The following is a 56,152-nucleotide window of genomic DNA, read 5'->3' as shown; positions in this document are numbered from 1 at the left end:
CGGACCGGTTGACCGCAGGCGTGAGCAGCGTCGTCTCGGCGCTCGGGGTCACCAGGCAGGGAACCGATCCGTGGAAGATCGATCACGGCGCCAACCTCGGCATGTTGCGAGCCGCGGAGAGGAACGGGGTGGGAGGTTTCCTGTACGTGCATGCGCTGGGGGCGGAGCGGTGCCCGGCGCGACTCACCCGCGCGAAGTGCGCCTTCGTGGCCGAGCTCCGTTCCTCACCGGTGACGGGAATGGTAATCAGTCCGAGCGGCTATTTCTCCGACCTGGCGCAGCTGCTGCTGATGGCGCACCGGGGCCGGGTGGCGCTGACGGCACCCGGGGCGCGCATCACCCCGATCCACGGGGCGGATCTGGCGACGGTGTGCGTCGACCACCTCTGCCGGGGCGACGGCGGCACCAGGGAGGTCGGCGGCCCGGAGGAGCTGAGTTTCCGCGAGATCGCCGAACTGGCGTTCAAGGCCCTCGGCACCCGCCCCAGGATCACCCGCCTGCCCTCCCGCACTCTGGACGTGGTGGCGCTGCTGGCCCGTCCCTTCGCGCCGCACAGGGCCGACATGCTCCGTTTCCTGGCGTGGAACATGCGCACGGACAGCGTCGCGGAACGCACCGGCAGCCGGAGGATCGGCGAGTTCTTCGCCCAGCAGGCCGGGCGCATCGCATCCCCACCCGGCGGGAATCCGTGAGCTCCGGCACGCCCGGGCGGCGTTACCTTCTCGCCCCCGAGGCGGACGATGCCCTGGCCGCCAGGTTCTTCGCCCTCGCACAGGGGGCGTTCGCTGCGCTTTCCGTTCACCACGCACACGGTGCGCACCCGGGTGCGAAACGAACTGGACCTGATCACGCGCTGGCAACTCGATGCGTCGCTCATCCACGGGGCGAGGAGACGGTGCAGACGGCCTGCGCCTCGGGTGTCCCCTTCGCAGGCATCGGCATGCAGATGGAGCAGAAACTCAACATCGAAGAATGCGTGGACTTCGGCAACGCGCTGGCCTTCACGATGCGTGACATCCGCCGGCACAAAATCCCCTCCCTGGTGGAACGGCTGCTCACCGACGCCACCCTGCGGCGACGCGCGCGAGAACTGGCCGCCCTGATGCAAGGCACCGACGGGGCACGGCGCAGCGCCGAGGCCATTCTGCGTTTCCTCGATGATCGGCAATGACTCCCGGGCACACACTCGGGGAGCGCCGCGCCGAGACCCTTGGGCATCGCCACTTCGTCCCCACGAAAACACCCCGTGACTGATAGCTTGAAGCGGCACCCGGCGCCACCCCACCGACCCGGGAAGGCGCCTGATCCGTCGATGCGAAACCCAGGAGCCCCCATGCACATGACATTCCGGGAAAGCGAACTCGACCGCATGGCCCGGTCGGGATGGATGGGTCCGGCTGTCCGGGAAATGCTCGCGGTTCGAGGGCTACCCACCCCGGTAGAACATCTCGAAGACATCCAGGACGATGACTGGTGGAAACGCACCGAACGGGCGGTAGCAGCGCTCCGGGAACATTTCGCGACATTCCGGTTCGGGGAGAGGACGGAGTTCGGGTTGCTGCTGGTCCCTTCCCCGAGAAAAATTGACACCCGTTCCCATCTTCCCTCTGCGGTCCGGAAACAGCAGAGCCCCGGCCTCAGCGAGGATTTCGTGGACCCCGCGCTGGGACAAGGCGTCGATCTCACCCTCCCCGGGGTCCCGTGGACCCCGTTCGTCTCGGTCATCGGTCCCCAGGGCATCTCGGCGGGAAGCCACACGGATGTCCGGGATGCTGAGCGGCGACGTTTCGAGGTTCTGGGACACGACACCCGCGATGCCATGACCCGCCAGTTGTGGGGGGCACGCCTGCTTCAATCACCGGCCGGAACGATACCCGACAGCGATTACAACGACACCTGGACGTTCACCCTTTTCCCCGCAGAACCCTTGGTGGACGGCAGGGCCACATCAGGAACAGTTCTGAAGGGACGAGTACGTTTCCGCTTGGGAAAGAGCAACCGGGGAATCAGCAGCGCCCGAGTCGCCCCCGGCATTCCCGTGCCGTGACCTGCGGCGGGCCCGACTCGGTCCCCGGGCTGGGAAACCGCGGGCCGCCGCGCATTGGGTGGGCGTTTTCTCGGCTGATTCGAGCCGCGAATCCTCTGCTGGAACCGGCTCTATCCGGAGATCCTCTTGTTCCTCGCCCCGTATTCGCGCATGCGTTGCGGATACGGCACCACGCCCGCGTCGTAGGCGGGAATGTCGTGGCGGGATGCGAAGTCGTAGCCGAAGGCGATTGAAGGGATGGCGCGCCGGGTGGATTCCCCGTCGGCGGCCACCAGCAGGATCGACGGTTTGTTGAAGCTGGTCGGCTGCTCCAGCCAGGCCTCGACGCCCCGCCGGGTGGTCACGAAACCATCGAGATGGTCGAGGAGCACACCATCCACTTCCCTCTGTTCCTTGGCGACCTTTGCAGCGACCTTGCGCTTCGAGAACCAACCCACCCGGACATTATGCCGGGAGGATGGAAGACTGTCCCGCATGACGCAAGTTCATGACCTGGCCATTCTGGGCGGCGGCCCCGCCGGCTACGCGACCGCCCTGCGGGCCGCACAGCTCGGGCTGGACGTGGCGCTGGTGGAGGAAAGGGAGCTGGGTGGCACCTGTCTGCACCGGGGGTGTGTGCCCACCAAGGCGTGGCTGCAGGCGGCCAAGACCCGCACCACCGTCGCCAAGGCCGACCGGCTGGGAATCGGCGCCATCCTCACCGGTGTGGACGCCGCCAAGGTACGGGGTTTCGCGGACTCCCTGGTCTCGGGGTTGCACCGCGGGCTGACCGGCTTGATCCGCTCCCGCGGCATCCGAGTGGTCCCGGGACACGGCCGGCTGGTGGTTGATGCCGAAGGACCTGCCCTTGATGTCGACGGGGAATTGTTGCGTGCCCGCAACGTCGTCCTGGCAACCGGGTCGGCCCCCGTGACGCTGGGTCTGCCGACCGACGGGGAACGCATCCTCACCAGCGAACACGCGCTGCGCCTGGAACGGCTTCCCGGGCGGGCGGTCATCCTGGGTGGCGGCGTGATCGGCGTCGAGTTCGCATCCCTCTGGCGCGACCTGGGGGTCGACGTGGTCCTGGTGGAGGCCACGCCGCGCCTGCTCCCGACCGAGGACCCGGACCTCGTGGCCGTGCTGGAACGACGCCTGCGGGCCCGGGGTGTCGACCTGCGGCTCGGGACGAAGGCCGAGGGCATCGTCCGCGACGGCGACCAGGTGCACCTGGAACTGACCGACGGGACCGTCACCGCGGATGTCGCGCTGATCGCGGTCGGGAGACGCCCCGTCACCGACGGCCTGGGCCTGGAGGAGGCGGGCGTCACCGTGGCGTCAACGGGCCATGTGAAGGTCAACCGGGAGCTCGCCACGACCGCGGCGGGGGTGTTCGCGGTCGGGGATCTGATCGCGGGCCCGCAGCTGGCGCACCGCGGCTACGCGCACGGCATCTTCCTGGCCGAGCACCTGGCCCATCTGGCGGGCGGGCGTCCCATCCGGCCACGACCCCCCGAGGACCGCGACATCCCCCGGATCACCTATTCGAGTCCGCAGCTCGCATCGGTGGGTCTGACCCGGGAGCAGGCCGCGGCGACCGGTGGCTGCGAGGTCTCGGACTTCGACCTGCGCGGCAATGCCCGTGCCCTGATGCTGGCCCCCGGGGACCGCGACGCGGGACTGGTGCGGGTGATCCGGCGTCCGGGTGGCGCGCTCGTCGGCGTGCACGTCGTGGGCGATGACATAGCGGAACTGGTGGCGGAGGGTACCCTGATGGTGGGCTGGCAGGCCACCCCCGAAGACGTGAAGGAACTGGTCCACCCGCACCCGAGCCTCAGCGAGGCGCTGGCTGAGGCAAACCTCGCCCTCGCCGGGTCGGCCCTACACATGCAGGCCTGATTGAAGGATAGGCTTGGAGCGGATAGCGACGCGCCAGACACAAAAGGAGCCAATGTTCACATGTCAACCGAAGTAACACTCCCAGCACTGGGCGAGTCGGTCACCGAAGGCACCATCTCCCGCTGGCTGAAGGCCGTCGGCGAGACCGTCGAGGTGGACGAGCCCCTATTGGAGGTCTCCACCGACAAGGTCGACACCGAGATCCCATCCCCCGTGGCCGGTACCCTCCTGGAGATCAGGTTCAACGAGGACGACGTGGCTGAGGTCGGCGCCGTCCTGGCGGTGATCGGCGAGACCAGTGAGGCTCCCGCCCCGCAGGCAGCGCCCGCACCCCAGCCCGTCGCCGAACCCGCTCCGGCACCCGAACCCGCTCCGGCACCCGCCCCCGCTCCTGCTCCGGCACCCGCCGCGCCGCAGGCCACCCCCGCGGGCGACGCAACCGAGGTGGTACTGCCGGCCCTGGGTGAGTCGGTCACCGAAGGCACCATCTCCCGCTGGCTGAAGGCCGTCGGCGAGACCGTCGAGGTGGACGAGCCCCTATTGGAGGTCTCCACCGACAAGGTCGACACCGAGATCCCATCCCCCGTGGCCGGTACCCTCCTGGAGATCAGGTTCAACGAGGACGACGTGGCTGAGGTCGGCGCCGTCCTGGCGCTGGTCGGCGATGCTGCCGCAGCACCCCCGGCACCCGCTCCCGCAGCACCCCCGGCACCCGCTCCCGCAGCACCCCCGGCACCCGCAGCTGAGCCGGCGGCACCCGCCCCGGCTCCCTCCGCTCCCCCGGCACCCGCAGCTGCACCTGCGGCACCCGCCGCTCCCCCGGCACCCGTCGCGTCGGTCGCGGCGCGCCGCGCCTCCGCCGACGAAGGGGTCTACGTCACCCCCCTGGTCCGCAAGCTCGCCGCAGAGCACGGCATCTCCTTGGGTTCCGTCCAGGGCACCGGTGTCGGCGGCCGCATCCGCAAACAAGACATCCTCGATGCCGCGGAGGCCGCCAAGAAGGCCGCTGCCGCTCCCACTCCCACCGCAGCCGCGAAAGCGGGCGCGCCTGCCGCTGCTCCCCAGGTTGCCGAAGTCTCGGAGGAGGCCGCCAAACTGCGCGGCACCACGGAGAAACTGTCGCGGATGCGCAAGGTGATCGCGGAGCGGATGACTGAATCGCTGCGGGTGGCAGCGCAGCTCACCGCCACAGTCGAGGTGGACGTGACCGCCATCTCGAAGCTGCGCAAGGCCGCCAAGGACGACTTCAAGAAGCGCGAGGGCGCTTCCCTGTCCTACCTGCCGTTCATCACGAAGGCCACGATCGAGGCCCTCAAGGCGATGCCCGCGCTCAACGCGTCGGCCGACTTCGAGGCGGGGACCGTGACCTACGCGTCGCAGGAGAACATCGGCATCGCCGTCGACACCGATCGCGGCCTGATGGTTCCCGTCATCCAGGACGCCGGGGACCTGAACCTGGCCGGGCTGGCCAAGCGCATCGGCGACCTGGCGGCCCGCACCCGCGCAGGGAAGGTCGGCCCCGACGAGCTGAGTGGTGGCACCTTCACCATCACCAACTACGGCTCGGCGGGAACCCTGTTCGACACCCCGATCATCAACCTGCCGCAGGTCGCGATCCTCGGCACCGGCGCGCTGGTGAAGCGGCCCGTTGTGGTCACCGATGCCTTGGGCGGCGACACCATCGCCATCCGGGACATGATGTACCTGTCGCTCACCTACGACCACCGCCTCATCGACGGCGCCAAGGCCGCCCGCTTCCTCAGCCTGATCAAGGCCCGCCTGGAAGCCGGTGACTTCGCCGGCGAGCTGGGTCTCTGATCCTGCGAACTGTTTGGCCCGGGTTGCCCCAAAGGAGCAACCCGGGCCAAAATTTTTCAAGCCGACTGAGCCAGCACGCGAGCACCTCCCCCAAGCCGGTGGTCGCGAACACCTCCCCAAAGCCGGTTGAGCCGGATCGCGAGGAACGAGCGACCCGAGTCGAAACCACCCCAAGCAGCCAGACAACAAGCCCGACCACAAGACCCCCGCACAAGGTCACCATGGTTTCGACACGCCCCACTCGCTGACGCTCACAGGCCGGCTCAACCAACTTGATACGAGACGGTTTCGACACGCCCCACTCGCTGACGCTCACAGGCCGGCTCAACCAACTTGATACGAGACGGTTTCGACACGCCCCACTCGCTGACGCTCACAGACCGGCTCAACCAACCACCCCCGAAGGCGTTCAACGAAAGGTGCCCGGCGGAAACCGCCGGGCACCTTTTTTTGATCCCTGCCGGATCAGATCAGGCCGAGTTCCTTGACCGCCTTGCGCTCGTCGAACAGCTCGGCGACGGAGGCGTCGATCTTGGCACGGGAGAACGGATCGATCTCGAGGCCCTGGACGATCTCGTACTTGCCGTTCTTGACGACGCACGGGAAGGAGGAGATGACACCCTCGGCGACCCCGTAGGAGCCGTCGGAGGGAACCGCCATGGAAACCCAGTCACCTTCAGGAGAGCCGAGCACCCAGTCACGCATGTGCTCAACGGTGGCGTTCGCCGCGGAAGCCGCGGAGGACAGACCACGGGCCTCGATGATGGCCGCGCCGCGCTTGGCAACCGTCGGGATGAAGGTGGACTCGATCCAGGCCTCGTCGTTCACCAGTTCCGCGGCGTTCTTCCCGCCCACCTCGGCGTGGAAGATGTCGGGGTACTGGGTGGAGGAGTGGTTGCCCCAGATGGTCATCTTCTTGATCTCCTCGACGGGGCAGCCGAGTTTCTGGGCGAGCTGGGACTTCGCGCGGTTGTGATCCAGGCGGGTGAGGGCGTTGAAACGCTCCTTCGGGATATCGGGGGCGTTGCTGGATGCGATCAGCGCGTTGGTGTTGGCGGGGTTGCCGGTCACCAGCACACGGACGTCATCCGCGGCCACCTCGTTCAGGGCCTTGCCCTGGGCGGTGAAGATGGCGCCGTTGGCGCTCAGCAGGTCGCCGCGTTCCATGCCGGCCTTGCGGGGCATGGCACCTACCAGCATCGCCAGGTTGACACCGTCGAAGACCTTCTTCGGGTCATCGCCGATGACGACGTTCTTCAGATTCGGGAAGGCGCAGTCGTCGAGTTCCATGACGACACCCTCCAAGGCCTTCAGGGCCGGGGTGATCTCCAGCAGACGCAGCTCGATGGGCCGATCGCCCAGCAGGGAACCGCTGGCTATCCTGAACAGCAGGCTGTAGCAGATCTGGCCGGCTGCGCCGGTCACTGCGATCTTGACGGGAGCCTCAGTGCTCATCGTGCGGACCTTTCTCTCGACGGTGATGTCCACCTACGAGCCTATCGCCCGCCATCACGCCTCATGTGCCGGGGGGAACCACCAGCGCCAGCACACCGATCGCGATACCCAGGCTGAAGAGGATGGTGATGTCCATCCAGCGACGCCGGACCACCAACAGACCCGAGACGCGGCGCGGCAGGAGCATCCGGGCAACCCCCGCGAGCAGGGTCGCCGCGGCCATCACCACCGCCCCGTAACGCCAGCTCCCGAAACCCGCGATCAACACACCAACCGCGAACACCCCGAGCACGGCCGCCAGCGGCCACGGATTGGTGGGGAGCCGGTTAACCGTTGGGGTCGGCATGAAGCACCTCGGCGCGGTCGACAACATTGCTGAGCAGCATGGCGCGGGTCATGGGACCCACCCCGCCGGGATTCGGGGTGACCCAGGCCGCCTTGCCCCACACCTCCGGCGCCAGATCCCCGGTGGTCCTGCCCTCGACCCGGCTGACTCCGACATCGATGCACACCGCGCCCTGGCGGATCATGTCGGCGGTGACCATGCCCGGCACCCCCGCCGCCGCCACCACGATGTCGGCCCGCCGGGTGTGTTCGGCCAGGTCGCGGGTGCCGGTGTGGCACAGGGTCACCGTGGCGTTCTCGCTGCGGCGGGTCAGGATCAGCCCGAGGGGACGCCCCACCGTGATGCCGCGACCCACCACACACACATCCGCCCCCCGCCACTCGATGCCGTGGCGACGCACCAGCTCCACGATGCCGCGGGGGGTGCAGGGCAGGGGGGCGGGTTCGTTCAGCACGAGCCTCCCCAGGTTGATCGGGTGCAGCCCGTCGGCGTCCTTGTCCGGGTCGATCAACCCCAGCGCCCGGTTCTCGTCGAGATGTCCCGGCAGGGGAAGCTGCACGATGTAGCCGGTGCAGGCGGGGTCCGCGTTCAGCGCCGCGATGGCCTCCTCCAGCTGCGCGGCGGTGGCGTCGGCGGGCAGCTCCACCCGGATGGAGGCGATGCCCACCTGTTCGCAGTCGCGGTGTTTCATGCGCACGTAGTTCTGGCTGGCCGGGTCGTCACCGACGAGCACCGTCGCCAGCCCGGGCACCACCCCCAAGGAGCGGAGCCGGCCCACCCGCTGCTTCAGTTCCGACTTGATGGCGGCGGCCGTGGCCCTGCCGTCAAGGATCCCCGCGGTCATTCGCACCCCCTGCTCAGTGGAAGAAGTGACGGGTACCGGTGAAGTACAGCGCGACGCCGTGTTCGGCACACAGGTCGATGGTTTCCCGGTCGCGCAGGGAACCGCCCGGCTGGACAATGGCCCGGACGCCACCGTCGATCAGGATCCGCGGCCCGTCGGCGAAGGGGAAGAAGGCATCGGATGCGGCCACCGACCCGGCTGCCCGCTCCCCGGCGCGTTCAATCGCCAGGCGGCACGAGTCGACGCGGTTCACCTGGCCCATGCCGACGCCGACGGAGGCACCGTCGTGGGCCAGGAGGATGGCGTTGGACTTCACTGCGCGGCAGGCCCGCCACGCGAAGACCAGGTCGGCCAGGGTCGCCTCGTCGACCGCATCCCCCGCTTTGAGTTCCCAGTTCGCGGGGTCGTCGCCGGGCGCGTCGATGCGGTCGGGTCGCTGGAGCAGGGCACCCCCGGAGATGGGGTGCAGGACACGTTCCCGGTGCGTGTACGGGGCGGCCTTCAGCAGTCGCAGGTTCTTCTTCGCGGTGAGGATCGCCAGGGCCTCCGGTTCGAAACCGGGGGCGATCACCACCTCCGTGAAGATGTCCTTGATCTGTTCGGCCAGTTCCACGGTGACGGGACGGTTGGCGGCGATCACCCCACCGAAGGCGGAGACCGGGTCGCAGGCGTGGGCCCTGCGATGGGCCTCCGCGATGTCGGAACCCACCGCGATCCCGCACGGGTTGGCGTGTTTGATGATCGCGACACACGGCTCGGTGAAGTCGCCCGCGGCGCGGTGGGCGGCCTCCCCGTCGGTGTAGTTGTTGTAGCTCATGGGTTTGCCGTGCAGCAGCTCGGCCTGGGCGATTCCCTCCGGACCGGGCGGGTAGGTGTAGAGGGCCGCGGCCTGGTGGGAGTTCTCGCCGTAGCGCAGGTCCTGCTTCTTCTCCCAGGCCGCGCCCAGCCAGTCCGGGAACCCGTCCCCGGCCGGGGTGGCCACGTTGGCCCCCATCCAGGAGGCCACGGCGATGTCGTAGGAGGCGGTGTGGCGGAAGGCCTCGGTGGCGAGGTCGCGGCGCTGCTGGAGGGTGAAACCACCCTCGGTGAGGGCGGCCAGGACGGCGGGGTACTGCGATGTGGAGGTGACCACCGCGACACTCGGGTGGTTCTTCGCGGCGGCACGCACCATCGAGGGCCCGCCGATGTCGATCTGTTCAACGCATTCGTCGGTCCCGGCACCGGATGCGACGGTGGCCTCGAACGGGTAGAGGTTGACCACCACCAGGTCGAAGGGGGCGACGCCGAGCTCCTCCAGCTGGGAGACGTGGGCGGGCAGGCGGCGGTCGGCGAGAATACCGGCGTGGACGCGCGGATGGAGTGTCTTGACGCGACCGTCGAGACATTCGGGGAATCCCGTCAACTGCTCGACGGGGGTCACGGGAATCCCCGCCGTGGCGATCCGGGTCGCGGTGGATCCCGTGGACACCAGTTCCACCCCGGAGGCGTGGAGGGCGGTGGCCAGCTCCTCCAGGCCCTCCTTGTCGTAGACGCTGAGCAGCGCGCGGCGCAGCTGAATCCGATCGGTCATTTCTCTCCTTCGTTCCAGGCACGCACGGTCTCCACCAGCAGGCGGCGTTCCACCACCTTGATGCGTTCGTGAAGCGTTTCGACGGTGTCATCGGGCAACACATCGACAGCCCCCTGCGCCAGGATCCTACCGGTGTCCACCCCGGAGTCCACGAGGAAGACCGTGGCACCGGAGACCTTCACCCCATGGTTCAGGGCATCCCTCGGCCCGTGCATCCCGGGGAAGCTGGGCAGCAGCGCGGGGTGGGTGTTGATGGTGCGTCCCCCGAAACGGGCGAGGAAACTGGCCCCCAGCAGCTTCATGAACCCCGCCGAGGCCACCAGGTCCGGTTCGAAACCGGCGACGATCCCGGTCAGTTCGGCATCCCACACGTCGCGGTCCGATCCCTTTGCGTAGGGATGGGCGACGGCGGGCACCCCCGCGGCGCGGGCCCGTTCCAGGGCGTGGGCGGCGGGCTGGTCGGAGACCACCGCCACGACCCGGGCATCCACCTCCCCCGCCGAAACGGCGTCGAGAAGAGCCTGCAGCAGGGTCCCCGAGCCGGAAACCAGCACCACCACGCGAGTCGTCACCGAACAACCGTAGCGCCGAGCCTCACGCCACCCGGAACCGGCCAAGAGAGTTTCACCGGTCGCGGAGCAGGACATCGCCATCGGCCACCACCCGCCAGTTGGCACCACCGGCTTCTTCCCGCAGGGTGAGGCCACACCCCGAAAAGACCCGTTGACTGGTTGGCGACACACGATCCTGCAACCACGTCAACGCAATATCCGCTAGCGTCGAGGCATGCCGCATCCCCATTCGCACCGACCCGGGCATCCGCACGGGAAACCTTTCGGAGCCCGCCCGAACCTGGACTTCGACCGAGCCCCGTTCATAGTGATCTGGGAGACCACCCAGGCCTGCGACCTGGCCTGCCGGCACTGCCGCGCCTCCGCGCAACCACTGCGCAACCCGAACGAACTGACCACCGCGGAGGCGTTGAAGCTCCTCGACGACGTCCGGAAGTTCGGGCGCGTGGTGTTCGTCTTCTCCGGCGGGGACGCCTTCAAACGTCCCGACATCATCGAACTGGTGCGGCACGGAGCCGACATCGGACTGCGCATGGCCATCACCCCCGCCACCACTTCGCTCGCCTCACGTGAGCAGCTCCAGGCCCTCAAGGACGCGGGCCTGAGCCGGCTGGCTGTCAGCCTCGACGGGTCCAACGCGACCATCCACGACGAGTTCCGCCGGGTGGAGGGCAGTTTCGCGCATGGCCTGCGCATCCTCCGCGAGGCCCAGGAGATCGGCCTGACCACCCAGGTGAACACGGTGGTGCGCAAGGCGAACCTCGACGACATGGAAGCCATGTGCCGGCTCATGACGGAGTTGGGAATCGTCTTCTGGGAGGTTTTCTTCCTGGTGCCGATGGGGCGTGCCAGGAAGGAGGACGTCGCCTCGGCCGAAGGGTTCGAGGCCGTTTTCAACCAGCTCTACGACCTGTCCAAGACCGCTGCCTTCGACATCAAGGCGACCGCCGCGCCCCAGTACTCGCGGGTCGTCATGCAGCGCAAACGCGCCGAGGCGCGGGCCGGGGCGGACACCGACCTGGACGTGCTGACCTCCGGGATGCACTACTCGCAGCAGGACGGCATCGGCCGCGCCCGCAACGTCAATGACGGCGACGGCTTCATGTTCATCTCCCACGTCGGAGACATCTACCCGTCGGGTTTCCTGCCCATCAAGGCGGGCAACATCCGAACCGACGACATCGAGGAGGTCTACCGGCACTCCCCGCTGTTCACGACGTTGCGGGACCGCAGCCTCCTGAAGGGCAAGTGCGGTGTCTGCTCATACCGTTCCTTCTGCGGCGGTTCACGGGCCCGCGCCTACGCTATGACGGGCGACTACCTGGCGGAGGAACCCTTCTGCGCCCACGAACCGCATCTCTCCCCGAAGCCGCTGCCATCCCACTGAAACGCCGATTGACGTCCTTCCCGGAAAGCAGGTCCCGATTGGGGTTGCGCCCCGATCCACCGCCGCTGGGTCACCGGGGCGCCGCAGCCGATCAGTTCTTCCCCGATGCCCCGTTGTCCTTCCCGCGGCGCTGTCTGGTGGTTTCCTCCTCGGCCTCGGTGTCGACCCTCCGCCAAGTCGGCCACTCCCGCCTGGCGAGTCCCACCACGAGGCCCGTCACCAACCCGGACAACCCGAGGATGCAGGGGGCGGTGATCGCCAGGCTGCCGAGCCTGACCCCCATGTGGGAGAGACGATGCGTTCCCAGACCGCCCGATGAGAACCAGGCCAGCAGGAACAGCAGGGCACCCGCGGCGATCCCGGCCGCGCCTCCGGCGAGCGCGGTCTCGTAGAACCGCTCGGAGGACCGGTTCAGTGCGACGATGAGCCCCGCCAGCACCCCCGCGACCGCTCCGCCCAGCAACCACAACCAGACCAGGTCCGGCACCGGGCCCGGTGCGGGAACCGCCCCCAGCACGGGAATGGACGGGAGGAATCCGAGGCTCGTCCCGTTCATGTTGAGCAGCGTCCCCTCCCCCAGGGCGACTCCCGCTCCCAGCGCCCAGGCCATGGCCCAGATGACCAGGTTCGGAAGCCAGATCAGCTGCATGACCACGAGCAGGATTCCCGCAGTGACGTCACCACCGAGTCCGTCGGAGATACCGGCGATGCGATCACGCCCCAGGATCAGCACGACCGTGAGCAGCGCGGCCCCGGTCCCCACGCAGGTGAGGACGGCCACCCCGACCGCCCGGGGCAACGAACGCAGCCTCGGGGGCAACTGCTCACCGGGGTCATACCCGACGGCACGCGCAGCGCCCCACAACCCGGAGATGCCCCCGAGCAGGAGGCTTCCCAGCAGCGCCCGGAACACCGAGGTCTCCGGGACGACGAACGCGATCAGGGTTATGGAGGCGACATAGGTGCCCGCGTAGGTTCCCCCGATCTTCAGCACCAGCGTCTGCAGATCGGTGGTTTCGTCGAGAGCGGAACGGGCCGCCAAGCCGGCGACGGGGATCCCGAGCAGCAGCAGGACCAGGCTCAGGCCAAGCGGCGCGATACTGACCAGCTGCCCCCCGATCATGGTCGCCGAACCGTTGGCGAGCAGCAATGCGCGGGAGGCCAGCCCGAGCGCATCGGGCAGTTGTGAGTTCGGGGAGGTCAACCACCCGAGCGCCGCAGGACCCGCCATCAGGAGCCACCCCCCGGCAACCACCGCGAGCGCTCCCAGCGGGGTCAATGTGAACCATGGGATGGTCATCTGAGGCCTCGCGACACGGGCGGCCTCAGCCACATCCACGGCTATCATCCGATGCCGGGAACCACGTTCCGCCACACCAGCCTCCTTCCTTGATCCGACAGATCACCGAAGTCATGGGTAACCTGTACCAGTGAGATGCCGCCCGGAAGGCGGTTCGTCGTCCGCGTGGAGGTGAACATGACTGACTCCGGCAAGCAGCGTCCCCGCAGGGCCTTCTCGACGGACGACGCCCAGCCGGATGGCGTCGACGATACACGCAGCGGGCACGCAGGCCGGGCCCGACGCGGCGCCGCCGATGACATCGACTCGCCGTTCACCCGCCCTCCCTCATCCCCTCAGGAAACCGTTGTCCCGGCCCCGGTCCTGCCCGGCAAGGAGCGGCGGGCCACGCCGGGTTCCGGACCCGGCAGAAGAGCCAGAAGATGGGACGGGCTCGACGACGAGACCACCCCGACGGACCGTGACTCCGGATCCCCAACCGCCACTCACGCCGCGGTTTCCCCCACACCGCCACCGCGCAGTCCCCAACGCCAGGCTCAGCAGTCCACCTCCTCCTGGGACGGCTGGCCCGAGCAGCAGCACTCCCAGCCGGTCCCGGAAACCCCTCAGCCCCGGGCCGCGGCGCATCGCTCCCCCGCCCGGGCCGCCGAACCCGAACCGGAACCCGACGGCCTCCGGCGGGAGAAGGAAACCCGGAGGAGTCGCCGCGAGAAATCCGCGGCCTCCACGGGCTGGTTCTCGCACCACAAGCGGATTGTCACCACGTGGGTGGTGGCTGCCATCGCGGCGGCCGTCCTGATAGCGGGCGGGGTCTTCGTGTTCTCCCGATCAGCAGGTCCGGGTGCCGCCGGCAGCGCCAACCCGAGCACCTCGGATGTCAACAGCGACCCGGTCAATCTCGCTGACACCTCGCTCCTCGACACCTCGGATGCGGCCCTCATCGAACCGGCCGCCAGCTGGAGCATCACCCAGACCATCACGGAGAAGGGCAAGGAAACGCTCCGCAAGGTGAACTGCCTGGACTCCGACCCGGCGGAGATCAACACGACGGTCACCCTCCAGCGCGCGATTGGAACGCAGCAGGAGGACAAGCTGGCCCTCATACACCAGGTCGATGCTTACGCCAACGAGGAGACCACCAAGAAGGTCTACGAGCAGCGCGCCACTTCCCTGGCGTCCTGCTCCGCGATACCTGCCCTGATCACGGGCTCCTCGACCATCACCGAACTCGGCGACGATGTGCTGCAGATGAGCGTCGTCCAGGAGGACATCGCCCAGCACCACACGATCCTGCTGGTGCGCACCGGCAAGGTGATCAGCCTGCTCGACGTGGCCCGGAACAACGGCGCCGTCGACCCGAAGGGCGCGGTGAGCGCCCTGCAACGCCCTCTGACCGCTACCTGTGAAGCCGCTGCCGGCACCTGCCCCGGCACTCCCACGGTCACCCCGGCCGCCCCGCCCGCCGCCAGCCCGCAGGGCTGGCTTATCCCGAACGACATCCCGATCATCGCCCCCGGTCACCTGGCCTGGAGCGGCGGCGGCCTGAAGGAGGTGGAGTCCTCCGGGATGGGCTGTGAGGGCTTGAACCTGACCAGCGAGCAGGGACCCACCGACCGCAAGCAACGCTCCTACACTGTCGGCTCCGCCGACGAGGCCTTCAAGGTTTTCGGCATCACCCAGTACCGTTTCGCCTTCGCCGACGAGACCGCCGCAACCACCTTCGGGGATCTGCTCTCGGAGAATCTGGCCTCCTGCGCCAAAAGGGTCGCAGCGTCCAAGGTCACGGAACTGAGCCCCGTGGCCACCGACGGCAGCGACGGCCCCGCGGTGACGGCCCGGCTCTTCGAGGTGAAACAGCAGGTCTCCGACGACGGCGCCCAGCGGCCGCACCAGGTGATAGTTGCCAGGTCCGGGACGGCCGTCAGCTACCTGCTGTTCACCGGTGTCGGGGAAAGCAAGTTCACCGAGGATCAGCTCAAGACCCTGGCCGTCAGGGTCGGCCAGCGCATCACCCAGGGATAACGGCCCGGGGCGGAGGTCACACGCCCGGTCGCGGCGCGCCGGACTGCGCGCGTCCAGGGGAAATCCGGTTCGCGTGTGCCGTCGGGATGGTCAGGGTTTGCACTGGTCGAATGCCCGGTCGGATCAGGAAAAACCCGGACTGAATCCATGATTTTGAGAGCTTGCTGAGAATTGCTAGGGTTTCCGTCGGATGACCATCAAGATGCGGAGAACAGCCTTGAATCACACCGAGATGGCCAGCGCCCCGAAACGGGCCATGGTCGAGGTCGATTGTTCCGGCCTCTCTGACGAGGAGTCCGATCTGAACAAAGTCGTGGAGGCCTCCACGGCTCCCCCCACGAGGCGCCGCCGACGTCTCGGCCGGGTCTCGATAGCATCCGGTCTGGCCGGCCTGTTGGCGGTCGGCACCCTCTTCAGCTGGGCCTGGTACTCCCGGACCTCCGGGAACGAGATCGTGTCCGATCAGGTGGCCAGCGACGCCGCCGTCCCGGATGCCGCCGCCCAGGCGGTGGAGCAGGGTTTCGGTCACTCGGGTGATTCCTCCCGCTCCGGGGCCCGCGGCAACCTGGACTCCGCCGTTGCCGACGAGAACGCCAAGGAGCACGACGCATCCCTGAAGTCATCCCGCGACAGCGCCCTGGAGACCAGCGCGAACGAAACCGCCGCTGAACGCGAACAGCTGATGGAGGCCGACCTCAAGCTCGTGGCCGCACAGGCGGAGAAACTTGAGGCCGAGAAGAAGCAGGCCGAGGAACGCCTCAGCAGCGCACGCACGGCACTCAAGAAGGCCGGCGTCGACCCCTCCCAGATCTCCAACGCCGACCTGGCCGCCGCTGCCGCCGGGGGCGGTTCCATGCCCGTCAAGGAGAACTACACCATCGGCGCCAGCTTCGGCCAGACCGGTTCTTGGTCCCGCTACCACACGGGGCAGGATTTCCCGGCCCCCGTGGGCACCCCCATCTACGCCGCCGCATCCGGCATCGTGCTGAGCCCCACCGCCGCCTCCTGGGCCGGCAACAACGTGGTGATCATGCACCTGAACGGCGGCACCACCCTGTACGCACACCAGTCCCAGGTCGTGGTGAAACCCGGACAGGCCGTCAAGGCCGGCGACCTGATCGGCTACGTCGGTGTCACGGGCCGCTCCTTCGGTGCCCATCTGCACTTCGAGTACTACCCGCCGGGCACCACCCCCGGCGACGTCTACAAGGCCACCGACCCGATGGCATTCCTGCGCAGCCAGGGCGTCACGATCCGGTAGCGGTGAATTCCTGATTCCCTCCCGGCCCCGCGCATCGGCGCGGGGCCGGGAGGTTTTTCTACAGCTTCTCCATGGGGGCGTGGCTGATTGCGAGGCGTTTCTTTCCCGCGGAACCGAAATCCACGTCCACCTGCTGCTTCGGACCGGTGCCGTGAACGGCCAGCACCGTTCCGAGCCCGAAGGCCGTGTGCGCCACGCGATCCCCGACCGCCAGGTCGCTGACCGCCGGGCGTTTCCCCCCACCCGACCCGAAACTCAGCGCATCCCTGGTCCGTGACCTGCGTTCCGCGCTGCTGGCCGCCCAGGTGGTGGGGGCCTCCCCGAGACGACGCCAGTCCATCAACCCCGCCGGGATCTCCTCCAGGAAACGGGATGCCGGGTTGTGTGCCGGCTGTCCGAAGGTGACCCGCACCGTCGCGCGGGACAGGTGCAGCAGTTTACGAGCCCGCGTGATGCCGACATAGGCCAGCCGGCGTTCCTCCTCTAGTTCGTCCCGTGATTCCATGGCGCGCAGGTGCGGGAAGACGCCGTCCTCCATGCCGGTGAGGAACACCGTGTCGAACTCCAGGCCCTTCGCGGTGTGCAGGGTCATGAGGGTCACCACCCCCTGTCCTTCCTCCCCTTCCGGCACCTGGTCGGAGTCCGCCACCAGGGCGATCCGCTCCAGGAAGGCGGGCAGCGAGGCATCGGGTTCGGGCATTCCAGCCGCCAACCCGGATTCGTTCTCCTCGTCGAGATCGACGGCGGTCGCGGCGGCAACGAACTCCGCTGCCACGTTCACCAGTTCCTCCAGGTTCTCCAGGCGCGTCTCGTCCTGGGGGTCGGTGGAGTTCTGCAACTCGGCGAGATACCCGGATTCGGTGAGCACCGAGGTGAGGATCTCGTCGGCGGGATCGCCCTGGGCCATCCTGACGCGGTGCCGTTCGATCAGGTCCACGAAACCGCGGATCTGCTTCGCCGACCGGGTGGCAAGGCCCGGCGCCTCCTCGCTGCGGGAGAGGGCCTCGAAGAAGCAGATGCGCTCCGCAGCTGCCAGCGACGAGACCGCGGCCTCCGCCCGATCCCCGATACCGCGTTTGGGAACGTTGAGGATCCGCCGCACCGACACGTCATCGGCAGGGTTCGCGATGGCCCGTAGATAGGCGATGGCGTCGCGGATCTCACGGCGTTCGTAGAACCTCACCCCACCGACCACCCGGTAGGGCATCCCGACGCGGATGAAAACCTCCTCAAGGGCCCGGGACTGGGCGTTGGTCCGGTAGAACACCGCAACGTCGCCGTAGCGGGCACGACCCTGGTCGACGAGCCGATCGATCTCCCCCGCCACGAACTGCGCCTCGTCGTGTTCGGTGTCGGCCACCCATCCGACGATCGGGGCGCCATCCCCCAAGTCGCTCCACAGCGCTTTGTCGCGGCGCCCCCGGTTCCTGGCGATCACCGCGTTGGCGGCCTGGAGCACGGTGTTGGTGGAGCGGTAGTTCTGGTCCAGCACGATCGTCCGGGCCCCCGGGAAGTCCTTCTCGAAATCGAGGATGTTGCGGATCGTCGCCCCCCGGAAGGCGTAGATGGACTGGTCCGAGTCACCCACCACCATCAGCTCGGCCGGTTCCACGGTCGGCGCCCCGGTGGCCGGAGAGGTGGTCTGCCCGCAGAGCTCGCGGATCAGGGCGTACTGGGCGTGGTTGGTGTCCTGGTACTCGTCCACCAGCACGTGACGGAACCTTCGGCGGTACTTCTCGCGGATCTCGGGGAACGCCTGGAACAGGTTCACTGTGGTCATGATCAGGTCGTCGAAGTCGAGGGCGTTGGCGGCCCTCAACCGCGCCTGGTAGTCCTCGTAGACCTCGGCGTTGGCCTTCTCCACCGGCCCCGAGGCCTGCTCCTTCGCGGTCTCGAAGTCCACCAGGTCGTTCTTCCAGCCGCTGATGGCGTTCATCACCGCACGCACCGGAAACCGTTTCGGGTCGAGTTCCTGGTCCCGCATCACCAGCGACACCAGACGTTTCGCATCGGTGTCGTCATAGATGGAGAAGGATTTCGCGATGCCGAACCGGTCGATCTCGGAACGCAGGATGCGCACGCAGGCCGAATGGAAGGTGGAGACCCACATCAGCTTCGCCCGGTTCCCGACCTGTTCGGCCACCCGCTCCCGCATCTCGGCGGCGGCCTTGTTGGTGAAGGTGATGGCCAGCACGGCGCCGGGATGCACGCCCCGGACCCCCACCAGGTGGGCGATGCGCCGGGTCAAAACCCTCGTCTTGCCGGAACCGGCACCGGCCACCACCAGCACGGGGGAACCGGCGTGGAGCACTGCCTCCCGTTGCGGTTGGTTCAGGTCCTCGAGCAGTTCCCTCTCATCGACGGCCCGCGCCGCAGCCCGCGGAGAAGGTTTGGCAACGGCCGCCTCGTCGGGCGCGAAAACGGCGGCAAGATCGGGGAAGAGGGAGTCAGACATCGTGCCATCACCGTAATAGGCTTGGCCGTCATGAGGCGAGTCCTGAGGTTCCTCCGTGTCGCGATTCCCCGGATAAGCGTCGGCCTGCTGCTGGCGCAGATCGCCTTCATGATCGGCATAACCGGGTGGGAGTCGCTGCGGAAGAAGCACCGGAAGCTGCGGCGTTTCCCCTACTCCCCCGCCAAACCGGTGGCCGTCGGCCAGGACGAGGTCACCGTCTACACCTTCGGCGAGGAGCTCTACCGTGACATGCTCGCCGCCATCGAGGGGGCCCGGAAGGTGGTGAACTTCGAAACCTACATCTGGAAATCCGACGAGGTGGGTGAGGCCTTCAAGGATGCGCTGGGCCGGGCGGCGGCCCGTGGGGTCGAGGTGAACGTCATCTGGGACGATTTCGCGAACCTCGTGGTGCCGCGTCGCTTCTTCAACATGCCGGAGGGGGTGCTCGCGCTCCGGCACCCGGCCTTCCCGAAACCCTGGTCACCAAGAACCTGGGGACGCGACCACCGGAAACTTCTCATCGTCGACCACGAGAAGGGGTTCATCGGCGGCTACAACATCGGCAAACTGTACGCGCAGCAGTGGCGCGACACCCACGCCCGCGTGATCGGGCCGGGGGCTGCGGAACTGGAGAACGCCTTCGTTGATTTCTGGAACCAGAACGCCTGCCGGCAGGGGCTGCCCAAGCTTTCCAACGATCAGCAGCGGCGCTGGGAATCCCCGTTGAAGGTGCACCGGAACGTGCCCCGGATTCAGGTCTACCCGATCCGCAACATGTACCTCGAGGCCATCGACCGCGCCACCGAACGCATCTGGCTGACCCACGCCTACCTCATCCCCGACGAGGACCTGGTGGCCGCGCTCCGTGACGCGGTGAAACGCGGGGTGGATGTCCGGATCATCGTTCCCGACCGTTCCAACCACGCCGTGGCGGACTGGTTGTCGCGGGGTTTCTACACCGACCTGTTGAACTCCGGAATCCGTCTGTTCCTCTACCAGGGGGCGATGGTGCACTCGAAGACCGCGGTGATCGACGGCGCCTGGTCGACCATCGGAACCGCGAACCTGGACCGCCTAAGCCTGTGGGGCAACTACGAGGCGAACCTCGAGATCACCGACCGCGACGTGGCCGCCCACATGGAACACATCTTCTCCGTCGACGAGGACAACACCGTGGAGCTGACCGCCGAGGCCTGGCTCCGCCGGCCCTGGTGGAAGAAGTTCGCTGAATCCCTGCTCAGCCCCTGGCGTCCACTGTTCTGACCGAAACGGGGATGAACCGGGGGTTCACCTGACGGTGTTCATCCCCTCCGTGGGGCATACTTGGTACATGTTCACGATCATCGCGTACATCATCATCGGTCTTATCGGCGGCACGATCGCCAAGGCGATCATGCCCGGGGAGGAAGGCGGCGGCTGGGTCGCCACTGCTGCCCTAGGAGCCTTCGGTGCTCTTCTCGCCGGTTGGCTCGGCCAGCTGATCTTCGATTCCTCCTACCAGGGGATCTTCTCCATCAAGGGCCTGATCTTCTCCGTGGTCGGCGCCATCATCATCCTGGCTGTGCAGGGCTGGTTCAAGAAACGCAAGGCCTGATATCAGGAGACCTGTGTTCGCGGGATCACCCGTCAGGGTGATCCCGCGAACCACGTCTCGAAAGCCGCAGATTCCTGATTCACACCAGATGCCGGTCCGTAGCCCACTTGGTGAGTTGATGTCGGTTGCTCAGTTGGAGTTTCCGCAGCACCGACGAGACGTGGGTTTCCACGGTCTTGATGGAGATGAAAAGTTCCCGCGCCACCTCACGGTACGAGTAGCCGCGAGCGATCAGTTTCAGCACCTCGCGTTCCCGGGAGCTGAGCCGGTCCAGTTCCTCATCGATGTTGGAGATGTCGACGGCACCGGAGAAGGCGTCGAGCACGAAACCGGCCAGACGCGGAGAGAACACGGCATCCCCGGAGGCCACCCGCTGGATGCCCTCGACGAGTTCCTCCGACGAGATCGACTTCGTAACGTAACCCCGGGCGCCCGCCCGGATGACACCGATCACGTCCTCCGCGGCATCGGAAACCGACAGCGCCAGGAATTTCACATCGGGCGCCTTGGCGGCGACCTGTTTGATCACCTCGGCCCCGCCGCCTCCCGGCAGGTGAACGTCGAGCAACACCACATCGGGTTTCGTCTCCAGGATCGAGGCAACCGACGACGCCACGTCGTGGCCCTCCCCCACCACCTGGCACAGTTTCCCGATCTCGTGTCGCACCCCGGCGCGAAACATGGCGTGATCATCCACGAGCACCACCCGCAGCTCTTCCAGCGGTTTGCCCTGTTCCTGATTCATCGACTCAGCTCCAACCTGACCTCGGTACCTTCGCCCGGGGCCGTGCGGATCCGGGCCGTCCCTCCATAGCGCTCCATCCGCGCCCTGATCGATTCTTTCACGCCCCGCCGATCCGGGCGGATCGCGGCCTCATCGAACCCGCATCCACGGTCCCGGATGAACACCTCGACACGCTCGGGTTCAACCTCGGCGAACACGTCGACCCGGGATGCTCCGGAATGCTTTGCGGCGTTCGTGACGGCCTCACCCGCCGCCTGCACCAACGCCGTGGAGGCCTCGTCAAGGTCCATGTCGCTCACGCAGATCACCTCGACCGCGATCGGGAACCGCTCCTCGACGTCGATCCGCATCTGCTCCAGGGCACCCTTGAGGGTCTGCGCCCGGGTCTCCTCCCCGTAGAGCCAGGTGCGCAGCTCCCGTTCCTGGCGGCGCGCCAGCGAGGCCACCAGGACGGGATCGTCGGCCTGGCGCTGGATCAGGGCCAGGGTTTGCAAAACGGAGTCGTGCAGGTGGGCGGCCATGTCTGCCCGCGCCTCGGCACGCAACCGTTCCCGATCCGCGGTCCTGACCCGCGACCAGAGACGAAGCAGCCAGGGAGCCATGACGACGGCCACTCCCGCGAGAAGCGCGACGGCCGCCGCGACCACCGTCTGGAGTCCCTCCCAGCCGAACTGGGAGGCGAGCAGCCAGCTGGTCCCGAAACCCACCAGGATCAACCCACCGACGAGCCGCGCGACGCTGGCGATCGTCTTGGCGCGCGATCCGGACTGCTTATCCGGGGAGCGTGTCCTCAAACCGCCCCCGTCGGCCTGGAACCAGATCAGAACCACACCGACGCCCGCCATCAGAAGCGGCCAGAACAGGGACATCCCCCGGCCGGCCTCGGTGTCATCGCCGGGGATCATTCCCCACAGCACCCCGGCTATCAACGCCCCGACGGAGAACAACATTCCCGCGTCGATCCGTCTGTTGACCCGCTGCGGCCGCATGCTGGCCCGGGTCGCGCCCTCGAGTCCGGGTGCCTCCTCACGCTCACCTGCGGGCACCAGGGCCCACAGCACCCCGTACAGAAATATCCCCAGGCCGTTGAAGAACGCCAACAGCACGAAGGCCACCCGGATCCAGAGCACGGGCAACCGCAGATGCGCGGCGATCCCGCTCGCCACTCCGGCTATCGCCTTCTGGGAGAGGTCGCGTTGCAGCTGTGGGGGGTCGTTCGTGATGGACGGCTCGGAGGTCATGACCCTTAAAGGTTGACACGCCGGGAATCGCCGCGCCACCTCTCGAACCGGGTTTCAGGGCTCTTCAAGGACAACCTCAGGGGAAGTCCTGATGTCAGCTCACCGTTTCAGGGGTAAAACTGGAGGACATGAACGAACTGGTGGATCTGGGGGCGCTGCACCCGCGGCTTGCCCATCTGGACCGCCCGGCCGGTGGTTTCACTCCCGGGTTCTGCCGGGCCATCGGCTCTCGTTTCGGGATCGATCCGCTGCTGATACGCATCCTCTTCATCCTGACCTCCGCGTTGAGCGGGGTGGGTGTGATCGCATACGGCTGGGGAGTCCTGCTCACCCCACGCGCCGGGCGTCAGGCCTTCATCCATCGACTGCTTCCCGCGTTCAGCACCTGGACTCTCCGGACCCAGTGGACCATCATCGTCCTGAGTTCCACCCTGGTGGTGGCCGCGGTCTCCCAGTTGCTGTCCTCGCTGTCCTCCGTGTTGTTGCTGCCGTTGTTCGCCCTGGTGCTGTATCGCCGCTTGCGGGAGCCCCGTAGGCGCCCGGTCTCCCCCACCGTCCCCATCCCCGACGGGGAGCGATCCGCTGCCGAGGCCGATCCCCAGCTGCCCGTCGTGGATCTCTACGCCCCCGAGGCTCCTGAACCCCAGCCCCTCGAACACGGGCGGTGTTCCTGGTTCGGTACGGGGTTGGTGTTGTTCGTCGGCTATCTCGCGGCCACTGGGGTCGTCGTGTTTGATCTGTTGAACAATCCCCTCTTGAGTCTGTCCATCGTCCTCGGTGTCATCGGGGTGATGATCCTCGGATGGGGGCTGCTGGTGCGCAGCCGTCGCCTCCCCGTGGTGTTGCTGCTGCTCGCGGTCATGTTCGCCGGCACCACCGCTGCCCTTGCCACCAGCGAGGTGGAGAGGGCCGCAAACCCCGTCGAGGTCAGCTCCGGCCAGGAGCATCTCAACTATCAGTTCGTGATGACCGGTGAAGGAGTGGTGGATCTCCGGCACCTGCCCGCGGACAGCTCCATGTTCGTTCAGGTGCGGGCCGTCATGAGTGAGGTTCGCATCATGCTGCCAAGGCCGCCGGTCCGCCGCCAAGTGAGGGCCTGGGCGCTCGACGTGTCCTGGCCCGGGGGCACCGCTCCCCGGGAACACGATCCCGAGGAGCGGGGAATCCAGTTGTTCATAGACGGGTATCTGTCCAGCGTGGAAGTGGAGTACCCCTCATGAAACGGCTGGATGTTCCGACCATGGTCACGGGTGTGATCGTCACCGGTTTCGCGGCTGTCTCCGCGTGGGCCGCCCTCGGACAGGGATTCGTCATCCCCATGAGGATGTTGTTCGCGGGTGTGCTGCTGGTGGCGGGTTCGCTGGGGTTGATGATCATCCTCGGAAGTTCACCCGGAGACAGGAAAACCAACGAAAGGAAGAAATGATGGCACTCGTTCGTTCGGACTCCGACAAGTGGATCGCAGGCGTCGCCGGAGGCATCGCCGAAGCGACCGGCTACGACTCCAGTACCGTGCGCCTGGTGCTCGCGCTGCTCATGGTGTTCGCCGGTTCCGGTCTCCTGATCTATTTCGTTCTCTGGGCCATCATGCCCCGCCCCACGGGTGGTTCCCTGGCCGAGGACGGACTGCGGGAGGTCAACAGGTGGCGCCGGGAACGGCACCGCTGATCCCCACTCCCGGGCGTCCCATCGGCCGGCGCCTTGTCCGTGAAACAGGCGGGGTGGCGTGTTCCGGCGGACCGTATCCGAAGCGTTCCGCCGGGCACCCACCCCTCCGGACGGCGTCATGACGCGCAGATCGAGTGCGACTACGGTCTCAGCGTCCTGCGGAATTCGCTGGGAAGCATTCCGGTTTCACGTTTGAACAGCGCCGAGAACCGACTGGCGCAGGTGTATCCCACGGCCCGCCCCACCTGTTCGATGGTGAGACCGGGCTGGCGCAGCAGCATCTCGGCCCGGTTCATGCGCCGCTCCTGGACGTACTGGGTGAGTGTTTTCCCGTTCGCCCTCTTGAAGGTTTCCTTGAATTTCGTGGGGCTCATGCAGGCGATCAAGGCCAGATCCGAGACGCGCAGATCCGCGGAACAGTGGTCGTCTATGTAGCGCACCACGTCGTGGATGCGCTCGCGGTCGATGGGGTTCAGAGGCCTGGTCTCCCGGGGCTGGACACGCCTGGACCGCTCGACGATGAGTCCCATCGCCTCGAGCACCTTTCCCTCGTAGTAGAGCTCATTGCGGTACGCGTCGCCCGGTTGCGGCCAGAGCTTGGACAGCAGCGCCCTCATCTCGGGGAACTCGTCGCCACTGCCCAGCGCGACGAAGGCCTGCTCGACGCTGTGGAACTCACCGTTGAACTCTTTGGCGAGGTATTTCTCGGCGAACTCGGGCGCCATCTCGATGGAGACGCTCTGAACGGGGACTGTGTCATGGACGACGCCTCGCCAGGGACCGCCTCCGATGCTCTGTCCCCAGATGGAGTCCGTTTTGAGTTTGCGGTAGGGGCTGAACTCCTCCCCCGAGACGGACTTGAACCATGCGACGGTCAGATAGCTCGGCGGATCCGATTCCATGACGTAATCGCCCGTCATGACGAAATCGTGAATGCTGATGGTCCACAGGGCCTCCTCGGGGGACAGGAAGTGAAACCATCCGTTCAGTTTCTCGCCCCGAGATCTGTACGAGACCCAGAGCGGACCGAACCCGCGGGGGGATTCCGTTGTCACGAACGGCGAGCCCCCCAGGCTGGGCTCCTGAAACGGTTTCTTCACCCTCCCGTCCTTTCATCATGTGACGATGGGACACAAATCTGTGCGGATGGGACGGAACATCCCCCGGAAAACTCGGCTGATCCACGCACTTCCATATACTGACGGGTGAAAAATAGCATAGGCTAACCTGATACGAAAGGACGGATGATGGGATCGTCCGCCGCTGATACACGCGCGAGGGGGCTCACCGCCCGCGACTTGGTCACCACCGGTGTGTTCACGGCGCTCTACCTGGTGTTCATGATGGTGGGAGGCGTGTTCTTCGCCACGAACCCCGTGCTCACGTTCTGGATGCCGGCCGCTGCGGCGTTGCTCACGGGGCCGGTCTACCTGCTGCTCATTGCCAAGGTCCCCAAACACGGCCCCCTCATCATTCTCGGCGTCGTCGAGGGGGTGTTCCTGTTCGTCACGGGCATGTACTGGGCGTGGGCGGTGGCCTGTGTCGTGCTCGGTGTCGTCGCCGACCTGCTCGCCAGCGCCGGGGGTTTCAAGAACAAAGCGCTGAACTTCACGGCATTCATCCTGTACTCGCTGTCACCCATGGGGTCCTACCTCATGCTCTGGGTCGATCCGAGCGGCTACACGTCATACCTGACGGGAAGTGGCGCGGAACACGCCTACATGGACACGATGATGTCCACGGCCACGGAATGGATGCTTCCCGCGATGATCCTCGCCACCATCGCCTGCGCCATCGTGAGCGGCCTGGTGGGCATGCGCCTGCTGCGCAGGCAGTTCGAAAAAGCCGGCGCGACGGCATAGGGGAGGCCCGCGTTGACATATCAGGTCACGTTGGGATCCCTTGCCTCACGCCGGAAGACTCCTTCGAAAAAAGGCATCCGCCTTGATCCGCGGACCAAACTCGCGGCGATAGCAGCCATGGCGGTCGCGGTGGCGCTCGCCTCGAACATGATCTGCGAGGCCGCCCTGATGGGCCTCGCCATCGTCTTCGGCGTGGTTCTGGGCAGGTGGAAGAGCTCCGCGGTCACGCTCGTCCTCTATGCGACGATCGTCACGGCAGCGCAGTTCATCCCCCACATGGGCGGCATCGCGCTGCGAACGTTGTTCTTTTCCTTCTTCCTGCTGATCCGCAAGGTTTTCGCCTGCGGTCTCATGGCGTACGCGACGATGGCTACCACCCCCGTCAATGAGCTGATGAGCGCGCTTGTGAAAATCGGCACGCCGCGCTCGGTGACGATCCCTGTTGCTGTCGTCGTGCGCTACCTGCCCGCGGTACGTGAGGACTGGGGGTTCATCAAGACCGCCATGCGGATGCGTGGACTCTCACCGACCCCTCTCGGTCTGATCCGGGCCCCGATGCGGACGATCGACTGCGTCTATGTCCCCGTGCTCATGAACGCGGGGCGCGTGGCCGACGAACTCTCCATGGCCGCGATCGCGCGCGGCATCGAGAATCCAACCAGGCGCACCTGTTATCTGCACATCGCCATGGGTTTCGCGGACTACGTGATGCTCGCTCTCTTCTGTGCCGCCGTCGTCGGTGCACTGGCCCTCAGGTTTCTCGCATGATCGGGTTCGATCACGTCTCCTTCTCGTACCGAGCGCCAGCCGCTGCCAACCGGGCGGGGGTCGAGGATGTGTCGCTGTCGGTGGGTTCCGGTGAGGTGGTCGTGCTCTGCGGCCGCTCCGGGTGCGGTAAATCAACCCTGCTGCGCCTGGCGGGCGGGCTCGCTCCCCGTTTCTTTCCAGGAGAGGTGCTGGGCAGTGTCCTGCTCGACGGGGAGGCCGTGGACGGACTCACCACGTGGGAGATCGCCCGGAGGGCGGGCTCTCTCTTCCAGAACCCACGCACCCAGTTCTTCAACGTGGACACCACCGGGGAGGTGGCGTTCGCCCTGGAAAGCGCGGGCCGGCCCGAGAAGGACATCCGGGCGCGCGTCGATGCGACCTTCGAGGAGCTGGGTCTGCGGTCCCTCGCGGACCGCAACATTTTCCGGCTCTCGGGTGGGGAGCGCCAGAAGGTGGCCTTCGCGAGCGTCTGGGCCATGCACCCCGCGAACCTGCTGCTCGACGAGCCGACGAGCAACCTGGATCTGCCCTCGATAGCGGACATGGCCGAGTTCGTGAAACACGCGAAGGAATCGGGGTGCGCAGTGCTCATTGCCGAACATCGCCTGTCCTGGTTGACCGGAATCGCCGACAGCTACGTGTTCCTGGAGAACGGGCACCTCCGTTGCGCAATGACGGCCGACGAGTTCGCCGCACTCGAAGCGGAGGATGTGAGCCGGATGGGCCTGCGGGTGCGCGACCCGGACGAAATAGTCCCACGCGCAGCCATGGCCAGCGAGGTTTCCACGGTCCGCGACGCGACCCCGAACCCCATCCTCGCGGCACGCGGACTCACTCTCGACCGCGGCGGTGAGCCCGTCCTCAGGGAGGTCGATCTGGATCTGTTCGCAGGTGAGGTCTGCGCCCTCATCGGCAGCAACGGGGCGGGCAAGACGACGCTGTGCCTTACGCTGTGCGGTTTCGAACCCAGGGCGCGGGGAACGGTCACGATCGGGGATGCGGCGGCCACCCGGAAGAAACGCACCCGGGTCTCGTCGATGGTCTTTCAGGACGTCAACTACCAGCTCTTCGCCGAGAACGTCGCCACCGAGGTGACCTTCGGCCTGTCGCGCCAGCGGGCCGGGGCCGTGGACACGGACACCATTCTGCGTGAGCTCGCCCTGGACGATGTGGCAGACAGGCACCCGGCGACGCTGTCCGGCGGCCAGAAGCAGCGCCTGGCCGTTGCCGCGTGCGTGGCTGCCGACAAACGGATCCTCGTGTTCGACGAGCCCACGAGCGGTATCGACCTGGACGGGATGCACCGCGTGGCCCGTCTGCTGAGACGGCTGGCGGGCCAGGGAAGGGCGGTCCTCGTGATCACCCACGACCTGGAGCTCATAGCGCGCGCCTGCGACCGGGTCCTGCACATGGACGGTGGCCGCGTCACCGAGCAGGCGCGGGTGGCCGACGAGTTCGACGCGATCCGGGAGATGATGGGTTCGTGAGGTCCTCGAAACCTGTGTGCTGCGTCACGACGGCGGCGTGGATCGTGGCGATCCCACGGATTCTTCTTCCAGATTCCAGATGCGGTTTTCATCTGAGCAGCCGGTAAGACAACTGAGGAGATGAAGACCGGAGGTGACTCCTACAACAGCTGCCTCTGCGCTTTGCAGCCACGTACCGAGCGCGATTAGTCCCACACCTACCGCACCAGTGCACGGGGGCCTGCGAGAGCCACTACTCCTCGCCCCAGCTTCGAGTCGGGGGTGACGTCCTTGGCGTCAAGCGATGGTGCTATTCGCGGTCGGGGTTGATCCAGCGGATGCCGTCGAAGCGGGCGAAGTCGCTGTCGAAGGAACATATGCCGGTACCGTGCTCGATGGCGAGAGCGGCCAGATGAGCATCCGCGACGAAGTTCCCGCGCAGATCGCCGTCGATGAGAAGCCGTCCGAGGATGTCGCTGTGGCGGTTCCCGGGGTTGGGCACCCAGGCCTGGTCGGCGTCCAGCCAGTCGGTGATGCACCTCCACGCGTCCGCTGGCTTCAGAGGGTTCGCGCTTATTCGTGGGTGGGTGATGATGCGTTGGAACGCCATCAGCGACACCCATGGCAGCCCCACACGTTCAACCCCGTTCATCGCTTCCTCCAGCCACGTCCGCGCGGAGGTGTGAAAGTGGGACTGCTCATCGACGGCGTAGAGCAGGACGTTGGCGTCGACGATCACCGGGCGTCCTCGACGTCGTACTGGTCGAGCAGCTCGAGCGTGCCGGCGACATCGGTGGCGTCGACCCTCAACCCGACGCCGGCAGTCCGCTGCCGGAAACGCGCGGGCTTCCGCTTCTGGGCCAGGCCCGCGCGTGCGAGCTCGTTGACGGCCTCGCCCAGACCGATGTGGCGCTCTCGGCGCAGGCGCTCCGCCGCAGCGGCGACCTCGGGATCGAGTCGTAGCGTTGTCCTCACGACACCACCGTAGCATCACAGATTCATGAATCACGCATCACTGATGCGATCCGCGCTTCGAGAGGACCTGGATTGGCCTGCCGGGAGATTCTTTTCAGCGTCAGGGAGTTGTGAAACGTTTCGCCCCGAGTCACTCCCATTCGATGGTGGCCGGCGGTTTGCTGGTGATGTCCAGGACCACCCGGTTGACCTCGGCACACTCGTTGGTGATCCGGGTGGAGATCTTCTCCAGCAGTTCCCACGGCAGTTTCGCCCAGTCCGCGGTCATGGCGTCGTCGGAGGTGACGGGCCGCAGCACGATGGGGTGCCCGTAGGTACGTCCGTCGCCCTGCACCCCGACGGAACGCACATCCGCCAGCAGCACCACCGGGAACTGCCAGATCTCCCGTTCCTTCCGGGCGTTCGCCAGCTCCTGGCGGGCGATGGCATCGGCGCGCCGCAGCACGGCCAACCGCTCGGCGGTCACCTCACCGATGATGCGGATCCCCAGGCCGGGGCCGGGGAAAGGATGCCGCCACACGAGTGAATCGGGCAGGCCGAGTTGCAGACCGACGGCCCGCACCTCGTCCTTGAACATGGTGCGCAGCGGCTCGATCAGCGTGAACTGGAGGTCTTCGGGCAGCCCGCCCACGTTGTGGTGCGACTTGATGTTCGCGGTACCCGCCCCGCCACCGGACTCCACCACGTCGGGGTAGAGGGTCCCCTGCACCAGGAAATCGATGCCACGTTCCCCCGCCAGCTTGGCGGCCATCGCCTCGAAGGTGCGGATGAACTCGCGGCCGATGATCTTGCGTTTCTCCTCCGGGTCCGAAACCCCTGCCAGGGCGCCGAGGAACCGCTCGGACTCGTCGGCCACCACCAGGTCCACCCCGGTGATCTCGACGAAATCCTCCTTGACCTGTTTGGCCTCCCCCTCACGCAGGAGGCCGTGATCGACGAAGACGCAGGTCAGCTGCGGCCCGATGGCCCGCTGCACCAGCGCCGCGGCAACCGCGGAATCAACCCCCCCGGACAGGGCGCAGAGCACGCGACTGTCCCCCACCTTGGCGCGAATTTCCGCGATGGCCTCGCTGACCATGTTCTCGGGAGTCCAGTCCGGGGTCAGCCCCGCGATGTGGAACAGGAAGTGTTCCAGCACCTGCTGCCCCCACTGGGTGTGCACGACCTCCGGGTGCCACTGCACCCCCGCCAGCTTCCGCATCCGGCACTCGAACGCGGCAACGGGGGCCCCTGCCGTGCGCGCCAGCACGTGGAAACCCTCCGGGGCGCGGGAGACGGAATCCCCGTGGCTCATCCACACGTTGAGCGTGTTCGGGAGGGTGGCCAGGAGTTTTCCGCTGTTCTGGATTGACAGGGGCGTGCGACCGTACTCGCGCTGCCCGGTCTTGGCCACCGAACCGCCCAGGGCCTGGGCCATCACCTGGAAGCCGTAGCAGATCCCGAAAACCGGGATCCCGGCCTCGAACAGCGCCGGATCGACCTGCGGTGCGTTGTCGGCGTAGACCGACGACGGCCCGCCCGACAGGATGATGGCCGATGGCTGCCTGGCCAGGATCTCCTCAACGGAGGCGTCGGAACCGATGATCTCGGAATAGACGTGGGCCTCACGGACTCGTCTGGCGATGAGCTGCGCATACTGGGCGCCGAAATCGACCACGAGTACCAGATCATGCTGGGAAGTCATGAGCGAGAGTCTAGGCCCAGCTGATCCAGTCGAGCCAAACGATGAGGCACCACGGCCAGGTGTCCAGCATGTGATACGACGGATCGTGGCGGGAATAGCGACGCCGAAGGGTCCGTTGTCACCTACATGACCGTTTACTCCAATGTCACCGAGCTCATCGGACGCACCCCCCTGGTCAAGCTGAACCGCATCGCCGGGGACAACGCGACCGTCATCGCGAAGCTCGAGTTCTACAACCCCGCCAACTCCGTCAAGGACCGCATCGGCGCCGCCATCATCGAGGCCGCAGAGGCCTCCGGCGAGCTGAAGCCGGGCGGCACCATCGTCGAGGGCACATCCGGCAACACCGGTATCGCGTTGGCGATGGTTGGCGCAGCGAAGGGGTACAAGGTGGTTCTGGCCATGCCCGAGACCATGTCCTTGGAGCGCCGGGCCCTGCTACGCGCCTACGGCGCTGAACTGGTGCTGACTCCCGGCCCGCTGGGCATGAAGGGGGCCGTCGCGAAGGCCGAGGAGATCGCTGAGGAACGTGGCGGCATTCTGGCCCGTCAGTTCGCGAACCCGGCCAACCTCGCCGTGCACCGCCGCACCACCGCCGAGGAGATCTGGGCCGACACCGACGGCAAGGTTGACATCTTCGTGGCCGGGGTGGGCACCGGTGGCACCGTCTCCGGGGTCGGTCAGGTGCTCAAGGAACACAAACCCGGGGTGAAGATCATTGCCGTCGAGCCCACCGAGTCGCCGATCCTGTCCGGTGGCCAGCCCGGCCCGCACAAGGTCCAGGGCCTCGGAGCGAACTTCGTCCCGGAGATCCTGGACCGCGACGTGATCGACGAGGTCATCACCCGCAACATCGACCAGTCCATCGAGTTCGCCCGGGCGGCCGCCACCCGGGAGGGCCTGCTGGTCGGCATCTCCTCCGGCGCGGCTCTCTCCGCGGCCGTCGAGGTCGCCAACCGCCCCGAGAACGCCGGCAAGACGATCGTCGCAGTGCTGCCCGACTTCGGTGAACGCTACCTGTCCACCGTCCTGTTCGAGGGTCTCGTCGACGCCTGATCCCCGGGACGGGGAAGAAGCGGATCCCCGGAAGCCGGCTCACCCTCCCTTTGAAGCTGGTCGAGCCAGCACGTGAGCGAAACGAACGGCTGAGTCGAAACCACCCCGCATTCGGTAGGCAGAACCCGAACACAGCTCCCCGGACATGCGCAAGAGGTTTCGACACGCCCTGCTCGCAGACCGGCTCAGCCGGCTTGGTACGGGATGGTTCCACGCGACCTGCTCCGGCCAGGAAACCAGACTCCCCCGCCGATCATCGGTCGGCGGGGGAGTCTTCGCGTTTTCAACGCGCGACGCGTCTACGGAAGACGGCGACGGTCAGTGCCGGGAAGATCGCCAGCAGCACCACCCACGCGATTGCGGTGGCCGCCACGGGATTCTGCAGCGACCACACCTCGGGCACCGCCGCCGTGCCGAGGTTTCCGAACAGCGTCCGCACCGCCTGCACCAGCGACGACAGTGGGTTCCACTCGGCGATCCCGCGCAGCCAGTCGGGCAGGGTCTCCGAGGGCACGAAGGCGTTGCTGACGAAGGAGGCCGGGAACAAAACGATCATGCCAGCGCTGTTGACGGACTGGGGTTTGGGGACGGCCACCCCCAGCAGCAGCATCACCCAGCTGAAGCACCAAGCGGTGACCAACAGGAGCAGCACCCCGAGGAGGAAGTTCCCCACCCCGGCCTGGAAACGCCAGCCGACGACGAAACCGGCAATGAGCATCACGAACACGGAACATGCGGCAACGGCCAGGTCCGCGAGGGTGCGGGCCATCAGGATCGCGCTGGGCGCCATGGGAAGGGTGCGGAACCGGTCGATGATCCCCTCCTTGAGGTCCTCGGCCATGTAGATGCCGGAGATCATCGTCCCGAACACGATCGTCTGCCCGAAGACACCGGCCATCAGGAACTGCGTGTAGTCGCTGCCCTGGACATGCACGGCGCCGCCGTAGACCTGGGTGAACAACAGCACGAACATGACCGGCTGCATGACGGAGAAGGCCATGATCTCGGGGCTGCGCCGCAACTGGAGCAGGTTGCGCACCAGGACGGCGTGGACATCACCCAACCAGCCAGCCACCGGTCCGCGTCCCAGGGCCTGAACCGGGCTCATGCCGCCACCTCCTGCTCCTCGGCCGCGTGACCCGTCAGGGTCAGGAAGACATCGTCCAGGGTCGGGCGGCGGATGCCGGCGTCGTGCAGTTCAACACTCTCTTCACCCAGGACCTTCAGCACCGCGATCAGCGCTGCGGTGGGGTCACCCACCTGTGCCGTGAGCACCCGCCCCGTGACCGCCACCTCGGTTCCGGTGCTGGACGCGACGATCCTCCGCGCCCGGTCGGTGTCCGCCTCGTCGACGAGGGTCAGTTCGATGCGTTTGCCACCCACCGATGCCTTGAGTTCGTCGGCGGTCCCCTCCGCGATGACGTGCCCGCGGTCGATCACGGAGATGGAGTCGGCCAGCTGATCGGCCTCCTCCAGGTACTGGGTGGTGAGCAGGACCGTGGTTCCCTCCCCCACGCGCCGCCGGATGACCTCCCAGAGCCCCAGCCGGGCCTGCGGGTCGAGGCCGGTGGTCGGTTCGTCGAGGAACAGCACCGGAGGGTTGATCACGAGCGCCCCGGCCAGGTCGACGCGCCGCCGCATCCCTCCGGAAAAACCCTTCAACGGCCGGTCGGCGGCCTCGGTCAGCTCGAAGGCCTCGAGCAGCTCCTCCGCGCGCCGTTTCGCCTGGCGGGTTCCGATCCGGTACAGCCTGCCCACCAGCACCAGGTTCTCCCGGGCGGTCAGCACCTCGTCCACGGCCGCGTACTGGCCGGACGTGCCGATCAGCGGACGCACCTTCGCGGGGTCGGAGAGCACGTCGATCCCGGCGACACTCACTCTCCCGGATTCCGGGCGCAGCAGGGTGGTCAACACCTTCACGACGGTGGTCTTCCCCGCACCGTTGGGGCCCAGCAGTCCCCGGACGGTTCCCTGCTCGACGGAGAGGTTGAGCCCGTCGAGGGCGCGCACCGGTCCGGTCTTGGTTTGATACGTTTTACGCAGTTCCTGCGCCGTGATGAAGGTCATGCATTCCCTTTCTCGTGGTGTGGAATCAGGCGAGAGCCGCTGCAACGACTACCCGCCCGGGAGTGCCGCGTTCCAACACACCTACGGATCGCGGCACTCTCGTTCTCATGGGTCCCCCCGTTCCGCGGAATCACCGACGAGGCGGCGCAGCGCGGCCTCGATCTCCTCGCGCGGGGGAACGGTTTCCTGGACGACGGCCTGGAACAGGACCCCGTAGCAGTAGGCGAGCACGGCTCGTCCCGTCGCCTCCGGAATGTTGTGCGACAACCGCTCCACCAGGGCCGCGTCGCCGGGGACGATGAAACGCCGAAGCTTCGGGTTGGTCGTGTAGAGCAGGGCGAAGGACATCTCGTTCCGGGTCCGTTTCAGGTCCGAGAGGGACTCCATCACCATGTCCACGACCAGGCCAACGGGATCATCGACCCCGTTGAGTTCGGAGGCGAACTCGGCCAGTTTCTCCTCGCGTTCCTCCTCCAGTCCCGTCAGCGCCTCCGCCAGCATGTCGGTCAGGGACTTGAAGTACTGGGTGGTCGACCCGAGCGGCACCCGTGCGCGTTCGGCCACCTTCCGGTGGGTGACGGCGCTGATCCCGATCTCCTTGATCAGCTCCCCGGCGGCCTGCAGGATCTTCTTCCTGCGCCCCTCCGGGTCCCTCGTCCGTTTCGCCACGGCACTAATGTACATCCGTACATGTACAGATGTACAGATTCGGCGTGTCGCGGCTCACCCGCGCAGGATCGCGCGGTGCAGCACCTCGTGGGTCCGGGAAGCCAGGCGGGATTCCACCAGAACGACCTCGGGGACGACGAACTCCTGGGACGCGTAGGTGTCGAGGGCCTGGAGAAGACGCCCTGCGTTCTGGGCGCGCTGGGCCCTGGCAATGGTGAGGTGGGGTCTGAAGCCCGTCCCGTCGGGGCTGCCGCCGTGGTGGGTGACGAGGGCCCGCAGCTGCCCGGACCACTCCCCCAGCTCCACTGCAGCGGCCCCCGGAACGCCGAGGTACAGCACCTTGGCGCACTCCGGGCCACGGAACCCACCCGCCCCTGCGATGCTCATCGCCAGCGGGGCATGACGCCCAGCCCATTCGTCGAGCGCCTGGATCAGTTCCTCGACGCGGTGGCCTGGGTGGTCGGCCATGAAGGCCAGCGTGAGGTGGTAGGTCGTCGGTCGGCTCCAGCGCCACGGCGAGTTCTCGGTGGCGATGCGGCGCGGTTCCAGGAAGCGGTCGATGTCGGAAACGACATCGGCGGGAGGTGTCACGGCGATGAAACAACGCATCCGACGATCCTAGAGTTCGCTTCGTCGAGAAACCCGGAACTGGTCGAGTCGGAACCATCACCCACCTGCCCCCTCGCCACTTGACAAAGAACACAGGGACACGCCCCTCCCCCTCCTCCCTCCTCTTCCTCTTCCCTCCCCCTCTTCCCTCCCCCCTGTTCACGAATCGCGGAAGAAAAACGGTTCAACGTCGTGTGGCGACGTTGAACCGTTTTTCTTCCGCGATTCATGCACGGGAGGGGGTCGGGTCGTTGTTACGGGGTGTGGGTCTTCCCCCGACCACCGATGGAGGTTCCGGCACGAACCGCTCCCTCGTCGCAACCCGACCCAACCAACTTCGAGAAGGGGTTTCGACGCGGACCGCCCCTTCACCAGGCCCCGGGCCAACCGGCATGTGGGTGTGCCCTCAGCCCTTCATTCCCAGGTGTTCACGGAGCGTGTTTCCCCGATACCCGTCCCGGCACAGTCCACGTCGCGCGAGTATCTGCACCACCTGATCCAAGAACAGGTCGACGGAGTTCCGCGACCCGCCGGGCAACGCGATGAAACCGTCGATCGCCCCCGCCTCCGCCCGGGCCTCGACCGCATCGGCCGCGTCCTCCGGGGTGCCGATGATGGTCCAGTGCAGGGTTGCGTCCACCCCGCTGGACTCGGCCACTGTTTGGGCTTCCTCGCGGCTGTCCGCCAACACCATGTTGAGCCCGGGCAGAAACCGGATTTCGTCGGCGTCACGACCTGCTGCGACGGCCGCATCACGCAGAGCAGCCCGTTGTGCAACTGCATCCTCCAAGTCAGGGACCGCCCCGAACACCGCGTCGGCCACTGCGCCCGCGAAGGCGACCCCGGTGGGTGAAGCCCCGGCCTGGACGACAGGCAGCCGCCCTGCGGGGTGGGACGGGAGGGCCATCGGTCCGGCCACCCGGAAGTATTCGCCATCGAAATCAATGGCCTTCACCTTCCCGGGATCGGTGAAAACCCCGGAGGCCCGGTCCGCAACAAACGCCTCGGCGGGGAACGAATCCCAGAGCGCGTTCACGACCTCGACGAATTCGCTGGCCCGGGCGTATCGCTCCTCGGACCCAAGGGGCGTGTCCAGTCCGTAGTTCTTCTCACCCCCCAAGGCGGTGACCACGTTCCACCCGGCACGTCCCCCGCTGATCTGCTGTAGGGAGGCCAGCGCCCGGGCTACGGGGAATGGGTGCGTGTAGGCCGTCTGGACGGTAGGGATCAGGCCGATCCTCGCCGTAACGGACGTCAGGGCCGTGACCAGGGTGAACGAGTCGAGGGTGGCGAATCCCGGTGTCCCGCCGACGGAATCCGGTCTGAGATAGCCCGCCTCGGGGCAGAAGAGGAAGTCGAGCGCAGCGGCCTCGGCCTTCCGCGCGAGCTCGACGTAGGGGCTCAGGGAGAACATTTCCTCGACGCGACTGTCGTCGCGTCTCCAGGCTTCTCCGCGCAGCCAGATCGGGGAAAGTGCGATTCCGATGTTGAGGGTCATGTCATTCCTTCCTGCTTGAGGGGCGCGTTGCGCCCGATCGGTGTCACCTGGGGGGATCCGGTGACAGGGTCGGGAGTCACGACGCAGGGCAGTCCGAAGACCTCTTCGACGAGGCCGGGGGTGACCACCTCACCCGGTGGCCCCTGGGCGACGATCTCGCCGTCCCGCATCGCTATCAGATGGGTGGAGAAACGTGCTGCCTGGTTGAGGTCGTGCAGCACGGCCACCAGGCAGCGGCCTCTCCGGTTCAGGTCCACCAGGAGTTCCATCAACTCCACCTGGTGACGGATATCGAGGAAGGTGGTGGGCTCGTCGAGCAGCAGTATGGGGGTGTCCTGGGCGAGCGCCATCGCGATCCAAGCCCGTTGTCGCTGCCCACCCGACAGCTCATCGACCCGCCTGGTCGCCAGGGCGGTGACGTTCGCCTCGTCCATGGCGCGGGCAACCAGCTCCTCGTCACGCCGGGTCCACCGGCGGGCGAAACCCTGATGGGGGAACCTGCCCCGGGCCACCAGCTCGGAGACCGTGATGCCGTCAGGGACCATCGAGCTCTGCGGCAGGATGCCGATTCTTCTGGCAACCCGTCTCGTGGGCTGATCGTGGATGTCGCGGCCGTCGAGGATCACCCGCCCGGCAGTTGGTTTCAGGAGCCGGGCCAGAGCCTTCAGCAGCGTCGACTTGCCGCAGCCGTTCGGCCCCACCACGGCGGTGAATTCCGCATCAAGGATCGCGAGATCCAGGCAGCTGGAGATGATGCGGTTGCCATAGCCGAGCCTCGCCCCATCGGCCCGCAGCCGGCCAGTGGGTGTCATGCAGATCTCCTTCCCTCACGCGCCAGTAGGTGAATCAGGTACAGGCCGCCGGCCGAGACCGTGATCAGACCCACGGGCACGGGACGGTTGCTGCTGCTGGCCAACGCGGAGCAGAGCTGGGCGGCCGACAGCAGCACGGCTCCCACCGTCGCTGCCCCCGCGATGGATATCCCGGGGGTCCTCATGAGTCGCCGAGCGACCTGTGGGGCCGCAAGCGCGACGAAACCGATGGGCCCGGCAGCGGCCGTCACGACGGCGGAGGCCGTCACCCCGACGACAACGAGAAGCGCCCTGCGGGGTTCCAGTGGGATCCCGAGCGCGCCAGCGGTCTGGTCACCCAGCTCGATGATCCCGAGGGAAGGGGCCAGCAGGCCCGCGGACACGAGGAGCACGGCCGCTGCCCCCAGCCACATCGGAAGCGCCCCCGCCTCAATACGCGTCAGGGAACCAGCCCCCCAGAATCCGACCAGCATGGCGTCCTCGACGCGGGCGCGGGTGACCAGGTACGCGTTGATCGCGCCCAACGCGGCGGAGACGGCCAGGCCGACCACGATCAGACGGAACCCCGTCGTGGTCCGCCCCGAGAGCAGGTGCACCACGAAGGCGGCCAGTAGCCCCCCGGCCACGGCGGCCACCGCGATGATTCCCTGCGCGCGGGCGCCGAACAGCAGGATTCCCACCACGACGGCAGTGTGTGCCCCGGCGTCGAAACCGATGATGTCCGGCGATCCCAGGGGATTGCGGGTCAACGACTGGAAGATTCCGCCACCGATCCCCAGCAGGGCGCCGAGAACCACCGCGGAGACCGCGGCGGGCAGACGCCATTCAAGGACGACCACCCGGGCGAGGGATCGCCCACCCAGGAACACGTCGAGCACCTGCCCCGGGGTCAGGGAATAGTCGCCGACCAGGAGACAGGCCCCTGCGAGGATCAACGCCAGGAGACCCAGAAATCCTTGGAGGAGCAGCGGGCGCAGGGCGATACGAATGCCGAACCGGGCTCCGCCCAGGCGGAGCATCCGGTGCGCGAAGACGACTCGTTGTCTCATGTGGTGCTCGCTCTGCGGGCCAGCACCACCAGCAGGGGCGCACCGATCACGGCGGTGAGGATTCCCGTTTCGATCTCCCCGGGAATGGCGATCACACGGCCGAGCACATCGGCCACCAGCACGAGGGCCGGTCCCACCAGCAGGGACCCGGCGAGGATCACCCGCTGGCCGGATCCGAGGTTCCACCGCACCACGTGCGGGACCATCAGGCCGACGAAGGCGATTCCGCCCGTTATCGCGGTAGCGGGACCCGCCAAGAGCGTGATGGCGATCACGGCTAGAAACCGGGTCCGCCCGGCCCGGACCCCAAGCCCGGATGCGACGTCATCGCCCAGCGCCATGGCATCCAGCGAACGCCCCAGGGCGAGCGCGAGCGTCAGGGCCACACCTATGGGGGGCAGGACCGGGAGAAGCTCTGCGATCCGGGTGCGGCCGATCGATCCCACCGCCCAGTTGCGGACCGCCGCGAAGGTGTCCGGATCCAGCAGGGACAGGAACTGGCTCACCCCGCTCAGCACGGCCGACATGGCCACCCCACCAAGAACCAGCTGCACCGGTGCGGTGGGGCCCCGGCCCATGGCCCCCAGAACCAGGACCAGGGCCGTGACCCCAACAGCACCCACGAAGGCGAACCACTGGTAGCCACCCACCCCCGTGATGCCGAACAGACCGATACCGGCCGTCACCGCGAGTCCGGCGCCGGAATTGACGCCAAGGATTCCCGGATCCGCCAGGGGATTGCGGGTCAACGCCTGCATCAGGGCACCCGCCACGCCATAGGCGGCCCCGACCACCAGGCCGACGACCGTGCGCGGGATCCGCATGTCCCACACGATCGCGGTGATGGGATCGGCCCCGGGTGCGACGAGCGCCCGCCACCACTCGGAGGGACCGAGGAACCTGGCACCTGTCATCGTGCTGGCCAGGACCGACAGCAGGAGAATCACGACCAGCCCTGTGAACACGGTCACCGGCCGTCGGGGAACCCCGTCAGAGTCCCGGCACAGGACGGACGAGCGGGCCATGGCGGACTCTGCGCAACGGTGCCAGTGGATCCCGGGAGGGGGCCGGGGTCATCCGATCACCTCGGCGATCCTGGGCACCAGGATGTCGAGCGCCACTTTGGTGCCCATCGGGCCGGCCGTGGACATCGCCCATCCGGCGGGTGACTTCTTCTCGGTGATGACCGTGTGCCCGTTCTTCCAGGCCTCAAGGCCCTGGAAGACGGCGGAGTCGGTCAGGCCGGGGATGGCCTCAGGAGTTGCCTCGATGGCACCCTCACTGCCCGAGACGATCAGCACGTCGGCGTCGATCGACCCCATCAGTTCGGGACTGACGGTCTGGGTTTCCGAGAAGGAACCCGCATTCTGGGCCTGTGTGAAACCGATGGACGTGAACACCTCGGTGATGATCGAACTCGGGAGGCTCTGGTAGCTGAGGCCTCGCTGAGTTCCGAACCAGACCGTGTAACTGAGGCTCTTGCCCTCGAAACCCGGGTTTGCCCGTTTGATGCCGGCGATGTAGGAGTCGTAGTCGGAGATCACCTTTTCGGCCGCACCGGACAGGTCGAGCGCCTTGCCGAGGATGCGGATGTTGTCCTGCCAGGGGTTGCTGAAGTACCCGGTCCACGGCTTGTCGCTGGTGACCACCGGGGCGATCTCGGAGAGTTTCGCGAAGGAGTTGGTCAGATCGTAACCGAACACCACGATCACGTCGGGCTTGGCCGCCGCGATGGATTCGTAAGGGTACTGGTCCCAGCTCTCGGTCTCGAAGACCAGTTCTATACGATCCGCCGCTGCCTCCTTCAGCCAGGGAGCCTTGTTGAATCCGAGACCATTGGTGGTCACGGGGACCCCTCCCAATGACAGCAGGAGTTCCGTGTCCACGGCGTTCGCGCCGACGGTGGCGACACGGGTCGGCCGCTTGCCGATGACCGATTCGCCGTAGGGAGATGTCAGCGTCAACGGATACTCGGTCCTTCCCTCGGCAACCGGCAGGAAAGCACTCGCCGTTTCGGATGTAGACGAGACCTCGGGGGTCTCACTGGATGCCGACGAACAAGAAGTGGTGGCGAGGGCGCAGAGGGTCAGCAGGACGCCACTCAGACGGATCAGCAGAGGAAACCGGAAGGACATATTGGGCGACACCTTCGCTCAGAGCCGCTTCGGGACACTCGGCCAGCGGCTGACGAAACATTTATGTTAGATACACTAACTTATTGTGTGGCGAGTGACCAGAGGTATCCCCGAAACGGCCCCTCCGGGCCTCTGGGCGCTCAACCTCACCGAAAGACGCAAGAATTGGGGCATGGTCTCACCCGGACGGCCTCGCCTGATCACCACCGACCGCATCGTCGAGGCAGGCAAACGCATCACCCTTCCACGCCTGTCGATCAGGGGGGTGGCAAAAGAACTCGGCATCAGCGAGATGTCTATCTACCGGATCGTCGGGGACCTCGACGGGCTGCGGGCCATGGTCGCCGAGGGCATCGTCGCCGGGCACGTCTTCCCCGAGCCGACGGCCACGGACCCGGAGGACGCTCTCGTCGAACTGGCGCACACGCTCCGCGACTTCGTGATGGCCAATCCGGGCATCGGGCAACACCTGACCAAGCTCGCCGCCCCCAGACACGAGTTCACGATCAGGCTGGCGGAGGTGCAGCAAGCGGCCTTCGCCTCACGTTTCGGTTACCCGCCGGCGCAGGCCAGTCTGCTGGTATCAACCGTCGCGGAACACGCGATCGCCCTGGGCGAGATCAATCCGCTGTCCCACGACGACACCGCACCCAAGGCCCTGCCCGAACAGGCACCTACGGTCCGGGCCGGGGCCGAGTCGATCGCCCAGCTGAGCCCACGAGAGCGCTTCGAGTGGTCCATCCGGGCCACGGCGCGGGGATCCATCTCGTTGCTGGGCCGGAAAAACCCGGTTGCGCAGCACTCAAGCCCTGAAACCGCCCCCGAAGGAGCGAAATAAGCGTTGAGTGCTGCGCAACCGCGCGTTTCCGGGGTTCTTCCCCACCCGGGGCCAGTTCAGCCCTCGTCCGCTTCCTCCGCGGCGATCTGTTCGTGGTGCCGCACCACCTCACGGACGATGAAGGTGATGAACTTCTCCGCGAACTCCGGGTCCAGTTCGGATTCGACGGCCAGGGCCCGCAGCCGCTGGATCTGCTGTGCCTCGCGATCCGGGTCGGCCGGGGGGAGGCCCGCGGCGGCCTTCAGCTTTCCCACATACTGGGTGATCTTGAAACGTTCGGCCAGCAGATGGACCAGCATGGAGTCCATGTTGTCGATGCTGCCCCGCAGCCTCAGCAGTTCCCGGCGGGCTTCCTCGATTTCCATCAGTGCACCATCACGTCTATTCGCTGGAACGACTTGATGTCGGTGTAACCGGTGAGGGCCATGGCCTTGCGCAGCCCACCGACGAGGTTCATGGTTCCGTCGGGCAGGTGGGAGGGGCCGTTGACCACCTCGGCCAGGGAACCGACCTGCTCGAAGAACACCCGCTCGCCGCGCGGCAGGGTCGCGTGCCAGGCCTCCGGTCCCCAGTGCCAGCCGCGGCCGGGGGCCTCGGTGGCGCGCGCCAGCGGAGAGCCGACCATCACCGCGTCGGCCCCGCACGCGATGGCCTTGGCGATGTCGCCGGATCTCCCGACCGCACCGTCGGCGATCAGGTGCACGTAGCGCCCGCCCGACTCCTCCAGGTAGTCGCGGCGGGCCTCCGCGACATCGGCGACGGCGGAGGCCATCGGCACCTCGATGCCCAGCACCGAGGCGGTGGTGTGGGTGGCGCCGCCACCAAATCCGACGAGCACCCCGGCGGCGCCCGCGCGCATCAGGTGCAGGGCCATCCGGTAGGTGGCGCAGCCCCCCACCAGCACGGGCACGTCGAAGCGGTAGATGAACTCCTTCAGGTTGAGGGTGCTCTCGGTCTCGTCGACATGCTCGGCGGAGACCGTGGTACCGCGGATCACGAAGAAATCCACCCCGGCCCGTTCGATCACGTCCGCGAACTGCTGAGTCCTGGCGGGTGAGAGCGCACCCGCCACCGGCACCCCCGCGGCGCGGATCTCAGCCAGCCGGGCCTCGATCAGTTCCGCCTTGATGGGTTCGGCGTAGAGCTGCTGCAGGCGACGGGTGGTGGTCACCTGGTCGGCGGGCTCGGTGAGCTGTTCGTAGGCCGGGGACGGATCCTCGTAGCGGGTCCACAGACCCTCCAGGTTGAGCACCCCCAGCCCACCCAGGCGCCCCATCTCGATGGCGGTGGCGGGAGACATCACCGAGTCCATGGGGGCGGCGACGATAGGGGCGTCGAAGGTGACGGCATCGATACGCCAGCGGAGATCCACCTCCGACTCGGAGCGGGTGCGCCGCGCGGGAGCGATGGCGACGTCGTCGAAGGAGTACCCGCGGGTGGCGTTCTTGGAGCGGCCGAATTCGTACATCGTTTTCCTGTCAGCGTGACCAGTAGTTGGGGGCCTCAGCGGTGAGCTGGATGTCGTGCGGATGTGATTCTCGCAGACCCGCTGCGGTGATCCGCACGAACCGTCCGCGTTCCTGCAGTTCATCGATCGTGCGGGCACCGGAGTAGAACATCGACTGCCTGAGCCCACCGACCAGCTGATAGGCGACCGCCGCCAAGGGGCCGCGGTAGGCCACCTGCCCCTCGATGCCCTCGGGGATGAGCTTGTCGTCGCTGGTGACGTCGCCCTGGAAGTAGCGGTCCTTCGAGTAGGAGGCCTTGCGGCCGCGCGCGGCCATCGCCCCCAGGGAGCCCATGCCACGGTAGGTCTTGAACTGTTTGCCGTTGATGAACACCAGATCCCCTGGGCTTTCCTCGCAACCGGCCAGCAGCGACCCGAGCATCACCGAGTTGGCCCCCGCGACGATGGCCTTGGCGATGTCACCGGAGTACTGGAGGCCACCATCCCCGATGACCGGCACACCGTGGGGCCTGGCGGCGCGGGCCGCGTCGTGGATGGCGGTGACCTGCGGCACCCCGACCCCCGCCACCACACGGGTGGTGCAGATCGAACCCGGTCCGACGCCGACCTTCACCCCGTCGGCCCCCGCCTCGACGAGCGCCCGGGCCCCGGCGTAGGTGGCGACGTTGCCGCCGATGACATCCACCCCGGCGGCGGCCGGGTCGGCCTTGATGCGTCGGATCATGTCGACCACGCCACGGGAGTGGCCATGGGCGGTGTCGACGATGACGCAGTCCACCCCCTGCTCCACCAGGGCCATGGCCCGCTCCCAGGCGTCACCGAAGAAACCGACGGCCGCACCCACCCGGAGCCTGCCGGCGTCGTCCTTGGCGGCGTTGGGATATTTGTCGGCCTTGACGAAATCCTTGAGGGTGATCAAGCCCTTGAGTCTGCCCCACGAGTCGACGATGGGCAGTTTCTCGATCTTGTTCTTCGCCAGCAGCGCCAGGGCGTCGTCGTTGGAGATGCCGACGGGCGCGGTGACCAGGGGCATCTTCGTCATGACCTCGCTCACGGGGCGGGTGCCGTCCTCCTCGAAACGCAGGTCACGGTTGGTGATGATCCCGAGCAGCATCCCGTCGTCGTCCACCACGGGCAGCCCGGAGACGCGGTACTGGGCGCAGACCTCGTCCACCTCCTGGATACTGGCCCCGGGTCCGATGGTCACAGGCTGGGTGACCATCCCGGCCTCCGAGCGTTTCACCTGGTCCACCATGTGCGCCTGGTCGTCGATGGACAGGTTGCGGTGCAGGATGCCGATGCCGCCCTCCCGGGCCATGGAGATGGCCATGCGGGTCTCCGTGACGGTGTCCATGGCCGCCGACGACAGGGGAACATTCAACCGGATGTTGCGGCTGAACCAGGTGTCGGTCGCCGCCTCTGATGGGATGACGTCCGATTCGTTGGGCTGGAGCAGCACGTCGTCGAAGGTCAGTCCCAGCGCCTCGAAGGGGGCCGGTACGCCGGAGGGGGTCAGATTCGCCACGAGGTTGTTCCTCCCAGTTTGTTCTCAGGCGGCGAGTCTATCGCGCGCCTGCGGGACGGGCGGATCACGGGGTTTCCGGGTACCAGCTACGCCCTGCCCCGGCCGCGCCCGTTCGGTATGTGCCAGCCGTAGCGGAGCCCCGTCATCCGGATGATGAAGATCAGCGCCGCGGTGCCGAACATCCCGATCCCGCCGGCCCAGCCAATGGTGGCGAGCCAGACGATCAACCCGCTGCCGAGCAGGGCCGCCACGACGTAGAAGGGGGAACGGCGACGGAAGACGAGCGGCACCTCGCTGGCCAGGACGTCCCGGAGGATGCCGCCGCCCACTCCGGTGACCACCCCGGTCAGCGTGGCCGCGGCGGGATGCAACCCGAAGGACAGTCCCTTCAGCGCCCCGTCGACGGTGAACAGGCCGAGCCCCACCGCGTCGCACAGCAGCAGCGGTATCCGCAGCCGCCGCCCGGTGTGCACGAGCAGCATCACGACCACCGCCGTCAGCACCGACAGACCCATCATCCAGAGATCCACCAGGGCCGCCACGGGAACGGCGCCGATCAGGAGGTCGCGGATCACACCGCCGCCCACTGCGGTGCAGCACGCGAGCGTGATGACACCCACGCCGTCCAGGTCCCGGCGTTTCGCCTCCAGGGCCCCGGATGCCGCGAAAGCCACCACTCCCGCCACCGATATCCCCCATCGGGCCAGTATCTCCAGATCCCAAACCACGGTCGGAAAGTTTAATCGCCCGGGATCTTGTATGTGGACGCTTTCCATTCCTCCGGAAATAACGAGGTGTAGGCTCCCGCCCGGGGAGCAGCTCCGGAACAGACGCGTCCTGAAACGAGGAGACCGGATGGCCCGGCATCGACGTCACCGGCGGCATGGGCCGCTGCGCCTGAACACCGAAGGAGACAACAATGGCTGATTTCCGCCTGGAACCCGCCACCCGCAGGTCGCAGTCCGAACGCGAGGCGATCCTCGCCTCCCCCGGGTTCGGGTCGAACTTCAGCGACCACATGGTCCTGATCGACTGGGATCCGGAACGCGGCTGGCACGACCACCGGATCGTCGGCTACGCCCCGTTCACCCTCGACCCGGCCTCGGCGGTGTTCCACTACGCCCAGGAGGCGTTCGAGGGTTTGAAGGCCTACGCCCACGAGGACGGTTCCATCTGGCGGTTCCGCGCCGATGTCAACGCCACCCGGTTCCAGCGTTCGGCACGTCGCCTGGCGCTGCCCGAACTCGGCGTCGACGACTTCCTGACCGGCATCGACCGTCTCGTGGAGGTGGACCGGGACTGGGTGCCGCGCGGGGCGGAGCAGAGCCTGTACCTGAGGCCCTTCATGTTCGCCCGTTCGGCCTTCCTGGCGGTCAAGCCGTCGACCTCGGTCACCTACGCGGTCATCGCGAGCCCCTCCGGGGCCTATTTCGGTGGTTCCGGGGTGCAGCCGGTCAAGATCTGGGTCTCCCGCGACTTCAGCCGGGCCGCTCCCGGCGGAACGGGTTTCGCCAAGTGCGGCGGGAACTACGCCGCCTCGATGGTGGCCCAGCAGGAGGCCGAGGCGGCCGGGTGCAGCCAGGTCGCCTTCCTCGACGCGGTGGAGCACCGCTACGTCGAGGAACTGGGTGGCATGAACCTGTTCGCCGTCACCACGAACGGCCGCGTGATCACCCCGGCGCTCACGGACTCGATCCTGGAGGGCGTGACCCGCTCCGCGGTCCTGCGGCTCGCGGCCGATGCGGGTCTGGCCGTCGAGGAACGCCGTCTCTCGCAGCAGGAACTCTTCCGCGGTATCGACGACGGCAGCATCCGCGAGGTCTTCGCCTGCGGCACCGCGGCCATCATCACCCCGGTGGCCAGCTTCACCGACCCGGAAGGCACCCACACCGTGGCGGACGGGCAACCGGGCGCGACGACACTCGACCTGCGCCGGCAGCTCACCGAGATCCAGTACGGGCGGCGCCCCGACCCGTACGGCTGGATGCACCGCATCGTCTGAGGAACACGTCGACATGGTGTACCGGCCGGAGTCGGTACACCATGTCACATCTTGACCGCGCCCTCGGTGAGGCCGCTCAGGAACTGGCGGCTGCCCGCCACGAAGATCAACAGCAGCGGCACGACCGCGATGAACGCACCCATCATCACCATTCCGTAATCGGTGCCGTGGGCGGTCTGGAGCTGCGAGAGCACCACCTGGAGGGTGAGCTGGTTGGGGTTGTTCAGCACGATCAGCGGCCACAGGAAGTCGTTCCAGGAACCGATGAACGTGAAGATCCCGAGGAAGGCCAGGGCGGGACGGGCCGCGGGCAGCGCGACATGGAGGTACTGCCGGAAGAATCCGCAACCGTCCATGGTGGCTGCCTCGATCAGTTCGACGTGCACGGCGCTGGTGAAGTACTGCCGCAACCAGAAGATCCCGAAGGCGTTCGCGAAGGCCGGGAACATCACCGCCTGCAGTTTGCCCACCCAGCCGATCTGGCTCATCACCAGGAACAGCGGGATGGTGGACAGCTGCCCGGGCAGCAGGAACGTGAACATGATGATCCCGAACAGGATTCCCCTCCCCCGGAACGAGAATTTGGAGAAGGCGAAGGCGGCCACCGAGTCCAGGAAGAGCACCACGAAGGTGACCACCGATGCGACGATGAAGGTGTTCATCATCGCGGCCCACACGTTCACGGTGCCGGTCATCTTCTGGAAGTTCTCCCAGAACCGGTCCCCGGGAATCAACGGCGGTGGGAACTCGTGAATGGCGCTGGAGCGGTGGGTGGAGAGCACGAACATCCAGTAGAACGGGAAGAACGCGATCAACGCACCCGCGATCAGGAAGAGGTGCCGCATCAGATTCCCCGGCCTGAAGGGGCGGTGTCTCTGCCCGCTCATGCCCTGCGCTCCCTCGTCGCGAAGAAGTTGATGATCGCGAACACCGTCACGATCACGACAATGCCCCAGGCGATGGCGGCGCCGTATCCGTAGCGGTTCTCCTGGAAGGCCACCGAGTAGAAGTACATGACCATGGTGAGACCGGAGTTGCCGACTCCCCCGCTGGCGGCGGCGCTTCCCGCCTTGGAGCTGGTGAGCACCTGGGATTCGGTGAACGACTGGAGCGAACCGATTGTGGACATGATCGTCACGAACATCACGATCGGCCGCAGCAGCGGCAGGGTGATGTGGAAGAACTGCCGCACCGGGCCCGCACCCTCCAGGGACGCGGCCTCGTAGATCTCCTTCGGGATGGCCTGCAGGCCCGCGAGAATGATCAGGGCGTTGTAGCCGACGAAACTCCACGCCGACAGCGTCGAGATCGCGATTTTGATGCCCCACTCCGTCTGGAGCCACGGGATGTTGCCGACCCCGATCACGTTGATCAGCGCATTCGCCAGGCCGAAGTTGCTGGAGAAGATCGAGCTGAACAGGATGCCCATCGCCACCATCGAGGTCACGTTCGGCAGCAGGTAGGCCACCCGGTAGGTGTTGGAGAAACGTTTGGCGCTGTTGAGGGCCAGGGCGACGAGGGTGGCCAGGGTGAGGCACGGCACGGTGGACATCACCCACAGGATCAAGGTGTTGCCCAAGGACTTCCAGAACAGCTTGTCCGTCACCAGGTATTCGAAGTTCTTCAAACCGACGATCTGGAAATCACCGAGGCCGCTCCAGTTCGTCACCGAGATGAAAGCTGTGAACAGGATGGGAACGGCCGAGAACAGGGCGAACAGCAGGTAATACGGGCAGACCGCCGCGTAGAGCGGCAGCGCGCGCCGGCCCCGCACCTTGAGTGTGCCGAGGTCGGGTGCCTTCGTGCGGGGCCGGCGGGTCATCAGAGGGTCAAACCGTTCTGTTCGGCGAGCCGTTTGGCCTGCTCAACGGCGTCGTTCCAGGCCTGCTCGGGATCCTTGTTGCTGGCCTCCACCAACTCCAGTTCCGCACGGAACGGGCCGCTGACGGTGTTGTTGAACTTGTGTTCGTACAGGGGACGCACGGTCTCGGCGGCCTTCGCGAACACCTCGGCACCCACCTGGCCGCCCAGGAAATCAGTCGGCTTGTGGAGCGCCTCCGAGGCGAACGCTGCCGAGTTGGCGGGGAAGTTGCCCTTGTCCTCGTATTCGACGATCTGGTTGTCGGCGTTCAGGATGTGCATGATCACCTCGAAGGCCTTCGCGGCATCGGCGGTGCCCTTCGGGATGGTGAGGAAGGATCCGCCGTTGTTGGTGGCGTCACCGGGATGCGCACAGACGTGCCACTTGCCGGAGGTGTCGGGGGCGTCCACCATCAGGTCGGACAGGTGCCAGGAGGCCCCGATGTCGGCGGGCAGTTTCCCGGCCGCGACCGCGGCCTGGGTGTCGGGGGTGTCCGGTTTGGTTCCGGCGTTTATCCCGAGGGTGTGGGCCTTGACCGCGGTGTTCCAGGCGGAGCGGACGTGGTCCTCGGCGCCGATGAACTTCCCGGACGAGTCGACGAAGTTCTTTCCCGTCTGCTTCACCACCGTCTCGAAGATGGTGGCGAGGTCACGCACCAGGAAGGTTCCCGCTTCCTTGCCCACCATCTCGACACCCAGGTTGAAGTACTCGTCCCAGGTGCGGATGGCGGCCGCCAGGGCCTCGGGTTCGTGGGGCAGTCCCAGCTTCTCGAAGACATCGAAGCGGTAGAACAGGGCGGTGGGACCGATGTCGATCGGGATGCCCAGCTGCCTGCCGTCGGCCGTCGTGGCCTGGGCCCATTTCCAGTCCAGGAACTCGCCCTTGCGGGAATCGGCGCCCAGCGTGTTGAGGTCGGTGAAGAAATCCGGCTGGGACGCGAAGAAGGCGATGTCCTCCCCCTTCACGCCGGTGATCGCCGGCAACCCGGAGCCGGCCTGGAAGGTGGTGGTGAGTTTCTGTTTGAAGTCACCGCCGATGACGTCCTGCCGCAGGGAAACACCCGGGAAGGCCTTGGTGACGGAGTCGATGACCTTGGCCGAGAACCCCTCGGGCCAGGTCCACAGCACCAGCTGCGCACCGTCCCCGCTGGCCGCGTCCCCCGAACCGGCAGGAGCGGTGGAACAGCCGCTCAGGACAGCGGCCAACGATGCGATACCGCCCAAGGCGATCACACCGCGTCGTGTGATTGGTTCGGTGAGCATTTCAGTCTCCTAGGGATGGGTTGAACCTGCCTCGCCCGCGTCTTTGAGGCTCGGACGCAGGCAAGGCTAGGGCGCACACGAATGCGTGTCAATGCTCACGAAAGATCATTGATGTTCAAATTTGTTGCGACTGGTCGGGGTGGATTGTAGATTTGTGCCGTGATCAAAGAGGCTCGTCAGCGCGCTCTCCTGGAGCAGCTGCGCGAACACCAGGTGGCCAGCACCGCCACCCTGGCCGAGGCACTCAAGGCCTCGGCCGCCACCGTGCGCCGGGACCTCGATGAGCTGAGCGCCCTGGGGTTGATCGTGCGGGTCTTCGGAGGGGCCCGGCTGGCCTCCGAGAACCCCCTGGCGGAGAAGGTGGACGACCCCTTCGACGAGGTGCTCGCCCGCGGCGACGATGGCAAACGCGCGATAGCCGAGCTGGTCACCCGGCGGATCGCGCCGGGCAGCACCGTTTTCCTGGAGGCCGGAACCACCACCTACCGCGTGGCGGAGAAACTGCTGGAACACGACCTGACCGTGGTGACGAACTCGTTGCGCATCGCCGACCTGCTGGTCACCGGCCCCGGAACCGAACTGATCATGCTGGGCGGGCACGTCAATCGCGAGTACATGTCCGTCCAGGGGGCCACCACGACAGCCGAGATCGCCAACCTCCAGATCGACGTCGCGGTGCTCGGCTGCTCCGGCATCGGCGAGCGCGCCGTCGTGCGCGACACCGACCCGAGGGGCCGCGAGATCAAACTCACCGCCCGCCGGCAGGCCTCCCGGGTGATCCTCGTCGCCGACCACGAAAAGTTCCCGGGGATCGGCGCCTACAACGCCATCGACGTCGGCGACGTGGACCTGCTGGTCACCGACCGTCCCCTGCCCGCTTCATTCCCCACCCTGCCAACGGAGGTGCTGCACCCGTGAAACTGACCCTTCTAGGTGGCGGTGGTTTCCGCGTGCCGTTGATGTTCCGTACCCTGCTGGCCGACCAGAGCGACCGCCGGGTCACCGAACTGAGGCTCTGGGACACCGACGCAGGGCGCCTGGCCGTGATCCGTTCCATCCTGCAGGCGATGGCACAGGACCATCCGAAGGCCCCCGAGGTGCAGGTGGCGCGGGACCTGGAGGAGGCCGTGACCGGCACCGATTTCGTCTTCAGCGCCATCCGGGTCGGAGGCACCGAGGGGCGCGCCACCGAGGAAACCATCGCCCACTGCTGCGGGGTCCTCGGGCAGGAGACCACCGGCTTCGGCGGCCTGGACTACGCGTTGCGCGGCATCCCCACCGCCGTCCGGATCGCCGAGACGGTCGCCCGGCTGGCTCCCGGGGCCCATCTGATCAATTTCACCAACCCGGCCGGGATCATCACCGAGGTGAGTTCCCGGATCCTGGGTGACCGGGTGATCGGGATCTGCGACTCCCCCGTCGGCCTGGCCCGGCGCGTGCTCGACACCCTCGAAGGGGCGGGGCTGGTGGCCGCGGGAACCGCCTCCCGGGTGATCGCGGGCGACGACCGGGTCCGGCTCGACTACGTCGGGCTCAACCACCTGGGCTGGTTGCAGCGGCTGCTGGTGGACGGCGACGACGTGCTGCCGCGGCTGCTGGAGCGCCCCGACCTGATCGAATCCTTCGAGGAGGGCCGCCTGTTCGGCGCCGAGTGGCTGCGACAGCTCGGATCGGTGCCGAACGAATACCTGCACTACTACTACTTCGCCCGCGAGACCCGGAGGGCCGACGAGGCCGTGGAGGCCACCCGAGGGGTGTTCCTGGCCGCCCAGCAACGCGACTTCTACTCCCGCGCCGCCACCCTGCCCGGCCCGGAGGCGTACGCGCTGTGGGAGGCCACCCGGCTGCGCCGCGAGGAAACCTACATGGCCTCCAACCGGTTGGCCGCCGGCGGCGTGGAACGCGACGCACAGGACCTCGTCTCCGGTGGCTACGACCGGGTGGCGCTGGCGGTGATGAAGGCGATCGCCTTCGACGAGGCCACCGACCTGATCGTCAACCTCCGCAACGGAGACCGGCTGCCACAGCTGCCCCGGGACGCCGTCATCGAGGCACCCTGCCGGATCAGCGCGGCCGGGCCGGTGCCGCTGCCCGTCTCGCCGCTGCCGGAGCACGCCGTCGGGTTGGTGCAGTCGGTCAAGTACGCGGAACGCACCACCATCCGGGCTGCCTTGGAGGCAAGCCTGGACTTGGCCGTCGCCGCCTTCGCACACCACCCGTTGATCGACGGCGTGGGGGTGGCCCGGGAACTGTTGGAACGCGCCCGGGCGGAGTTCCCGGAGCTCGGTTACCTGTCCTGAGGCCGGCATGCACCACTTCGACTCCGTGATCCTGGAACGCGTCGAACGCGTCAAGAACGACCGCGTGCGCCCACTGATCGACCGCACCGTGGGCCACCTGGAGGTCGCCGCCTGGCAGGTCCCGGGCGAGCCGGTCCCGCCCGCCGAGGCGGCGAAACAGCCCTACTGCCCCGTCCCGCTGCCACACCGCTGGGGAGCGGCGTGGAGCACCTGGTGGTTCCGGTTGACCGGTGAGGTGCCGGAGGGGGCCGCGGGCCGGAGGCTGCGCCTGTCGGTGGATCTGGGGTTCGCCGACGCCTGGCCCGGCAACCAGTGCGAGGGGTTGTTGTTCGACGCCGGGTTGCGGGTGTTGAAGGCCGTCAACTCCCGGAACCGTTCGACGGTGATCGCCGAGCGGGCCGAGGCGGGAGCGCCGTTGGAGTTCTTGGTGGAGGCCGCCGCCAACCCCGACCTGTTCGCGAACGGTTGCAAACCGACCGAGCTCGGCGACCACCTGACCGCCCCTCGGGATGCGCTCTACGAGCTGCGTTCGGCCGAGTTGCAGATCCGCGACGAACAGCTGTGGGGCCTGTTCCACGACCTCGACGTCGCCTGGGACCTGGCGCGTCACCTCCCGGAGAGGGGCACCCGCCGGGCGGTGATCGTCAAGGGCCTGGAACGTGCACTCGATGCGCTGGACCTGCACGACATACCCGGTTCGGCGGCGCGGGCCCGGGCGGCACTGGCCCCGGCGCTGGCCGCGCCCGCCGTCGCTTCCGCGTTGAACGTGACGGCCATCGGGCACGCCCACATCGACTCGGCCTGGCTGTGGCCCGTGCGCGAAACCGTCCGGAAGGTGGCCCGGACCTTCTCCAACGTGGTCGCGCTGGCCGACGAGTATCCCGATTTCCGTTTCACCGCGACCAGCGCCCAGCAATATGCCTGGCTCCAGGAACACCACCCGGAGGTGTTCGCCCGCGTGAGGGCCGCGGTCGAGGCCGGGCAGTGGTTCCCGTCGGGTGGCATGTGGGTGGAATCGGATGTGAACATGCCCGGCGGGGAGGCCCTGATCCGCCAGTTCACCTTCGGTACCCGCTACTTCCGGCGGGAGCTGGGGGTGCGCAGCCGCACCCTCTGGTTGCCGGACTCCTTCGGCTACCCGGCGAACCTGCCGCAGATCGCCGCCCAGTGCGGAATGACGGGGTTCCTCACCCAGAAGTTGTCGTGGAACCAGCACAACCAGCTGCCCCACTCCACCATGTGGTGGGAGGGTATCGACGGCACCCGTGTCCTCACGCACTTCCCGCCGGTCAACTGCTACGACTCGGAGCTGTCCGCCGAGGAGTACCTGAGGGCCGTCGACAACTACGCGGAGAAGGGGGTCGCCACGCACCAGGTGATCCCGTTCGGTTACGGCGACGGCGGGGGCGGCCCGACCGCCGAGATGGTGGAACGGGCCCGGCGCCTGGCCAACCTGGAGGGGGCGCCCCGGATGCGCATGGGCGACCCCGATTCGTTCTTCGATGCGGCGCGCGCCGAGTACGGGAGGGACGCCCCGGTTCACGTCGGGGAGCTCTACCTGGAGTTCCACCGCGGTATCTTCACCTCCCAGCTGGAGATGAAACAGGGCAACCGCCGCAGCGAACACGCCCTGCGCGAGACCGAGTTCCTGTGGACGCTGGCGCTGCTCGCGGGGGTTCCGCGGGATCGTTTCCCCGCCGCAGACCTGGAACGGCTGTGGCGGATGGTGCTGCTGAACCAGTTCCACGACATCCTGCCCGGCAGCTCCATCGCCTGGGTGCACCGGGTGGCGCGCGAGGAGTACGCACAGATCCTGGAAGAACTTCATGGCCTGTCCGATGCCGCCGTGGCGGCCCTGGGCGGGGGCGGTTCCGCGGTGCTCAACGCTCTCGACCACGAGGTGAGGTGGGTGCTGGAAACCGGCGACGGAACTCTCCGCCTGGTCGCGGCACCGCCGCTGGCCATCACCCCCCTGGCAGAGGTGCTGCGTGAACCCACGGCCCCGGCCGTCGCCCGCCGCGAAGGCGATTCGGTGGTGTTGGAGAACTCCCGGGTGCGGGTGGTCATCGATCCCGACGGGACCATCAGCGCAGTGACCGACCTGACGCGCCACCGGGAGGTGCTGCTGCCCGGGGCGGGGGGCGCGAGGCTGCGGGCCTTCGAGGACGTGCCGAACGCCTTCGATGCCTGGGACATCGAACGACACCACCTCAATCCCGGCAACGAACTTCCCGTGCCCGGGGCCGAGTCGGTGGAGATCGTATCCGCCCGGGGGCTGCGCGCCGAGGTGCGGATCACGCGGGTCCTGGGCGGCTCCCGGCTCGTCCAGACGATCTTCCTCGACGCCGACGCCCCGAGGCTGGATTTCGTCCTGGACGCCGACTGGCGGGAACGCGAAACCCTCCTGAAGGCGAGTTTCCCGCTTGCGGTGCGGGCCCGCGAACACGCCGCCGAGGTGCAGTTCGGGCACGTCAGGCGTCCCGTGCACGAGAACACCAGCTGGGACTATTCCCGGTTCGAGGTGCCGGCCGGACGCTGGTTGCTGGTGGACGAACCCGGCTACGGAATCGCCGTGGTCAACGATTCCAACCACGGCCACTCCGTCACCCCGCTGCGCACCGGCGCCTCGGGGCACGGGGGAATCGGCACCCGGGTGTCGCTGTCGCTGATGCGCGCCCCCGTCTTCCCGGACCCGCGGGCGGATCGTTCGCAACGCACGGTCCGGTTCTCGCTGCTGCTCGACGCCGACCCGGAGACCGCCACCCGCGCCGGGGAGGAGTTGAACCTGCCGCCCCGGTTGGTGGAGGCCCCCGCCGCCAGGCTGGCCACCCTCGACGTGCCGGGCGCCCACGTCGCGGCGGTGCTGCCCGCCGAGGACGGATCCGGTGACGTGATCATGCGTATCCACGAGGGAGCCGGGAAACCCATCTCGGGTGTGCTCCACCTGGCCTTCGACGCGACCCGGGTGTGGGAGGTCGACCCGCTGGAGGAGGACCTCACCGCCGAGCTGTGGCGGCCCCGCGTCGACGTGACCGCCACCCGGGAGGTCCCGATCGCCCTGACCGCGTTCACGATCCTGACGCTACGCATCACACCGGCTGGAGGAGAATCATGAAACTGCTGCTGATCGGCCTGGACGGGGTACGGATCGATGTCGCCGTGCCCTCGGTGATCCCCGGGAATCCGGCGTTCGCCGAACCCCACCACCCGGCCGACCCGCGATTCGCCGCGGAACCCGCGCCAGCGGACCGCCCCGAGATGCCACACGAAACCTCCCCCGCCGCACCGACGCTGGCCCGGCTCATCGCGGGCGGGGTGATCGCGCCGGTGTGGATGACCCCACCCACCGATTCCGGGCCGGGCTGGTCCAACCTGCTGACGGGCACCACCCACGAGCAGAACAACGTGTGGTGGAACGAGTTCGTCGGACACCGGCTGGCGGAATGCCCCGACGTGCTGTCCCGGATCTTCTTCGCCAACCCGAGGGCCCGCACCTACGCCGCAGCCACGTGGGAGGCGCTGCTCGGGAGCTTCGGCCCGGTGATCCAGCGCCGCATCGATCAGCAGCACACCGGGCAGCACAAGCTGTTCGTCCCCCGCGACTTCACCCGCGGCTGTATCAGCGCCGACGTCGAGGTGCGCAACCACGCCTGCCAGGTGCTCAACCACGAGGGCCCGGATGCAGCTTTCGTCTACTTCGAGGGGGTCGACGAGGCCGGGCACCGGCACGGCGCGGCCTCCCCCGGTTATCGCAGCGCCATCGGGGAGGCGGACGAACACGTCCGCGCACTGGTCAAGGCCGTCGCGGAACGCCACGAGGCGCTGGGGGAACGGTGGCTGGTGGCGGTGACCACCGACCACGGGCACAAACCGGAGGGCGGGCACGGTGAGGACGAGGTCGACGTGCGGCGCTCGTTCCTGATCCTGCACGCTTTCGGCGACCCGGTGGAGCTGCCGGACCGGCTCTTGGAGAACGGCCTGCCCAAGGCCCTGTACAGCCACGAGGTGACCCCGCTGCTGCTGGAACTGCTTGGCGTGACCGA

General features: G+C 67.3%; 53 protein-coding genes (2 of these 53 only partly in view). 23 read left to right on the top strand and 30 right to left on the bottom strand.

The genetic code is table 11. The features are described from left to right. From ACO6D6_RS09760 to ACO6D6_RS09750, 3 genes are all read left to right on the top strand, one after another. Positions 1-692, top strand: partial view of an SDR family oxidoreductase gene (locus tag ACO6D6_RS09760; RefSeq protein ID WP_484785071.1) — the 3' portion only. 205 nt of this gene lie to the left of the window's left edge; 692 of the gene's 897 nt are visible here — the last part of the coding sequence; the start codon falls outside the window, past its left edge; the stop codon is at positions 690-692. Further along, positions 689-1,171 carry a hypothetical protein gene (locus ACO6D6_RS09755; RefSeq protein ID WP_484785070.1) on the top strand — a complete coding sequence of 161 codons (483 nt, stop codon included), beginning with the start codon at positions 689-691 and terminating at the stop codon, positions 1,169-1,171. Before ACO6D6_RS09760 ends, ACO6D6_RS09755 begins: the two co-directional genes overlap by 4 nt. 162 nt (positions 1,172-1,333) lie before the next feature. Next, positions 1,334-2,047, top strand: coding sequence for a hypothetical protein (locus ACO6D6_RS09750; RefSeq protein WP_484785069.1), 714 nt, complete (start codon positions 1,334-1,336; stop codon positions 2,045-2,047). 110 nt (positions 2,048-2,157) lie between these two features. On the opposite strand, the gene ACO6D6_RS09745 is transcribed toward ACO6D6_RS09750, so the two are convergent. Beyond that, a complete protein-coding gene (locus ACO6D6_RS09745; protein WP_484785068.1) occupies positions 2,158-2,484 on the bottom strand; it encodes a hypothetical protein in 327 nt (108 codons plus the stop codon). Between the two features lie 37 nt (positions 2,485-2,521). On the opposite strand from ACO6D6_RS09745, the gene ACO6D6_RS09740 reads away from it, so the two are divergent. Together ACO6D6_RS09740 and sucB are read left to right on the top strand one after the other, a co-directional pair. Further along, a complete protein-coding gene (locus tag ACO6D6_RS09740; RefSeq protein WP_484785067.1) occupies positions 2,522-3,925 on the top strand; it encodes a dihydrolipoyl dehydrogenase in 1,404 nt (467 codons plus the stop codon). Positions 3,926-3,985: 60 nt separating this feature from the next. Next, on the top strand, positions 3,986-5,743 hold the full coding sequence (gene sucB / locus ACO6D6_RS09735; protein WP_484785066.1) for a 2-oxoglutarate dehydrogenase, E2 component, dihydrolipoamide succinyltransferase: 1,758 nt from the start codon (positions 3,986-3,988) through the stop codon (positions 5,741-5,743). A 465-nt stretch (positions 5,744-6,208) separates the two neighbouring features. Here the strand turns inward: sucB and ACO6D6_RS09730 are convergent, their stop codons facing one another. The 5 genes from ACO6D6_RS09730 to purN form a co-directional block, all read right to left on the bottom strand. Next, on the bottom strand, positions 6,209-7,198 hold the full coding sequence (locus ACO6D6_RS09730) for a malate dehydrogenase (RefSeq protein ID WP_484785065.1): 990 nt from the start codon (positions 7,196-7,198) through the stop codon (positions 6,209-6,211). A gap of 61 nt (positions 7,199-7,259) precedes the next feature. Continuing rightward, a complete protein-coding gene (locus ACO6D6_RS09725; protein ID WP_484785064.1) occupies positions 7,260-7,544 on the bottom strand; it encodes a DUF3017 domain-containing protein in 285 nt (94 codons plus the stop codon). After that, complete coding sequence (locus ACO6D6_RS09720; RefSeq protein WP_484785063.1) at positions 7,525-8,388, bottom strand: bifunctional methylenetetrahydrofolate dehydrogenase/methenyltetrahydrofolate cyclohydrolase; 864 nt, start codon at positions 8,386-8,388, stop codon at positions 7,525-7,527. Before ACO6D6_RS09720 ends, ACO6D6_RS09725 begins: the two co-directional genes overlap by 20 nt. A 13-nt stretch (positions 8,389-8,401) precedes the next feature. Beyond that, on the bottom strand, positions 8,402-9,958 hold the full coding sequence (gene purH / locus ACO6D6_RS09715; protein WP_484785062.1) for a bifunctional phosphoribosylaminoimidazolecarboxamide formyltransferase/IMP cyclohydrolase: 1,557 nt from the start codon (positions 9,956-9,958) through the stop codon (positions 8,402-8,404). Beyond that, positions 9,955-10,530: a phosphoribosylglycinamide formyltransferase gene (purN, locus tag ACO6D6_RS09710; RefSeq protein ID WP_484785061.1), complete on the bottom strand. Its 576-nt coding sequence runs from the start codon at positions 10,528-10,530 to the stop codon at positions 9,955-9,957. The genes purH and purN overlap by 4 nt, the downstream gene beginning before the upstream one ends. Positions 10,531-10,744: 214 nt before the next feature. Between purN and ACO6D6_RS09705 the strand changes: the two genes are divergently transcribed. Further along, positions 10,745-11,917 carry a TIGR04053 family radical SAM/SPASM domain-containing protein gene (locus tag ACO6D6_RS09705; RefSeq protein WP_484785060.1) on the top strand — a complete coding sequence of 391 codons (1,173 nt, stop codon included), beginning with the start codon at positions 10,745-10,747 and terminating at the stop codon, positions 11,915-11,917. A 91-nt stretch (positions 11,918-12,008) separates the two neighbouring features. Here the strand turns inward: ACO6D6_RS09705 and ACO6D6_RS09700 are convergent, their stop codons facing one another. After that, positions 12,009-13,292 carry a cell division protein PerM gene (locus ACO6D6_RS09700; RefSeq protein WP_484785059.1) on the bottom strand — a complete coding sequence of 428 codons (1,284 nt, stop codon included), beginning with the start codon at positions 13,290-13,292 and terminating at the stop codon, positions 12,009-12,011. Positions 13,293-13,394: 102 nt separating this feature from the next. On the opposite strand from ACO6D6_RS09700, the gene ACO6D6_RS09695 reads away from it, so the two are divergent. Beyond that, positions 13,395-15,239 carry a hypothetical protein gene (locus ACO6D6_RS09695; protein ID WP_484785058.1) on the top strand — a complete coding sequence of 615 codons (1,845 nt, stop codon included), beginning with the start codon at positions 13,395-13,397 and terminating at the stop codon, positions 15,237-15,239. A gap of 190 nt (positions 15,240-15,429) precedes the next feature. Next, entirely contained in the window at positions 15,430-16,500 is a 1,071-nt protein-coding gene (locus ACO6D6_RS09690) for a M23 family metallopeptidase (RefSeq protein WP_484785057.1), read from the top strand. Positions 16,501-16,558: 58 nt separating this feature from the next. On the opposite strand, the gene pcrA is transcribed toward ACO6D6_RS09690, so the two are convergent. Next, on the bottom strand, positions 16,559-18,955 hold the full coding sequence (gene pcrA / locus ACO6D6_RS09685; RefSeq protein ID WP_484785056.1) for a DNA helicase PcrA: 2,397 nt from the start codon (positions 18,953-18,955) through the stop codon (positions 16,559-16,561). A 30-nt stretch (positions 18,956-18,985) separates the two neighbouring features. Here pcrA and ACO6D6_RS09680 point away from each other — a divergent pair, with 30 nt between their 5' ends. Further along, positions 18,986-20,218: a phospholipase D-like domain-containing protein gene (locus ACO6D6_RS09680; RefSeq protein WP_484785055.1), complete on the top strand. Its 1,233-nt coding sequence runs from the start codon at positions 18,986-18,988 to the stop codon at positions 20,216-20,218. A gap of 67 nt (positions 20,219-20,285) precedes the next feature. Next, on the top strand, positions 20,286-20,549 hold the full coding sequence (locus ACO6D6_RS09675; protein ID WP_484785054.1) for a GlsB/YeaQ/YmgE family stress response membrane protein: 264 nt from the start codon (positions 20,286-20,288) through the stop codon (positions 20,547-20,549). Positions 20,550-20,628: 79 nt separating this feature from the next. On the opposite strand, the gene ACO6D6_RS09670 is transcribed toward ACO6D6_RS09675, so the two are convergent. Together ACO6D6_RS09670 and ACO6D6_RS09665 are read right to left on the bottom strand one after the other, a co-directional pair. After that, on the bottom strand, positions 20,629-21,294 hold the full coding sequence (locus tag ACO6D6_RS09670; protein WP_484785053.1) for a response regulator: 666 nt from the start codon (positions 21,292-21,294) through the stop codon (positions 20,629-20,631). Further along, a complete protein-coding gene (locus tag ACO6D6_RS09665) occupies positions 21,291-22,535 on the bottom strand; it encodes an ATP-binding protein (RefSeq protein ID WP_484785052.1) in 1,245 nt (414 codons plus the stop codon). The genes ACO6D6_RS09670 and ACO6D6_RS09665 overlap by 4 nt, the downstream gene beginning before the upstream one ends. 128 nt (positions 22,536-22,663) lie before the next feature. On the opposite strand from ACO6D6_RS09665, the gene ACO6D6_RS09660 reads away from it, so the two are divergent. From ACO6D6_RS09660 to ACO6D6_RS09650, 3 genes are read left to right on the top strand one after another with little or no spacing between them, the layout of a single operon-like run. Continuing rightward, on the top strand, positions 22,664-23,755 hold the full coding sequence (locus ACO6D6_RS09660; RefSeq protein ID WP_484785051.1) for a PspC domain-containing protein: 1,092 nt from the start codon (positions 22,664-22,666) through the stop codon (positions 23,753-23,755). Next, positions 23,752-23,961, top strand: coding sequence for a hypothetical protein (locus ACO6D6_RS09655; RefSeq protein ID WP_484785050.1), 210 nt, complete (start codon positions 23,752-23,754; stop codon positions 23,959-23,961). The genes ACO6D6_RS09660 and ACO6D6_RS09655 overlap by 4 nt, the downstream gene beginning before the upstream one ends. Then, positions 23,961-24,203 (top strand): PspC domain-containing protein, encoded by a 243-nt coding sequence (locus ACO6D6_RS09650; RefSeq protein WP_484785049.1) that lies wholly within the window; start codon positions 23,961-23,963, stop codon positions 24,201-24,203. Before ACO6D6_RS09655 ends, ACO6D6_RS09650 begins: the two co-directional genes overlap by 1 nt. Before the next feature lie 140 nt (positions 24,204-24,343). Here ACO6D6_RS09650 and ACO6D6_RS09645 read toward each other — a convergent pair whose 3' ends face one another. Beyond that, entirely contained in the window at positions 24,344-25,303 is a 960-nt protein-coding gene (locus ACO6D6_RS09645) for a helix-turn-helix domain-containing protein (protein WP_484785048.1), read from the bottom strand. Between the two features lie 144 nt (positions 25,304-25,447). On the opposite strand from ACO6D6_RS09645, the gene ACO6D6_RS09640 reads away from it, so the two are divergent. Genes ACO6D6_RS09640 through ACO6D6_RS09630 form a run of 3 tightly spaced genes read left to right on the top strand, consistent with a single transcriptional unit; the run spans position 25,448 to position 28,320 of the window. Further along, a complete protein-coding gene (locus tag ACO6D6_RS09640; protein ID WP_484785047.1) occupies positions 25,448-26,065 on the top strand; it encodes an MptD family putative ECF transporter S component in 618 nt (205 codons plus the stop codon). 12 nt (positions 26,066-26,077) lie between these two features. Continuing rightward, positions 26,078-26,833 (top strand): energy-coupling factor transporter transmembrane component T, encoded by a 756-nt coding sequence (locus tag ACO6D6_RS09635; protein ID WP_484785046.1) that lies wholly within the window; start codon positions 26,078-26,080, stop codon positions 26,831-26,833. Further along, the gene (locus tag ACO6D6_RS09630; RefSeq protein WP_484785045.1) at positions 26,830-28,320 is read left to right on the top strand and encodes an ABC transporter ATP-binding protein; all 1,491 of its coding nucleotides are present in this window, start codon (positions 26,830-26,832) and stop codon (positions 28,318-28,320) included. The genes ACO6D6_RS09635 and ACO6D6_RS09630 overlap by 4 nt, the downstream gene beginning before the upstream one ends. A gap of 289 nt (positions 28,321-28,609) precedes the next feature. On the opposite strand, the gene ACO6D6_RS09625 is transcribed toward ACO6D6_RS09630, so the two are convergent. The 3 genes from ACO6D6_RS09625 to guaA form a co-directional block, all read right to left on the bottom strand. Next, complete coding sequence (locus tag ACO6D6_RS09625; RefSeq protein ID WP_484785044.1) at positions 28,610-29,038, bottom strand: TA system VapC family ribonuclease toxin; 429 nt, start codon at positions 29,036-29,038, stop codon at positions 28,610-28,612. Then, on the bottom strand, positions 29,035-29,274 hold the full coding sequence (locus ACO6D6_RS09620) for a CopG family transcriptional regulator (RefSeq protein ID WP_484785043.1): 240 nt from the start codon (positions 29,272-29,274) through the stop codon (positions 29,035-29,037). The genes ACO6D6_RS09625 and ACO6D6_RS09620 overlap by 4 nt, the downstream gene beginning before the upstream one ends. A 130-nt stretch (positions 29,275-29,404) precedes the next feature. Then, positions 29,405-30,958, bottom strand: a complete 1,554-nt coding sequence (gene guaA / locus ACO6D6_RS09615) for a glutamine-hydrolyzing GMP synthase (protein ID WP_484785042.1) — start codon at positions 30,956-30,958, stop codon at positions 29,405-29,407. A 126-nt stretch (positions 30,959-31,084) separates the two neighbouring features. On the opposite strand from guaA, the gene cysK reads away from it, so the two are divergent. Next, positions 31,085-32,014 carry a cysteine synthase A gene (cysK, locus tag ACO6D6_RS09610; RefSeq protein WP_484785041.1) on the top strand — a complete coding sequence of 310 codons (930 nt, stop codon included), beginning with the start codon at positions 31,085-31,087 and terminating at the stop codon, positions 32,012-32,014. 283 nt (positions 32,015-32,297) lie between these two features. Here the strand turns inward: cysK and ACO6D6_RS09605 are convergent, their stop codons facing one another. From ACO6D6_RS09605 to ACO6D6_RS09565, 9 genes are all read right to left on the bottom strand, one after another. Continuing rightward, the gene (locus ACO6D6_RS09605; protein ID WP_484785040.1) at positions 32,298-33,122 is read right to left on the bottom strand and encodes an ABC transporter permease; all 825 of its coding nucleotides are present in this window, start codon (positions 33,120-33,122) and stop codon (positions 32,298-32,300) included. Next, positions 33,119-34,081: an ATP-binding cassette domain-containing protein gene (locus tag ACO6D6_RS09600; protein WP_484785039.1), complete on the bottom strand. Its 963-nt coding sequence runs from the start codon at positions 34,079-34,081 to the stop codon at positions 33,119-33,121. The genes ACO6D6_RS09605 and ACO6D6_RS09600 overlap by 4 nt, the downstream gene beginning before the upstream one ends. Positions 34,082-34,186: 105 nt before the next feature. After that, positions 34,187-34,750, bottom strand: a complete 564-nt coding sequence (locus ACO6D6_RS09595; protein ID WP_484785038.1) for a TetR/AcrR family transcriptional regulator — start codon at positions 34,748-34,750, stop codon at positions 34,187-34,189. 54 nt (positions 34,751-34,804) lie between these two features. Further along, positions 34,805-35,359, bottom strand: a complete 555-nt coding sequence (thpR, locus tag ACO6D6_RS09590) for an RNA 2',3'-cyclic phosphodiesterase (RefSeq protein ID WP_484785037.1) — start codon at positions 35,357-35,359, stop codon at positions 34,805-34,807. A 406-nt stretch (positions 35,360-35,765) separates the two neighbouring features. After that, a complete protein-coding gene (locus ACO6D6_RS09585) occupies positions 35,766-36,857 on the bottom strand; it encodes an LLM class flavin-dependent oxidoreductase (protein ID WP_484785036.1) in 1,092 nt (363 codons plus the stop codon). Continuing rightward, a complete protein-coding gene (locus tag ACO6D6_RS09580; RefSeq protein WP_484785035.1) occupies positions 36,854-37,669 on the bottom strand; it encodes an ABC transporter ATP-binding protein in 816 nt (271 codons plus the stop codon). Before ACO6D6_RS09580 ends, ACO6D6_RS09585 begins: the two co-directional genes overlap by 4 nt. Then, entirely contained in the window at positions 37,666-38,718 is a 1,053-nt protein-coding gene (locus tag ACO6D6_RS09575; RefSeq protein ID WP_484785034.1) for a FecCD family ABC transporter permease, read from the bottom strand. Before ACO6D6_RS09575 ends, ACO6D6_RS09580 begins: the two co-directional genes overlap by 4 nt. Continuing rightward, the gene (locus ACO6D6_RS09570; protein WP_484785033.1) at positions 38,715-39,689 is read right to left on the bottom strand and encodes a FecCD family ABC transporter permease; all 975 of its coding nucleotides are present in this window, start codon (positions 39,687-39,689) and stop codon (positions 38,715-38,717) included. Before ACO6D6_RS09570 ends, ACO6D6_RS09575 begins: the two co-directional genes overlap by 4 nt. Positions 39,690-39,791: 102 nt before the next feature. Further along, a complete protein-coding gene (locus tag ACO6D6_RS09565) occupies positions 39,792-40,853 on the bottom strand; it encodes an ABC transporter substrate-binding protein (protein WP_484785032.1) in 1,062 nt (353 codons plus the stop codon). 172 nt (positions 40,854-41,025) lie between these two features. On the opposite strand from ACO6D6_RS09565, the gene ACO6D6_RS09560 reads away from it, so the two are divergent. Then, a complete protein-coding gene (locus tag ACO6D6_RS09560; RefSeq protein WP_484785031.1) occupies positions 41,026-41,691 on the top strand; it encodes a TetR/AcrR family transcriptional regulator in 666 nt (221 codons plus the stop codon). A gap of 56 nt (positions 41,692-41,747) precedes the next feature. Here the strand turns inward: ACO6D6_RS09560 and ACO6D6_RS09555 are convergent, their stop codons facing one another. The 4 genes from ACO6D6_RS09555 to ACO6D6_RS09540 all read right to left on the bottom strand — a co-directional run bounded on the left by ACO6D6_RS09555 (position 41,748) and on the right by ACO6D6_RS09540 (position 45,412). Beyond that, positions 41,748-42,056 carry a chorismate mutase gene (locus ACO6D6_RS09555; protein WP_484785030.1) on the bottom strand — a complete coding sequence of 103 codons (309 nt, stop codon included), beginning with the start codon at positions 42,054-42,056 and terminating at the stop codon, positions 41,748-41,750. Beyond that, positions 42,056-43,159: a GuaB3 family IMP dehydrogenase-related protein gene (locus tag ACO6D6_RS09550; RefSeq protein ID WP_484785029.1), complete on the bottom strand. Its 1,104-nt coding sequence runs from the start codon at positions 43,157-43,159 to the stop codon at positions 42,056-42,058. The genes ACO6D6_RS09555 and ACO6D6_RS09550 overlap by 1 nt, the downstream gene beginning before the upstream one ends. 10 nt (positions 43,160-43,169) lie before the next feature. Beyond that, complete coding sequence (gene guaB / locus ACO6D6_RS09545) at positions 43,170-44,684, bottom strand: IMP dehydrogenase (protein ID WP_484785028.1); 1,515 nt, start codon at positions 44,682-44,684, stop codon at positions 43,170-43,172. An 86-nt stretch (positions 44,685-44,770) separates the two neighbouring features. Further along, the gene (locus ACO6D6_RS09540; RefSeq protein ID WP_484785027.1) at positions 44,771-45,412 is read right to left on the bottom strand and encodes a trimeric intracellular cation channel family protein; all 642 of its coding nucleotides are present in this window, start codon (positions 45,410-45,412) and stop codon (positions 44,771-44,773) included. Between the two features lie 191 nt (positions 45,413-45,603). Between ACO6D6_RS09540 and ACO6D6_RS09535 the strand changes: the two genes are divergently transcribed. Continuing rightward, the gene (locus tag ACO6D6_RS09535) at positions 45,604-46,686 is read left to right on the top strand and encodes a branched-chain amino acid aminotransferase (RefSeq protein ID WP_484785026.1); all 1,083 of its coding nucleotides are present in this window, start codon (positions 45,604-45,606) and stop codon (positions 46,684-46,686) included. Between the two features lie 44 nt (positions 46,687-46,730). Here ACO6D6_RS09535 and ACO6D6_RS09530 read toward each other — a convergent pair whose 3' ends face one another. The 3 genes from ACO6D6_RS09530 to ACO6D6_RS09520 are packed head-to-tail and all read right to left on the bottom strand — an operon-like array spanning position 46,731 to position 49,809. Continuing rightward, complete coding sequence (locus ACO6D6_RS09530) at positions 46,731-47,573, bottom strand: carbohydrate ABC transporter permease (RefSeq protein ID WP_484785025.1); 843 nt, start codon at positions 47,571-47,573, stop codon at positions 46,731-46,733. Then, the gene (locus tag ACO6D6_RS09525; protein WP_484785024.1) at positions 47,570-48,508 is read right to left on the bottom strand and encodes a carbohydrate ABC transporter permease; all 939 of its coding nucleotides are present in this window, start codon (positions 48,506-48,508) and stop codon (positions 47,570-47,572) included. Before ACO6D6_RS09525 ends, ACO6D6_RS09530 begins: the two co-directional genes overlap by 4 nt. Continuing rightward, the gene (locus ACO6D6_RS09520) at positions 48,508-49,809 is read right to left on the bottom strand and encodes an ABC transporter substrate-binding protein (protein ID WP_484785023.1); all 1,302 of its coding nucleotides are present in this window, start codon (positions 49,807-49,809) and stop codon (positions 48,508-48,510) included. Before ACO6D6_RS09520 ends, ACO6D6_RS09525 begins: the two co-directional genes overlap by 1 nt. 159 nt (positions 49,810-49,968) lie before the next feature. Between ACO6D6_RS09520 and ACO6D6_RS09515 the strand changes: the two genes are divergently transcribed. The 4 genes in view from ACO6D6_RS09515 to ACO6D6_RS09500 are tightly spaced (at most 7 nt apart) and all read left to right on the top strand, a layout consistent with a single transcriptional unit that may run on beyond the window. After that, the gene (locus ACO6D6_RS09515) at positions 49,969-50,727 is read left to right on the top strand and encodes a DeoR/GlpR family DNA-binding transcription regulator (RefSeq protein ID WP_484785022.1); all 759 of its coding nucleotides are present in this window, start codon (positions 49,969-49,971) and stop codon (positions 50,725-50,727) included. After that, a complete protein-coding gene (locus ACO6D6_RS09510) occupies positions 50,724-52,109 on the top strand; it encodes a family 4 glycosyl hydrolase (RefSeq protein ID WP_484785021.1) in 1,386 nt (461 codons plus the stop codon). The genes ACO6D6_RS09515 and ACO6D6_RS09510 overlap by 4 nt, the downstream gene beginning before the upstream one ends. A gap of 7 nt (positions 52,110-52,116) precedes the next feature. Beyond that, the gene (locus ACO6D6_RS09505) at positions 52,117-55,224 is read left to right on the top strand and encodes an alpha-mannosidase (protein ID WP_484785020.1); all 3,108 of its coding nucleotides are present in this window, start codon (positions 52,117-52,119) and stop codon (positions 55,222-55,224) included. Beyond that, positions 55,221-56,152: the 5' portion of an alkaline phosphatase family protein gene (locus ACO6D6_RS09500; RefSeq protein ID WP_484785019.1), read on the top strand. Its footprint extends 88 nt past the window's final position; the window shows 932 of its 1,020 coding nt (coding positions 1-932); the start codon lies at positions 55,221-55,223; the stop codon falls past the right edge of the window. Before ACO6D6_RS09505 ends, ACO6D6_RS09500 begins: the two co-directional genes overlap by 4 nt.

The sequence above is a fragment of the Arachnia sp. genome (assembly GCF_057238465.1).
This window is presented reverse-complemented; position numbering and strand designations above follow the sequence as displayed.

Excerpts from the sequence above, each read along its gene's own strand:
- purH (WP_484785062.1), bottom strand. The coding sequence starts at position 9,958 with ATGACCGATCGGATTCAGCTGCGCCGCGCGCTGCTCAGCGTCTACGAC.
- pcrA (WP_484785056.1), bottom strand. The coding sequence starts at position 18,955 with ATGTCTGACTCCCTCTTCCCCGATCTTGCCGCCGTTTTCGCGCCCGAC.
- ACO6D6_RS09525 (WP_484785024.1), bottom strand. The coding sequence starts at position 48,508 with ATGACCCGCCGGCCCCGCACGAAGGCACCCGACCTCGGCACACTCAAG.
- ACO6D6_RS09630 (WP_484785045.1), top strand. The coding sequence starts at position 26,830 with ATGATCGGGTTCGATCACGTCTCCTTCTCGTACCGAGCGCCAGCCGCT.
- ACO6D6_RS09520 (WP_484785023.1), bottom strand. The coding sequence starts at position 49,809 with ATGCTCACCGAACCAATCACACGACGCGGTGTGATCGCCTTGGGCGGT.
- ACO6D6_RS09550 (WP_484785029.1), bottom strand. The coding sequence starts at position 43,159 with ATGTACGAATTCGGCCGCTCCAAGAACGCCACCCGCGGGTACTCCTTC.
- ACO6D6_RS09580 (WP_484785035.1), bottom strand. The coding sequence starts at position 37,669 with ATGACACCCACTGGCCGGCTGCGGGCCGATGGGGCGAGGCTCGGCTAT.
- ACO6D6_RS09535 (WP_484785026.1), top strand. The coding sequence starts at position 45,604 with ATGGCTGATTTCCGCCTGGAACCCGCCACCCGCAGGTCGCAGTCCGAA.
- cysK (WP_484785041.1), top strand. The coding sequence starts at position 31,085 with ATGACCGTTTACTCCAATGTCACCGAGCTCATCGGACGCACCCCCCTG.
- ACO6D6_RS09705 (WP_484785060.1), top strand. The coding sequence starts at position 10,745 with ATGCCGCATCCCCATTCGCACCGACCCGGGCATCCGCACGGGAAACCT.
- ACO6D6_RS09565 (WP_484785032.1), bottom strand. The coding sequence starts at position 40,853 with ATGTCCTTCCGGTTTCCTCTGCTGATCCGTCTGAGTGGCGTCCTGCTG.
- ACO6D6_RS09575 (WP_484785034.1), bottom strand. The coding sequence starts at position 38,718 with ATGAGACAACGAGTCGTCTTCGCGCACCGGATGCTCCGCCTGGGCGGA.
- sucB (WP_484785066.1), top strand. The coding sequence starts at position 3,986 with ATGTCAACCGAAGTAACACTCCCAGCACTGGGCGAGTCGGTCACCGAA.
- ACO6D6_RS09585 (WP_484785036.1), bottom strand. The coding sequence starts at position 36,857 with ATGACCCTCAACATCGGAATCGCACTTTCCCCGATCTGGCTGCGCGGA.
- ACO6D6_RS09675 (WP_484785054.1), top strand. The coding sequence starts at position 20,286 with ATGTTCACGATCATCGCGTACATCATCATCGGTCTTATCGGCGGCACG.
- ACO6D6_RS09680 (WP_484785055.1), top strand. The coding sequence starts at position 18,986 with ATGAGGCGAGTCCTGAGGTTCCTCCGTGTCGCGATTCCCCGGATAAGC.
- ACO6D6_RS09740 (WP_484785067.1), top strand. The coding sequence starts at position 2,522 with ATGACGCAAGTTCATGACCTGGCCATTCTGGGCGGCGGCCCCGCCGGC.
- ACO6D6_RS09665 (WP_484785052.1), bottom strand. The coding sequence starts at position 22,535 with ATGACCTCCGAGCCGTCCATCACGAACGACCCCCCACAGCTGCAACGC.
- ACO6D6_RS09725 (WP_484785064.1), bottom strand. The coding sequence starts at position 7,544 with ATGCCGACCCCAACGGTTAACCGGCTCCCCACCAATCCGTGGCCGCTG.
- ACO6D6_RS09750 (WP_484785069.1), top strand. The coding sequence starts at position 1,334 with ATGCACATGACATTCCGGGAAAGCGAACTCGACCGCATGGCCCGGTCG.
- ACO6D6_RS09730 (WP_484785065.1), bottom strand. The coding sequence starts at position 7,198 with ATGAGCACTGAGGCTCCCGTCAAGATCGCAGTGACCGGCGCAGCCGGC.
- ACO6D6_RS09530 (WP_484785025.1), bottom strand. The coding sequence starts at position 47,573 with ATGAGCGGGCAGAGACACCGCCCCTTCAGGCCGGGGAATCTGATGCGG.
- ACO6D6_RS09640 (WP_484785047.1), top strand. The coding sequence starts at position 25,448 with ATGATGGGATCGTCCGCCGCTGATACACGCGCGAGGGGGCTCACCGCC.
- ACO6D6_RS09555 (WP_484785030.1), bottom strand. The coding sequence starts at position 42,056 with ATGGAAATCGAGGAAGCCCGCCGGGAACTGCTGAGGCTGCGGGGCAGC.
- ACO6D6_RS09695 (WP_484785058.1), top strand. The coding sequence starts at position 13,395 with ATGACTGACTCCGGCAAGCAGCGTCCCCGCAGGGCCTTCTCGACGGAC.
- ACO6D6_RS09600 (WP_484785039.1), bottom strand. The coding sequence starts at position 34,081 with ATGACCTTCATCACGGCGCAGGAACTGCGTAAAACGTATCAAACCAAG.
- ACO6D6_RS09560 (WP_484785031.1), top strand. The coding sequence starts at position 41,026 with ATGGTCTCACCCGGACGGCCTCGCCTGATCACCACCGACCGCATCGTC.
- thpR (WP_484785037.1), bottom strand. The coding sequence starts at position 35,359 with ATGCGTTGTTTCATCGCCGTGACACCTCCCGCCGATGTCGTTTCCGAC.
- ACO6D6_RS09670 (WP_484785053.1), bottom strand. The coding sequence starts at position 21,294 with ATGAATCAGGAACAGGGCAAACCGCTGGAAGAGCTGCGGGTGGTGCTC.
- ACO6D6_RS09690 (WP_484785057.1), top strand. The coding sequence starts at position 15,430 with ATGACCATCAAGATGCGGAGAACAGCCTTGAATCACACCGAGATGGCC.
- ACO6D6_RS09660 (WP_484785051.1), top strand. The coding sequence starts at position 22,664 with ATGAACGAACTGGTGGATCTGGGGGCGCTGCACCCGCGGCTTGCCCAT.
- ACO6D6_RS09720 (WP_484785063.1), bottom strand. The coding sequence starts at position 8,388 with ATGACCGCGGGGATCCTTGACGGCAGGGCCACGGCCGCCGCCATCAAG.
- guaA (WP_484785042.1), bottom strand. The coding sequence starts at position 30,958 with ATGACTTCCCAGCATGATCTGGTACTCGTGGTCGATTTCGGCGCCCAG.
- ACO6D6_RS09655 (WP_484785050.1), top strand. The coding sequence starts at position 23,752 with ATGAAACGGCTGGATGTTCCGACCATGGTCACGGGTGTGATCGTCACC.
- ACO6D6_RS09650 (WP_484785049.1), top strand. The coding sequence starts at position 23,961 with ATGGCACTCGTTCGTTCGGACTCCGACAAGTGGATCGCAGGCGTCGCC.
- ACO6D6_RS09605 (WP_484785040.1), bottom strand. The coding sequence starts at position 33,122 with ATGAGCCCGGTTCAGGCCCTGGGACGCGGACCGGTGGCTGGCTGGTTG.
- ACO6D6_RS09505 (WP_484785020.1), top strand. The coding sequence starts at position 52,117 with ATGCACCACTTCGACTCCGTGATCCTGGAACGCGTCGAACGCGTCAAG.